Origin of the sequence: Pseudomonas sp. FW305-25 (assembly GCF_017351415.1) — a bacterium.
Taxonomy (GTDB): domain Bacteria; phylum Pseudomonadota; class Gammaproteobacteria; order Pseudomonadales; family Pseudomonadaceae; genus Aquipseudomonas; species Aquipseudomonas chlororaphis.
On record NZ_JACNDE010000009.1, the window covers coordinates 169,318 to 209,875 of the forward strand.

Annotated in this window: 38 protein-coding genes; 19 read left to right on the top strand and 19 right to left on the bottom strand. The window is 63.4% G+C overall.

The genetic code is table 11. From position 1 onward, the window contains the following. Positions 1–176: 176 nt before the first annotated feature. Positions 177–470, top strand: coding sequence for a co-chaperone GroES (locus J4E58_RS11685; protein WP_007932704.1), 294 nt, complete (start codon positions 177–179; stop codon positions 468–470). A 49-nt stretch (positions 471–519) separates the two neighbouring features. Further along, the gene (gene groL, locus J4E58_RS11690; protein WP_007932705.1) at positions 520–2,163 is read left to right on the top strand and encodes a chaperonin GroEL; all 1,644 of its coding nucleotides are present in this window, start codon (positions 520–522) and stop codon (positions 2,161–2,163) included. Between the two features lie 153 nt (positions 2,164–2,316). Here the strand turns inward: groL and J4E58_RS11695 are convergent, their stop codons facing one another. Further along, on the bottom strand, positions 2,317–3,060 hold the full coding sequence (locus J4E58_RS11695) for a phosphatase PAP2 family protein (protein WP_087090157.1): 744 nt from the start codon (positions 3,058–3,060) through the stop codon (positions 2,317–2,319). A gap of 219 nt (positions 3,061–3,279) precedes the next feature. Between J4E58_RS11695 and colR the strand changes: the two genes are divergently transcribed. From colR to J4E58_RS11720, 5 genes are all read left to right on the top strand, one after another. Continuing rightward, positions 3,280–3,963: a two-component system response regulator ColR gene (colR, locus tag J4E58_RS11700; protein WP_009050537.1), complete on the top strand. Its 684-nt coding sequence runs from the start codon at positions 3,280–3,282 to the stop codon at positions 3,961–3,963. Then, complete coding sequence (locus J4E58_RS11705) at positions 3,953–5,233, top strand: HAMP domain-containing sensor histidine kinase (RefSeq protein ID WP_087090160.1); 1,281 nt, start codon at positions 3,953–3,955, stop codon at positions 5,231–5,233. The genes colR and J4E58_RS11705 overlap by 11 nt, the downstream gene beginning before the upstream one ends. 189 nt (positions 5,234–5,422) lie before the next feature. Then, positions 5,423–6,103, top strand: coding sequence for a class I SAM-dependent methyltransferase (locus J4E58_RS11710; protein ID WP_007932714.1), 681 nt, complete (start codon positions 5,423–5,425; stop codon positions 6,101–6,103). Between the two features lie 4 nt (positions 6,104–6,107). Beyond that, positions 6,108–6,821 (top strand): lipopolysaccharide kinase InaA family protein, encoded by a 714-nt coding sequence (locus J4E58_RS11715; protein WP_087090162.1) that lies wholly within the window; start codon positions 6,108–6,110, stop codon positions 6,819–6,821. Positions 6,822–6,823: 2 nt separating this feature from the next. Further along, positions 6,824–7,060, top strand: a complete 237-nt coding sequence (locus J4E58_RS11720; RefSeq protein WP_087090164.1) for a hypothetical protein — start codon at positions 6,824–6,826, stop codon at positions 7,058–7,060. A 59-nt stretch (positions 7,061–7,119) separates the two neighbouring features. On the opposite strand, the gene J4E58_RS11725 is transcribed toward J4E58_RS11720, so the two are convergent. The 10 genes from J4E58_RS11725 to J4E58_RS11770 all read right to left on the bottom strand — a co-directional run bounded on the left by J4E58_RS11725 (position 7,120) and on the right by J4E58_RS11770 (position 21,026). Then, positions 7,120–10,143: a multidrug efflux RND transporter permease subunit gene (locus J4E58_RS11725; RefSeq protein WP_087090166.1), complete on the bottom strand. Its 3,024-nt coding sequence runs from the start codon at positions 10,141–10,143 to the stop codon at positions 7,120–7,122. Positions 10,144–10,156: 13 nt separating this feature from the next. Continuing rightward, a complete protein-coding gene (locus J4E58_RS11730; RefSeq protein WP_087090168.1) occupies positions 10,157–11,308 on the bottom strand; it encodes an efflux RND transporter periplasmic adaptor subunit in 1,152 nt (383 codons plus the stop codon). A 135-nt stretch (positions 11,309–11,443) separates the two neighbouring features. Next, on the bottom strand, positions 11,444–12,541 hold the full coding sequence (locus J4E58_RS11735) for a DUF1513 domain-containing protein (RefSeq protein WP_087090170.1): 1,098 nt from the start codon (positions 12,539–12,541) through the stop codon (positions 11,444–11,446). A gap of 2 nt (positions 12,542–12,543) precedes the next feature. Next, the gene (locus tag J4E58_RS11740; RefSeq protein WP_087090172.1) at positions 12,544–13,608 is read right to left on the bottom strand and encodes an imelysin family protein; all 1,065 of its coding nucleotides are present in this window, start codon (positions 13,606–13,608) and stop codon (positions 12,544–12,546) included. A 30-nt stretch (positions 13,609–13,638) separates the two neighbouring features. Then, positions 13,639–15,066 (bottom strand): di-heme oxidoredictase family protein, encoded by a 1,428-nt coding sequence (locus J4E58_RS11745; protein WP_087090174.1) that lies wholly within the window; start codon positions 15,064–15,066, stop codon positions 13,639–13,641. A gap of 313 nt (positions 15,067–15,379) precedes the next feature. Then, the gene (locus tag J4E58_RS11750; RefSeq protein ID WP_007929763.1) at positions 15,380–16,723 is read right to left on the bottom strand and encodes an imelysin family protein; all 1,344 of its coding nucleotides are present in this window, start codon (positions 16,721–16,723) and stop codon (positions 15,380–15,382) included. A gap of 163 nt (positions 16,724–16,886) precedes the next feature. After that, the gene (locus J4E58_RS11755) at positions 16,887–18,938 is read right to left on the bottom strand and encodes a bifunctional diguanylate cyclase/phosphodiesterase (RefSeq protein ID WP_007929764.1); all 2,052 of its coding nucleotides are present in this window, start codon (positions 18,936–18,938) and stop codon (positions 16,887–16,889) included. Between the two features lie 305 nt (positions 18,939–19,243). Then, positions 19,244–19,840 (bottom strand): superoxide dismutase, encoded by a 597-nt coding sequence (locus J4E58_RS11760; protein WP_007929765.1) that lies wholly within the window; start codon positions 19,838–19,840, stop codon positions 19,244–19,246. Between the two features lie 176 nt (positions 19,841–20,016). After that, a complete protein-coding gene (locus tag J4E58_RS11765) occupies positions 20,017–20,619 on the bottom strand; it encodes a LysE/ArgO family amino acid transporter (protein ID WP_009045341.1) in 603 nt (200 codons plus the stop codon). Between the two features lie 5 nt (positions 20,620–20,624). Then, complete coding sequence (locus J4E58_RS11770; RefSeq protein WP_087090176.1) at positions 20,625–21,026, bottom strand: ACT domain-containing protein; 402 nt, start codon at positions 21,024–21,026, stop codon at positions 20,625–20,627. A gap of 96 nt (positions 21,027–21,122) precedes the next feature. On the opposite strand from J4E58_RS11770, the gene J4E58_RS11775 reads away from it, so the two are divergent. From J4E58_RS11775 to J4E58_RS11790, 4 genes are all read left to right on the top strand, one after another. Further along, positions 21,123–22,022: a LysR family transcriptional regulator ArgP gene (locus J4E58_RS11775; RefSeq protein ID WP_087090178.1), complete on the top strand. Its 900-nt coding sequence runs from the start codon at positions 21,123–21,125 to the stop codon at positions 22,020–22,022. Between the two features lie 99 nt (positions 22,023–22,121). Then, positions 22,122–23,114 carry an NAD(P)-dependent oxidoreductase gene (locus J4E58_RS11780; RefSeq protein WP_087090180.1) on the top strand — a complete coding sequence of 331 codons (993 nt, stop codon included), beginning with the start codon at positions 22,122–22,124 and terminating at the stop codon, positions 23,112–23,114. Between the two features lie 106 nt (positions 23,115–23,220). Further along, complete coding sequence (locus tag J4E58_RS11785) at positions 23,221–24,054, top strand: ATPase (RefSeq protein ID WP_087090182.1); 834 nt, start codon at positions 23,221–23,223, stop codon at positions 24,052–24,054. Positions 24,055–24,187: 133 nt separating this feature from the next. Beyond that, the gene (locus J4E58_RS11790) at positions 24,188–25,024 is read left to right on the top strand and encodes a cache domain-containing protein (RefSeq protein WP_087090184.1); all 837 of its coding nucleotides are present in this window, start codon (positions 24,188–24,190) and stop codon (positions 25,022–25,024) included. A 50-nt stretch (positions 25,025–25,074) separates the two neighbouring features. Here the strand turns inward: J4E58_RS11790 and J4E58_RS11795 are convergent, their stop codons facing one another. Then, positions 25,075–26,592, bottom strand: coding sequence for an MDR family MFS transporter (locus tag J4E58_RS11795; RefSeq protein WP_087090186.1), 1,518 nt, complete (start codon positions 26,590–26,592; stop codon positions 25,075–25,077). Between the two features lie 77 nt (positions 26,593–26,669). Next, a complete protein-coding gene (gene pobA, locus J4E58_RS11800) occupies positions 26,670–27,854 on the bottom strand; it encodes a 4-hydroxybenzoate 3-monooxygenase (RefSeq protein WP_172963080.1) in 1,185 nt (394 codons plus the stop codon). Between the two features lie 186 nt (positions 27,855–28,040). Here pobA and J4E58_RS11805 point away from each other — a divergent pair, with 186 nt between their 5' ends. After that, positions 28,041–28,931, top strand: a complete 891-nt coding sequence (locus tag J4E58_RS11805) for a helix-turn-helix domain-containing protein (RefSeq protein ID WP_053262424.1) — start codon at positions 28,041–28,043, stop codon at positions 28,929–28,931. Between the two features lie 15 nt (positions 28,932–28,946). Here J4E58_RS11805 and J4E58_RS11810 read toward each other — a convergent pair whose 3' ends face one another. Both J4E58_RS11810 and J4E58_RS11815 read right to left on the bottom strand, forming a co-directional pair. Beyond that, complete coding sequence (locus tag J4E58_RS11810; protein ID WP_007929787.1) at positions 28,947–29,123, bottom strand: hypothetical protein; 177 nt, start codon at positions 29,121–29,123, stop codon at positions 28,947–28,949. 138 nt (positions 29,124–29,261) lie between these two features. Beyond that, positions 29,262–30,167, bottom strand: coding sequence for a LysR family transcriptional regulator (locus tag J4E58_RS11815; protein ID WP_037035534.1), 906 nt, complete (start codon positions 30,165–30,167; stop codon positions 29,262–29,264). A 144-nt stretch (positions 30,168–30,311) separates the two neighbouring features. On the opposite strand from J4E58_RS11815, the gene J4E58_RS11820 reads away from it, so the two are divergent. After that, entirely contained in the window at positions 30,312–31,196 is an 885-nt protein-coding gene (locus J4E58_RS11820; RefSeq protein ID WP_087090190.1) for an MBL fold metallo-hydrolase, read from the top strand. A 76-nt stretch (positions 31,197–31,272) separates the two neighbouring features. Then, positions 31,273–31,887 carry an NAD(P)-dependent oxidoreductase gene (locus J4E58_RS11825; protein ID WP_007929793.1) on the top strand — a complete coding sequence of 205 codons (615 nt, stop codon included), beginning with the start codon at positions 31,273–31,275 and terminating at the stop codon, positions 31,885–31,887. A 183-nt stretch (positions 31,888–32,070) separates the two neighbouring features. Here the strand turns inward: J4E58_RS11825 and J4E58_RS11830 are convergent, their stop codons facing one another. Then, positions 32,071–32,952 (bottom strand): LysR substrate-binding domain-containing protein, encoded by an 882-nt coding sequence (locus tag J4E58_RS11830; protein WP_087090457.1) that lies wholly within the window; start codon positions 32,950–32,952, stop codon positions 32,071–32,073. A gap of 153 nt (positions 32,953–33,105) precedes the next feature. On the opposite strand from J4E58_RS11830, the gene J4E58_RS11835 reads away from it, so the two are divergent. Then, positions 33,106–34,743: a 5-guanidino-2-oxopentanoate decarboxylase gene (locus tag J4E58_RS11835; protein WP_087090192.1), complete on the top strand. Its 1,638-nt coding sequence runs from the start codon at positions 33,106–33,108 to the stop codon at positions 34,741–34,743. Further along, positions 34,740–36,188, top strand: a complete 1,449-nt coding sequence (locus J4E58_RS11840) for an aldehyde dehydrogenase family protein (RefSeq protein ID WP_087090194.1) — start codon at positions 34,740–34,742, stop codon at positions 36,186–36,188. Before J4E58_RS11835 ends, J4E58_RS11840 begins: the two co-directional genes overlap by 4 nt. Positions 36,189–36,319: 131 nt before the next feature. Here J4E58_RS11840 and J4E58_RS11845 read toward each other — a convergent pair whose 3' ends face one another. Further along, positions 36,320–37,249, bottom strand: a complete 930-nt coding sequence (locus J4E58_RS11845; protein ID WP_007931230.1) for an AraC family transcriptional regulator — start codon at positions 37,247–37,249, stop codon at positions 36,320–36,322. 331 nt (positions 37,250–37,580) lie between these two features. Here J4E58_RS11845 and J4E58_RS11850 point away from each other — a divergent pair, with 331 nt between their 5' ends. Both J4E58_RS11850 and J4E58_RS11855 read left to right on the top strand, forming a co-directional pair. Further along, positions 37,581–37,946, top strand: a complete 366-nt coding sequence (locus J4E58_RS11850; protein WP_007931229.1) for an antibiotic biosynthesis monooxygenase family protein — start codon at positions 37,581–37,583, stop codon at positions 37,944–37,946. A gap of 9 nt (positions 37,947–37,955) precedes the next feature. Continuing rightward, on the top strand, positions 37,956–38,228 hold the full coding sequence (locus J4E58_RS11855) for a hypothetical protein (RefSeq protein WP_087090196.1): 273 nt from the start codon (positions 37,956–37,958) through the stop codon (positions 38,226–38,228). A gap of 43 nt (positions 38,229–38,271) precedes the next feature. Here the strand turns inward: J4E58_RS11855 and J4E58_RS11860 are convergent, their stop codons facing one another. Together J4E58_RS11860 and J4E58_RS11865 are read right to left on the bottom strand one after the other, a co-directional pair. Further along, a complete protein-coding gene (locus J4E58_RS11860; protein ID WP_087090198.1) occupies positions 38,272–38,901 on the bottom strand; it encodes a flavin reductase family protein in 630 nt (209 codons plus the stop codon). 143 nt (positions 38,902–39,044) lie between these two features. Next, positions 39,045–39,428, bottom strand: a complete 384-nt coding sequence (locus tag J4E58_RS11865) for a hypothetical protein (protein ID WP_087090200.1) — start codon at positions 39,426–39,428, stop codon at positions 39,045–39,047. A 373-nt stretch (positions 39,429–39,801) separates the two neighbouring features. Here J4E58_RS11865 and J4E58_RS11870 point away from each other — a divergent pair, with 373 nt between their 5' ends. After that, complete coding sequence (locus J4E58_RS11870) at positions 39,802–40,557, top strand: membrane protein (RefSeq protein ID WP_007931223.1); 756 nt, start codon at positions 39,802–39,804, stop codon at positions 40,555–40,557. The last annotated feature ends 1 nt before the right edge of the window (position 40,558 follow it).

Genomic DNA, 40,558 nt, shown 5'->3' on the forward strand with positions numbered 1-40,558 from the left:
GCAGCCCTTGTAATAAGCATATGTGCCCACATGTATCGGTCACCGCAAGGTTTCTGGTGGCGACACCAGACAGACTTCCGCGTCTCGCTCGTCGAGCCGCAACCGGCCACGCCGGATTTGTTAACCCGCCGGTAACGACACCGGCCGCTGAAAACCATAATTAGGAGAGATCGACAATGAAGCTTCGTCCTCTGCATGACCGCGTCGTCATCCGTCGCAGCGAAGAAGAGAAGAAAACCGCTGGCGGTATCGTTCTGCCAGGTTCGGCTGCTGAAAAAGCCAACACCGGTGAAGTTCTTGCTGTAGGTCCAGGCCGCGCTCTGGAAAACGGTGAAGTACGTGCGCTGGCCGTGAAAGTGGGTGACAAGGTTGTGTTCGGCCCTTACTCCGGCAGCAACACTGTGAAGGTAGACGGCGAAGACCTGCTGGTAATGGCTGAGAACGAAATTCTCGCCGTTATCGAAGGCTGATTACCCGCTCATTTTCCCGTTACTACAAAGTATTTAAGGAATATCGATCATGGCTGCTAAAGAAGTTAAATTCGGCGACTCCGCCCGCAAGAAAATGCTCACCGGCGTTAACGTCCTGGCTGACGCGGTAAAAGCGACCCTGGGCCCGAAAGGCCGTAACGTGATCATCGAGAAGAGCTTCGGCGCTCCGACCATCACCAAGGACGGCGTTTCCGTCGCCAAAGAAATCGAGCTGAAAGATCGCTTCGAAAACATGGGTGCGCAGCTGGTAAAAGACGTTGCTTCCCGTGCCAACGATGACGCCGGCGACGGTACCACCACCGCCACCGTACTGGCTCAGTCGATCGTCAACGAAGGCCTGAAAGCCGTCGCTGCCGGCATGAACCCTATGGACCTGAAACGCGGCATCGACAAGGCGACCATCGCCATCGTCAAAGAGCTCAAAGGTCTGTCCAAGCCATGCGCCGATTCCAAGGCCATCGCTCAGGTCGGCACCATCTCCGCCAACTCCGACAACTCCATCGGCGACATCATTGCCGAAGCCATGGAAAAAGTCGGTAAAGAAGGCGTGATCACCGTTGAAGAAGGCTCGGGCCTGGAAAACGAACTGTCTGTCGTTGAAGGCATGCAGTTCGACCGTGGCTACCTGTCCCCTTACTTCATCAACAAGCCGGACACCATGGTCGCCGAGCTGGACGGCCCGCTGATCCTGCTGGTGGACAAGAAGATCTCCAACATCCGCGAAATGCTGCCAGTGCTGGAAGCCGTTGCCAAAGCCGGCCGCCCACTGCTGATCGTGGCTGAAGACGTTGAAGGCGAAGCCCTGGCGACTCTGGTTGTGAACAACATGCGTGGCATCGTCAAAGTCGCTGCCGTCAAGGCACCAGGCTTCGGCGACCGTCGCAAGGCCATGCTGCAGGACATCGCCGTCCTGACCGGCGGCACCGTCATCTCCGAAGAGATCGGCCTGAGCCTGGAAAGCACCACCCTGGAGCACCTGGGTAACGCCAAGCGCGTGATCCTGTCCAAAGAAAACACCACCATCATCGACGGTGCTGGCGTTGAAGCGGACATCCAGGCTCGTGTGACCCAGATCCGTCAACAAGTGGCCGACACTTCGTCCGACTACGACCGTGAAAAACTGCAAGAGCGTCTGGCCAAGCTGTCCGGCGGCGTTGCGGTGATCAAGGTTGGCGCTGGTTCCGAAGTTGAAATGAAAGAGAAGAAAGCCCGCGTTGAAGACGCCCTGCACGCTACCCGTGCAGCCGTTGAAGAAGGCGTGGTACCTGGCGGTGGCGTAGCCCTGATCCGTGCCCTGCAATCGATCAGCGGCCTGAAAGGCGACAACGCCGACCAGGACGTGGGTATCGCTGTTCTGCGTCGCGCTGTCGAAGCACCTCTGCGCCAGATCGTTGCCAACTCCGGCGACGAGCCAAGCGTAGTGGTCGACAAGGTCAAGCAGGGTGAAGGTAACTACGGTTACAACGCTGCTACCAGCGAATACGGCGACATGATCGAAATGGGCATCCTGGACCCAACCAAGGTGACCCGTTCGGCGCTGCAAGCGGCATCCTCCATCGGCGGTCTGATCCTGACCACCGAAGCGGCTGTTGCTGAAATCGTTGAAGACAAGCCTGCGGCTGGCGGCATGCCAGACATGGGCGGCATGGGTGGCATGGGCGGCATGATGTAAGCCAGCCTTACCCCTGTACGAAAAAGCCCCGCCGGCGAAAGCCGGCGGGGCTTTTTTATGGGTGGGCGTTTTTGCCTGGGCCATCGCCGCGAGCAAGCGCGCTCCTACAGGTGTGCATGGTTTTGTAGGAGCGAGCTTGCTCGCGAAAAGACCTCAGGCCTTCACGGCTTCCGCCTCCATCGCCGGATCGGCCTTGGCTGCCGGTCGATAGAGAATGAAGTAGTACGCCCCCAGGCAGATCAGCCAGCAGAAGATCGCGGTCCAGACGTTGTGGGAGAAGAAGTGTGCGCCCTGCAGCATGCGCCCGACCGAGAACACCGTGCCGAGGGCAAAGGCGAACACCAGCGCCTTGCTTGCCAGGCGCGGGCGGCGATCACGCAGGACAAAAAACAGCGCGAACAGGGTGAAACCGGTGGCGGCATGGCCGCCTGGCCAGCAGCGACCAGGCTTGTCGGTCGCTGGCCGGGGGCTGAGCAGTTCGCTGTAGGTTTCCTTGCCGCCGAACTCTTTCAGGCTCCACGGGCACTGCACGGCGGTGACCGCCTTGACCGGGGTGACAAAGGCGGTGGCCAGGCCCAGGGACAGCACCAGGCAACCCAGTTCGCGCTTGAACGGCTTGAGACGCTGGACGAAGAAGGCGCCGATGAAGCCGACAATGGCCAGCACTGAAAAGACGATGACCAACTGCTTGGCCCGGTCATGCAGGATATTTTCCAGGAAATAACTGTGGCCGCCGATGAAACCGCCAGCGGCGGGGTCATAAAAGTACCGGGCCAGGTCCATGTCCAGGGTGGTCAGTTCAAGCAGCAGCAGGATGACGGCAGCCAGGGCGGGTATGCCCAGGCAGATCCACCAGTTCAGCGCTCTGGAGGCGGGGCGGGCGAGGGTCAAAGCCATGGAAAGTCCTTCGAGGGAAGCGTTGCGGTCGCGGGTTCCCGCGGAGTCTGGAGCGGCCCTTGTCGTCAGCGTGTGAACCCTGGGTGAAAAACTCGTCAAGGCCCTGGAACCCTGCGGCGGCATTCGCCGCGGGGGCTTGAACAACCCTAGCCGTCAGCCACGCTTGGCCTTAAGCTGCGCGAGCCAAGACGGCCGTAACTGTGTGCGGAGAGAGTGCCCATGCGAATTCTACTGGTTGAAGACAACCGCGATATTCTGGCCAACCTGGCCGACTACCTGGGGCTAAAAGGCTACACCGTGGACTGCGCCCAGGACGGTCTGTCGGGCCTGCACCTGGCCGCCACCGAACATTACGACCTGATCGTGCTCGACATCATGCTGCCGGGTATCGACGGTTACACCCTGTGCAAGCGCCTGCGCGAAGATGCCCGCCGCGATACACCGGTGATCATGCTCACCGCCCGCGATCAACTGGACGATCGCCTGCAGGGCTTCAAGTCCGGGGCCGACGATTACCTGGTCAAGCCCTTCGCCTTGTCCGAGCTGGCCGCGCGCGTCGAGGCGGTCATGCGCCGTACCCAGGGCGGCGGGCGCCGGGCCCTGCAGGTCGGCGACCTGAGTTATGACCTCGACACCCTGGAGGTCACCCGCGAAGGGCGCCTGCTCAAGCTCAACCCCGTGGGGCTCAAGTTGCTGGCGGTGCTGATGCAGAAGAGCCCCCATGTGCTGCGCCGGGAAATTCTCGAAGAGGCGCTGTGGGGCGACGACTGCCCGGACAGCGACAGCCTGCGCAGCCATGTCCACCAATTGCGCCAGGTGATCGACAAGCCGTTCGGCAAACCGTTGCTGCATACCGTGCACGGTGTCGGTTACCGCCTGGCCGAGGGTCGTGATGGAGTTTAAGCAAAGCCTTTCCCAGCGGATCATCATCGCCTTTGCGCTGATGAGCGCGCTGGTCGCTGGAGCCTTCGCCCTGGGTATCGTGGCGACGGTGCACCTGGTGGAAGAGAAGCTGATTTCCGCGGGCCTGGGGGGCGACCTTCAGCGTCTGCTGTTGATGGACAACGTTTCCGACTGGAGCCACCGTCCCGAGCCGGACCAGCTGTTTTATTTCAGCGGCGGGCGCGGCGACTTCGACCTGCCCAAGGATCTGCGGCATCTGGATCCGGGCTTTCATGAGGTCTTCCGCGAACAGCTGTCGTATCACGCCATGGTCGAAGTGGTCGACGGTCGACGCTATGTGCTGCTGCAGGACCAGAGCGATTTCGAAGAGCGCGAACGGGTGCTCTTCGCGGTGGTGCTGGTGGGCTTTGTGCTGAGCCTGGCCTTGGCGGTGTTCCTCGGCTGGGTGCTGGCGCGCCGGGTCATGGCGCCGGTGGTGAGACTGGCGCGGCAGGTGCGCCATCGCGACCAGTTGCTGGGGCTGGCGCCGCCATTGGCACCGGACTACGCGGCCGACGAAGTGGGGGAGCTGGCGGTGGCCTTCGACGCCACCCTGGGGCGCTTGCGCCAGGCCCTGAACCGCGAGCGCCTGTTCACCAGCGATGTCAGCCACGAACTGCGTACGCCGCTGATGGTACTGGCCAGCTCCTGCGAGCTGTTGCTGGAAAACCCGGCGATCGATCAGCGAGGTCGGGCGCAGGTCGAGCGTATCGCCCGGGCGTGCGGCGAAATGCGCGAGCTGGTCCAGACCTTCCTGATGCTGGCCCGCGCCCAGCGCGAAGACGGCGGCATGTCGCCCCAGGCGACCTTGAGCCAGGTGGCCGAGGACCTGGTGGGCCTGTGGGGCGGACCGATCCGGCAAAAGGGCCTGGAGCTGATCTTCGACGCCGGCCAACCGCTGGACACCCGCTATAACGCCACCTTTTTGCACGCGGTGATGGGCAACCTGCTGCGTAATGCCTTGCACTACACCGAGCACGGCTTCATTCGCTTGAGCCTTGAGCCGAGGGGCTTTGTGGTCGAGGACAGCGGTGTGGGTATTCCCGAGGAGAAACGCGAGGCGATGTTCGAGCCTTTCGTGCGCGGCAACGAGAAGCGCGGCGAGGGCCTGGGCCTGGGACTGTCGCTGGTGCAGCGGATCTGCGAGGACCAGGGCTGGAGCGTCAGTCTCAGCACCATGGAACCCAACGGCTGCCGGTTTCATGTCGAATTGAACTGCCGCGCTGCATGATGGGTCTCCATGACTGCTGCGTGGGCCGTCACGGAAATTTCCCCGGTTGATGGCCCCAGGCCACTTATGGGAGCCTGTAAAACTCTGAAATATTTCCGCTCTGGACCGGACGAAGTTTTCACAAAGACATGACCTGACGCTGACAAGCCGCTGCCTAAGGTGGGGCCATCAGATTCAGGAGACTGTGTGATGGCGCCCCCGATCAAGCTGGAATTTTCCGAGAAGTACGACGAACAGCACGCTCAGGAGTATCTGCTCAAGCATCAGGATGGCGTCGCTCGCCGTCTGTCCCACAAGCGCGACGAGCAGTTGGCGCGTGCGGCGCTGGCCATGGCCGGAGAGCCGGGGCTGGTGCTTGACCTGCCCTGTGGTGCCGGGCGTTTCTGGCCGTTGCTGGCGGAGAAACCCAACCGCGTGATCATCGGTGCGGACAATTCCGCGGCGATGTTGAAGATCGCCACGGTGGCGCAACCGGCTGACGTGGTGAAACGGGTACAACCCTTGCAGACGTCTGCCTTCGACATCGACTTGCCGGATAACGCCGTCGACAGCATTTTCTGCATGCGGCTGCTGCACCACATTGGCGAGTCGTCCCATCGCCTGGCTCTGCTCCGGGAGTTCCAGCGGGTTACCCGGGACAGCGTGATCGTTTCACTGTGGGTCGATGGCAATTTCAAGGCCTGGAAACGCAAGCGCATGGAAGTGCGGCGCAAGGAGGAATCCGGGCAGGAAGGTTACCAGAACCGTTTTGTGTTACCGGCTGCCACGGTTGAAGAAGAATTCAAGCAGGCCGGGTTTCGCGTTCAGGATCATCTGGACTTTTTTCCGCTCTACGCCATGTGGCGAGTCTACGTATTACGCAAGAGGTAACAGGATGGCCGTTGAATGTGCACCGGAAATGGAAGTCGCTGCTGCAGACCGTTTCGACTACTTCTGGAGTCAACAGGGGGAGTGGGTCGAAGAGCCCAATCAGCGTCGCGGCGGGGAAAGTGGCGTTCAACGTCTTCCGGGCACTGACGGGCGTGTGCTGTATGCCAAGCGCCAGATCGGCCATATCTATCGCAGCTGGTTGCACCCCTTCGGCCGCCCCACGGTGCTGCGCGAGCAGGATGCGCTCAAGGGCCTGAGCCAGCTCAACGTGGCGGTGCCGCACCTGGTGTTCTGCGGTGCGCAGCGTGATTCCCAGGGCCAGTGGCGTGCCTTGCTGGTGACCGAGGCGCTGGACGGCTTCGTGGAAATCGACCACTGGTACGCCGCTGGCGAGCGCGAGCGCCACGGCGAGGCCCTGCACGAGCGTGTGCTCAAGGAACTGGCAGCCACGCTGGCGCGCATGCACCGGGGCCGCTGGCAGCATGGCTGCCTGTATAGCAAGCATGTGTTCGTGCGGGTCATGGGTGAGGGCGAAGCGGCGAAAGTGGATATCGCGCTGCTGGATTTCGAGAAATGCCGCCAACGCCTGACCGCTAAACGGGCTGCGGCCCATGACATCAAACAATTGCGGCGCCACTCGTCGTGGAGCACCACGGACTGGGACAAACTCTACTATTTTTATAGAACGGCGTTTGGCAGCGCTATCAAAGGCTTATAGTGATGAAGCTCGAAATTGCACGAGGTTTGTTTTTAGTAGGAGCCTTGGCAGTTGCATCCTTGGCGGTGGCTGCCTGGGAGCAGCCACGCATGGAAGTCCTCAGTAGTACACAGGCGGGGGCGCACTGTCCTCTGCCACGGGTCGCCAAAGTGCCCAAGACAAGTACGGCGGCCAGACCCGATCAGGATCTTTTGTTGTTCATGTTCGGCCTGACTCAGGGAATGAGGCCACAGAGTTGAAGACCATCAAGCCCGATAAAAAGGCCTCGCATTGCTAGGCCTTTTTTATTGCGCGTCCTTCACTTGTCTGGCCTGGCCAGCAGGGTGTAGATGCAGGGCAGCACGAACAGAGTGAACAGGGTGCCGATCGACATCCCCGTGGCGATCACCGTGCCGATGTCGAACCGGCTGACCGCGCCGGCGCCCGTGGCCAGGATCAGCGGCACCATGCCGAAGACCATCGCCGCGGTGGTCATCAGTACCGGCCGCAGGCGAATGGCCGCGGCGGCTTCCACGGCCTCGCGCGGCGTCAGTCCCTGGTCCTTGCGCAGCTGGTTGGCGAACTCGACGATCAGGATCCCGTGCTTGCTGATCAGGCCGATCAGGGTCACCAGCCCGACCTGGGTATAGATGTTCATGCTCGACCAACCGAGAAACAGTGGGATCAAGGCCCCGCAGATCGACAGCGGCACCGTCACCAGGATCACCACCGGATCGCGGAAACTCTCGAACTGCGCCGCCAGCACCAGGAAAATGATCGCCAGCGCCAGGCCAAAGGTCACCCACAGCGCGCTGCCCTCCTGGACGAACTGTCGTGACGCCCCGGCATAGTCGAAGGCGTAGCCCGGCGGGGCTTCTTCCTCGGCGATCTGGCGCACGGTATCGATCGCTTCACCCATGCTCACGACCGGGAATCCGGAAATGGTCGCGGCGTTGAGTTGCTGGAACTGGTTGAGCTGCCGAGGCCGGGCCCGATCGTGGACGCTGATCAGGGTCGACAGCGGCAGCGCCTCGCCCTTGGCGTTTTTCACGTAGTAGTTGTTCAGCCATTCGGGGTTGTCGCGATAAGGCCGTTCGACCTGGGCGATGACCTTGTAGCTGCGTCCCTCGATGGTGAAACGGTTGATTTCCGCCTCGCCGAGCAAGGTGGCCAGGGTTCCGCCCAGGTCCAGCATCGACACCCCCATTTGCGCGGCCTTGGCGCGGTCGATGTCGACCACCACTTCCGGCTTGTCGAAGGCCAGGTCGATATCGACAAAGGCGAACTTGCCCGATTCCATGGCGCGTTTCTTCACCCGGTCGGACAGTTCCAGCAGCGACTCGTAATCGTTGGGGCTATTGATGATGAAGGCGAACGGCAGCCCTTCGCCGGTGCCCGGCAGGGACGGCAGGTTGAAACCGAAGACCTGCAACCCGGCGATGCCCGCGAGCCGGGCCTGGACTGCGGGCAGGATCTGCATCTGCGTGCGCTTGCGCTCGTTCCAGGGCTTGAGCAGGAAGCCGCCGATACCCGATTGCACGCCGTTGAAGCCGTTGATCTGGAACGAGGAGTAGTACTCGGGGAACGTCTTGAAGATCTCCAGGAACTCGTCGGTGTAGGCGTTGAGGTAATCCAGGTTGGCCGGCTGGGGCGCGGTGGCCATCATGAAAATGATGCCCTGGTCCTCGTCCGGGGCCAGTTCCGACTTGGTGAACTTGAGCAGGGCCGGGATCAGGCACAGCACGATCAGGGCGAACACCAGGACCACCGGCCGAGTGTTGAGGGTGCCATGCAGCAGGCTCTGGTAGCGGCGCTTGAGGCTTTCGAAAATCAGGTCGAGGCGGTGGGCCAGGCCGCTGGGGTTTTCATCATGGCGCAGCAGCAGGGCGCACATCATCGGCGACAGGGTCAGGGCGACGATGCCGGAAATCACCACCGCGCCGGCCAGGGTCAGGGCGAACTCCTTGAACAGCGCCCCGGTGAGCCCCTGCAGGAAGCCGATGGGGGCGTAGACCGCCGCCAGGGTGATGGTCATCGACACCACCGGCATGGCGATTTCCCGGGCGCCTTCGAGGGCCGCGTCCAGCGACGTCTTGCCTTCCTCGATATGGCGGTGGATGTTTTCCACCACCACGATCGCGTCGTCCACCACCAGGCCGATGGCCAGCACCATCGCCAGCAGGGTCAGCAGGTTGATCGAGTAGCCCATCAACTGCATGAAGAACATCACGCCGATCATCGACAGCGGAATGGTGACCACCGGGATCACCACCGAACGCAGTGCGCCGAGGAACAGGAACACCACCACGATCACGATCAGCACGGCTTCGAACAGGGTCTTCACCACCTCGTTGATCGAGGCCTGGATGAACAGCGTGGCATCGTAGGCGATCTCCGACTTGAGGTTGGGCGGCAACTGGGCCTCCAGCTCCGGCATGATCTTGCGCACTTCCTTGATCACGTCCAGCGGGTTGGCGTTGGGGGTTGCCTTGATGCCGATATAGACCGAAGGAATGCCGCCAAAGGAGCTGATGGCGTTGTAGTTCTCCGCGCCCATCTCGACCCGTGCCACGTCGCTGAGCAGCACCCGGCTGTCGCCCTCGGTCCGCAGGGGAATGGCGGCGAAGGCTTCGGCGGATTTCAGTTCGGTGCTGGCGTTGATGCTGGTGACCACGTACTCGCCCTTGATCTCACCGGCCGCGGACAGGAAGTTGTAGCGGCGTACCGCGCTGGTCACGTCGCCGGCGCTCAGGCCGTAGCCGGCGAGCTTGACCGGGTCCAGCCACAGGCGCATGGCGAACACCTGGTTGCCGAGGATCTCGGCCTCGGCCATGCCCGGCAGGGTCGCCAGCTTCGGCTGGATCACCCGCGACAGGTAGTCGGTGATCTGCGGGTTGTTCAACTCCTGGCTGAAGAAGCTGATGTACATCAGCGCCGAGGCGTCGGCGGCTTCCTTGCTCAGCACCGGGTCCTCGGCGTCCTGGGGCAGCTTGTTCTTCACCTCGTTGGCCTTGGCCAACAGCTCGGTGAACAGGCGGTCGCTGTTGGCGCCGATGCGGGCGTAGACCGAGATTACCGAGAAGTTCTGGCGACTGACCGAGGTCATGTAGTCGATGCCCTCGGCACTGGCCAGGCTCTGCTGCATCGGTTGGGTGATATAGCCCTGGATGGTCTCGGCGTTGGCCCCGGGGTAGGCGGTGGTCACCGTGATCAGGGCGTTTTCCATTTGCGGATACTGGCGCAGCGGCAGTTTGCTCCAGGCCTGGAAGCCCAGCAGCACGATCAGCAGGCTGACCACGGTGGCCAGGACCGGACGACGGATGAACGGATCTGTAAAAGCCATGAGGATTCCTTGATCAGTTCGTGCGTGGCTGGCCGCTCTGTTCGGGGGGCAGCATCTTGTCCGGGGTGATGGCGATGTGGGCGCCATGGTCCAGCTTGATCTGCCCGGCGCTCACCACCTGTTCGCCGTTGCTCACGCCCTTGTTGATCAGCACCAGGCCGTTGCGCCGTTCGCCGGTTTCGATGAAACGCCGCTCGGCGACCAGCACCGGCTGGCCCTTGTCGTCTTTTTCCGGGCTGCCATCGGCGGCCTTTTTCTCGGCTACCACGTACAGCGAATTACCGTACAGGGTGTAGGTGATGGCGCTCTCCGGTACCACCACCCGGGGCTGCGGGTCGGGCAGCAGTACCTGCAGGTTGGTGAACATGCCTGGCAGCAGCTTGCCGTCGGGGTTGGCCAGGGTGGCGCGTACTTGCACGTTGCGCGTGGTGTCTTCGACCTTGGGGTTGATGGCGCTGATGGTGGCGCTGAACTGCTCCTCCGGATAGGCGGAGACCATCACGCTGACCGATTGGCCCAGGGCGATTTTCGGCACGGCCTGTTCCGGGACGAAGAAGTCCACGTACAGGCTGCTGAGGTCTTGCAGGGTGGCGATCACCGTGCCGCTGGCGAGGTAGTCGCCGACATCCACATGGCGAATGCCGATGGTGCCGCTGAAGGGCGCGAGCAGGCGTTTTTTCGCCAGTGCCGCCTTGAGCTGATTGACCGTGGCCTTGTTCTTTTGCAGCACCGCCGACAGTCGATCGTATTCACCGCGGGAAATCGCCTGGCTGCCCACCAGTTGGCTGCCGCGGCCGAAGTCCAGCCGGGACAGGCCCAGGTCGGCCTGGGCGGTTTCCAGCAGGGCGCTTTCCACGTCGCTGTCGAGTTGCAGCAAGGGCTGCCCGGCCGTGACCTTCTGCCCGGACTCGAACTGCAGCTCCTTGACGGTCCCGGCTACTTCCAGGCTGAGGTTGACCCCCTGCAGGGCCTTGAGGGTGCCGACCGTGGGCAGGCGGGTTTGCCACGGTTGTTCGCGAGCCGTGGCCACGGCCACGCTGATCGGCGGCTTGGGCACCGAGAAGAGCTTGACCTGCTGATAGATGGAGAAGGCCTTGTAGCCTGCCAGCAACAGCACGATCAGCAGGACGACACCCAACATGATAAACATGCGGCGACGCAGCATATTCCGGTTCCTTGGAAAACGAAGCTGGGAAAACCAAGCTGATTGCCGAAGACATTACTCCGACTTTCCGGGGGCTTCCAGATGACAATCCGGTCATCCAGAGTCCTGTTTTCCAATCCTGTGCGGCGGCGAAAACTAGACCAGGTGCAAATGGTTGTCCCAGAGCCCTGCCGGCAAATCCAGGGGTTTTGCCACCAGTTGTTTCTGGCGACAGTCATAGAAGCGGCAACGCCCCTGGCCCGAGGTCACGACAAAACCATCCGCCACCGCACCGACCCCGGCACAGTCCGGCAAGGGCGCGTCCAGGCGCACTTCGGCGCTGTCCAGGTCCCAGATGAAAAAGCGGTTGCCGCGCGGGGCGGTGAGGGCCACCAGGCGCAGTTCGCTGTGCACCGCGACGCTGGCGGTGTAATGCCCCATCGCCTGCAACTGGTGCTCGGCCACCGGGAAGGCCTGGAACGGTTGCCCCGGGCGCTTGATCGCCAGCAGTTGCGACGACTCATGGGCATCGCCCATGAACTGCTGGCCGGTGACGATGGTGCCGTCGCCGGCGATGCCCATGTGGCGCACGCTGTTCATCTGCTGGGCCAGGGTTTCCTTGCTCAGCAGGCTGCCGTCGCGCTGCATCAGCACCAGGCTCGGCTCCATGGCGTCAAGGTTCATCTCGACGCGGCTTTCCGCTTCGGTGCGAATCCCGCCGTTGGCCACCACCAGGGTTTCGCCGTCCGGCATCCATGACACCTGGTGCGGGCCGATGCCGTGGGTCGGGATCTCGCCGCTGTGCACCAGGCGTTCGCCCTCGAACCGGTACACCCCGAGCAGGCCACGACCCGGATCGCTTGTGTCGTTCTCGGTGGCGTACAGCCAGTCGCCGCTCTTGTGGATCACCGCGTGGCCATAGAAGTGCCGGTTCGGCTGCGAGGCCAGGGTTTGCAGGAGGGTGCCGTCGCGCAGGTCGATCAGGTAGCTTTCGGTGCCCGGGCGACGGGCGACGAACAGGGTGATCGGCAGCGTCGGGTGGTTGACGATGTCATGGCAGCGTTGGCCAACCCGGGTGGCGAACACTTGCGTGCCGTCCAGGCGATAGCCGACGGCGAAGTGCTTGCCGTCGCCGTCATCGCGCGCCGAGAGCAGCAGCGGGCCTTGGTCCTTGTGCTTGAACAGCGTCCAGCCACCCAGCGTGACGGCGCTCAGCAGCAGGCTGCCGAGTGCCAGAGCCTGACGTCGCAGCATGATCAGTCACCGTCGTTGGCGTTGAAGCCCAGTTGGATGCCCAGCGCCTTGGCCAGTTCGCCTTCGTGCAGGCGGTGGACGACGTTGAGGCTGTCGTAGATATCGTTCAGTTGCTGGCGGCCGGCGTCGTCGGCCAGCAGCTCGGTCAGCGAACGCTGGGTGCTGGCGAACAGCTTCAGCGAGGCGGTGTAGGCGGCGTCGATCTTGTCGGCCAGCGGCTTCTGCTCGGCCGGCAACAGGCCGCGCAGGCCCTTGTTGTCGACCCCGGCCCAGACGGTCTGGGCCGCGGCGAGGCTGGCTTCCAGGCTCTGCATGGACGACTGGCTGCGCCAGGCGTCGGCCTGGAACGGCTGTGGAATGCCCTTGCTCTGACGGCCCATCGGCGTGCCGAGCTTCTTCTTCAGGGTATCCAGCGCAGTGACCTGGACCCGCAGCAGGTCGGCGATGGCCTCATGGGAATCGGCGTAGCGCTGGTTGGGGAACTTGCTCATCTGCGCGAGCATGCCGTCGCTGGTGTTCCAGCGCGACAGGATCTCTTCGGCGAGCTGCTTCTGGCGTTCGCCAATGGCGCTCAGCAGCGGGCAGTAGCGGGCTTTCTGCTCGCTGTTTGCCATGTCGATCTTGCTGTCGAACAGGATGTATTCGTAGGCGGAGAGGCCTTGCACCACGACGCTGGACTTGGCCAGGGCGGCGGCGTCGATCTGCGGCGTGGCGCTGACCAGCTGTTCGACCTGACGGCCGACCAGGTTCTTCTTGTCCGGCCAGAACTGCACTTGCCAGGAGCGGTTGCCCTCGGCCAGCGGCCCGATCAGCAAGGGTTGCAGTTCGGCCCAGGCTTTCTGCGCGTGCAGGAAGTCGGCACGGGCGGTGTCCAGGCTTTGCTTGCCTTCGCAGAAGGCCAGGGCGCTGATCGCCAGCTGGCGGTCGGCTTCGACCCAGCGGCTGTAGGTCGGCAGGATCACCTGTTTGGCGATGGACGCCGAGGTCACGGCTTGTGGGTCCTGCGGCGAGCAGGCGCCCAGGGCGAGCGCGGCAAGGCTGGTGAACAACAGCTTGGGACGGAACATGTTCGGGCTCCCGTTTCTTGTAAGAAGGCGTTAAAGAGAATTCAGGAATGCCAGCAACGCAGCGCGCTGTTCGGCATTGAAGGATAAAACCTGTCGCTGCGCCGCCTGGGCCTCGCCGCCGTGCCAGAGCACGGCTTCGAGCAGGTTGCGGGCGCGACCGTCATGCAGGAACTGGGTGTGGCCGCTGACCGTTTCCGTCAGGCCGATCCCCCACAACGGCGGCGTGCGCCAGTCGCGGCCGCCGGCCTGGAATTCGCTGCGGTGGTCGGCCAGGCCTTCGCCCATGTCGTGCAGCAGCAGGTCGCTGTAGGGGCGGATCACTTGATTGGCCAGCTCGGGTTCTGCGGCGTCGGCGGCGGTGGTGAACCGGGGGGTATGACAGGACTGGCAGCCGGCCTGGTAGAACAGGTTCTTGCCGGCCAGCACCTGTGGCGAGCCAACCTCGCGCCGCGCCGGTACCCCGAGGTTGCGGCTGTAGAACAGCACCAGGCGCAGGATGTTGTCGCTGACTTCCGGTTCGCCATCCGGCCCGTTGCCGTTGGGGGCTTGCTTGCAGGCGGTCTGGGCGTCGGTGCAGTCATCGAAGGGTCTCAGGCTGGTGGTCAGGCCCATATCACCAGAGAACGCGTGAACATTTTGTTGATTGAGGTTGGGTTGTCCGGCTTTCCAGCCAAAACGCCCGAGTACGGTCTTTTGCTGGGCATCGTCCCAGACCCGGTTCGGCCGTCCGGCAATGCCATTGCCAGCCTTGGCTTGCGCTTGGGCATTGGCCAGGATCGCCGCCTCGGGGATGGCTTCGAGCAGGCCCAGGCCGATCATCGGCGGCGCCACGCGGGCCGAGAAGCGGGTGTCGGGATGCATCGGGCCATAACCGAGCTGGGTGATCTGCAGCTTCGGCTTGCGCAGTTCGACTTCGCTGCCGTCCTTGAAGCGCACGGTCAGCGGCTCGTACTCGACCCGCACCTTGCCTTCCGGGGCGACGCTAGGCACCGCCATGTCCTGGAACTGCCCGCCATACACCGGCTCGGGCACTATGCCCAGCTGCTCGATGACCTTGGCGTAGGTCGGCTCATTGGGGATCGACAGGCGCACCAGCATCGACACGGCGTTGTCCGAGTCGGGCGTCGGCGGGTGGCCGCGGCCGTCCTTGATATGGCAGTTCTGGCAGCCGTTGGTGTTGAACAGCGGGCCCAGGCCATCGCGGGCGGTAGTGGTCGAGGGGGCGATCACCCAGGGGCTGCGGAAGAAACTGTTGCCGACGCTGAAGTCCAGGCGCCGGGTTGGCGACAGGTTGGCCGACGGCATGGAAAAGGCATTCTGGTCGCTCTTGCGCACGGTCGCTTCACCGCCGGAACGCGCTTCGCCCGGCTCGGCCTGGGTAAAACGCGGGGCGTCATCGCAGGCACTCAGGCTCAAGGCCATGAACAGCGCAGACCAGCGAAGCAGCGACAGGGGCATCGGATATCCTGCAGGACGAGCAAAACAAGGGCGCAAAGTCTAACAGGGCAGGGGAGTTTGAATAAGAGGAATTATCGTTCCGCTTGACGTGGGACAACGCAAGCGAAGCCTGCCTGTCCCTGTCCCCCGGCTCTGGTCTGGTCCTGTAGCCGCTGCCGCAGGCTGCGATCGCCACCGAAGGGGGCGCAGGGTTTCAAGATCGCTGAAGGCCTGCGGCCTTATCGCAGCCTGCGGCAGCGGCTACAGGGGCCGCGTCATAGACAGGCACAAAAAAGGCGACCCGAAGGTCGCCTTTTCATTCCCGCAACAGTGATCAGAACTCGTGATCGGCGCTGTCCGGGTTCAGGTCGCTGATACCCAGCTTGCCCGCGGCCTGTTCGATCGAACCGGTCTGCTTGACCAGCGCGGCGATGGCGTCACGCACGATCTGGTTGCCCGCGTCGTTACCGGCGGCGATCAACTGGTCGTAGTGCTCACCCTTGTTGGCGTGATCGACCATGACCTGGATCTTGGCTTCGGTGGCGGCCAGGTCGGCCTTCAATGCGGTGTCGGCGGCCGGGTCGATTTTCGCCACCAGCGACGACAGGCTGGCGCCGGTCAGCTTGGTGCCGTCGACGCGGGTGTATTCGCCCAGGTACACGTTGCGGATGCCCTTGGCATCGTAGAAGTGCGAATTGTGGGTGTTGTCGCTGAAGCAGTCCTGTTCGTCTTCAGGGGAGTTGGCTTCCAGGGACACCTTCATGCGCTCGCCCGCCAGTTCGCCCAGGGACAGGCTGCCCATGCCGAACAGCATTTTGCGCAGGCCGCTTTCAGCCGGTTCCGCTTCCAGGGTGGCGCGGTAGTTGTCGGCCACGTTCGGCTTCCAGTTGCCGACCATTTCTTCCAGGTCGTTGACCAGCAGTTGGGTCACGGCTTTCAGGTAGGCACGGCGACGGTCGTTGTGGCCGCCGGTGGCGCCGGCGCCTTCCAGGTAGTCGGAAGCCGGACGGTTACCGGCGCCAGGGCCGGTGCCGTTCAGGTCCTGGCCCCAGAGCAGGAACTCGATGGCGTGGTAGCCGGTGGCGACGTTGGCCTCGGAACCGCCCAGCTCGTTGAGGCTGGCGAGTTTTTCCGGGGTGATGTCCTTCACGTCGACCTTGTCTTCGCCGACCTGGACTTCAGTGTTGGCGATGATGTTGGCGGTGGCGCCCGGGTTACCCAGCGCGTGCTCGTAGGACTTGTCGACGTAATCGATCAGACCTTCGTCCAGCGGCCAGGAGTTCACCTGGCCTTCCCAGTCGTCGACGATGGTGTTGCCGAAGCGGAACACTTCGCTCTGCAGGTAAGGCACGCGAGCCGCGACCCAGGCAGCCTTGGCGGCTTTCAGGGTGTCGGCGTTGGGCTTGGCGAGGAAGGCGTCGATCGCGGTCTGCAGGGTCTTCGCGGTGGATTCGGCATCGCTGTACACGGCGAAGACCATGTCGGCGTAATGCGCGACGACCGCCTTGGCTGCCGCTTCATCGACCTTGCCGGCCGCAGGAGCGGTGGCCGGGGCTGCGGTGCTGGCGGCTGGGGTAGCGGCTTGCGGCGCGGCAGCCTGGTCTTTGCCTTCGCCGCAACCGGCGAGGGAAATAGCGATGGCCAACAGACTGGCGGTAGCCAGAGGCATACGAATCATGGCGAACATCCTGCTTCGAGAGAGGGGTGGAGTGGCGCGGGAGATGCGCAAAACTGCGACATAATGCGAAAGATTTGCATTATGTGTAAAGGGTTGTGGTTGTAAATATTTCCTATTCAGGAAGCGATTGCGCTGGATCAGGCTTATGCGCGCAATCGGGTCTTCAGAGGATGGCCGCGTTACTGCGCTGGGCCTGTTTCAGGTAGGCGCTCAGCTCCCGTGCCGGCAGGGGTTTGCTGTAGTGATAACCCTGACCTTCGTGGCAGCCTTCGGAGATGATGTAGGCCTCTTGCTCGGCGGTTTCCACGCCCTCGGCGATCACCTGCATGCCCAGGCTTTTGCCCAGCTGGATGATCGCCCGCACGATGGTCGCATCGTCGTCGTCATCCAGCAGGTCCTGGACGAAGCTCTTGTCGATCTTGATCTTGTCCAGCGGCAGGCTCTTGAGGTAGCTCAGGGACGAGTAGCCGGTACCGAAGTCGTCGATGGCGATCAGCGCCCCCGAGCGGCGCAGGCTCAACAGGTGCTGGGCGGCGGTGCTGATGTCTTCCATCAGGCCGGTTTCGGTGACTTCCAGCTCCAGGCTGCGCGGCGGCAGGCGATAGATCTGCAGCAGGTTGTTGACCACCCGCGGCAGCTCGGCGTGGTGCAGTTGCACGGTGGACAGGTTGACCGCCATGCGCAGGTCGCTGAAGCCCAGGTCATGCCATTCGCGCAGTTGGCGGCAGGCCTGGTCCAGCACCCATTCGCCGATGGCGATGATGGTGCCGTTCTGCTCGGCCAGGGGAATGAACAGGTCCGGCGGGACGAAGCCGTGTTCCGGATGCTGCCAGCGCAGCAACGCCTCGACCCCGACCACACGATGATCGCGGTAGCTGATCTGCGGCTGGTAGACCAGGTGGAACTGCTCGCGGCTCAGGGCTTCGCGCAGGTCTTTTTCCAGTTCGCGGCGCCGGCGCATCTCGCTGTCGACGCTGGCGATATAGAACTGATAACGGTTGCGCGACCGGCTCTTGGCCAGGGTCATGGTCTGCTCGGCTTTCTGCAGCAGCTTCTCGGTGCTGTCGCCGTCTTCCGGGAACAGGGTGATGCCGATGGTGGCGCGCAGGCGGATTTCCTGGTGATCGAGGGCGAACGGTGCTTCCAGGTCGTCGAGAATGCTCTGCGCCAGTTCGGCGGCTTCGTAGGGTTGTTCGATATCGGCCTGGACCAGGGCGAACTGGTCGCCGCCAAGGCGGGCGAGGGCGCCCAGGCGACCACTGTGGGCCCGCAGGCGATCGGCCAGGGCCAGCAGCAACTGGTCGCCGGTCTGGTAGCTGAACTGTTCGTTGATGCCCTTGAAGTCGTCGAGGCCGACACAGAGCACCGCGACCCGGCGTTGCAGGCGGCCGGCGTCGATCAGGATCTTGTCCAGTTGCTGCTGCAACTGCTGGCGGTTGGGCAGGCCGGTGAGGAAGTCGTACTGGGCCATGCGCAACAGGCTGTTTTCCGCTTCATGGCGCAGGTGCGTGTTGCGTTCGATCGATGCCAGCAACTGGTTGGCGGTATTGATCCAGATCCCCAGCTCGTTTCGCTCGTGGCCCTTGAGCAACGGGATCTGATGTTCGCTGGGGCGGTCCGGATTGATGGTGGTCAGGTGCTCGATGATCCGCGACAGCGGCTTGGTCAGCAGCCAGTGGTAAACCAGGTACAGCACCAGGCCCATGGCCAGGGCGCGCAGTACGCCGGAAATGAAAATGATCACCGAGCTGACGATAAATCCCTGGCCGTAGGTGGCCGTATCGAGGGTGATGCTCAGGTCGCCGTAGTATTCGCTGTAGGGCCCGCGACCCACCAGTTGGGTGGTGAAGGTGCGCTCCTTGCCGAGGATCAGATCGGTCAGCCAGCGGCTGGGGGAATTCTGCAACTCACGGGTTTTTTCCGCGAGCATGGTTTCGTTGGGATGGCCAATGGAGGCCATGCGCACAGCATCATCCTGGAACAGGCCTTCGATGACTTGCATGCCCATTTCGCGGTCCAGGCTGTAGACGGCCTGGGTCGAGGGGTCGCGAAACATGTCGAGAATGCGCTGGGCATCATTAGCGACCGCCTGCCGAGTCTTATAAGCATCGAAGACGATTTGTGCGCAGCTCAGCACTACGCCCACTATCAGTGCCGACAGCAGCACAACCCGGAGCAACTTCACCGACAAGCTGTTTTTGAGTTCCAGCTTCAAAGGGTTATTCCTTGTTCCGTGCGGGTAGCGTCAAGTTGCCATGAGTATTGGCAATCCCGTGATGGCAGTCAAAGGGACAATCAGGCCCAGGATATTTCACCTGTAGGTTTGGTTGGAATGCCGGGAGCCAGCATATCCGCGCTTATCGGTTATATGTCGGTAGCCAAGCCTTGCAACTTGAGGGACGGCGGAGATTTTTTAGCTGAATAGAGAGGTTAGTCCGCCGGGCTGGCGCGGCAAACCTGGCCCTTGCCGGTAAAACGAAAAAACCCGGCAATGCCGGGTTTTTTTGACTGCAAACGGGCTTAGGCGACGAAGGTCTTGCCTTCGAACTGCTCGGCCACGAATTTCCAGTTGACCAGGTTCCAGAACGCTTCGACGTACTTTGGACGCAGGTTGCGGTAGTCGATGTAGTAAGCGTGTTCCCAGACGTCGCAGGTCAGCAGCGGGGTGTCGCCGCTGGTCAGCGGGTTGCCGGCGCCGATGGTGCTGGCCAGGGCCAGGGAACCGTCAGCCTTTTTCACCAGCCAGCCCCAACCGGAACCGAAGGTGCCGACGGAAGTCTTGGTGAATTCTTCTTTGAACTTGTCGAACGAACCGAAAGCGGCGTTGATGGCTTCAGCCAGAGCGCCGGTTGGTTGACCGCCGGCGTTTGGTGCCAGGCAGTTCCAGTAGAAAGTGTGGTTCCAGACCTGAGCGGCGTTGTTGAAGATACCGCCCGAGGAAGACTTGACGATCTCTTCCAGGGTCTTGCCTTCGAACTCGGTGCCTGGCACCAGGTTGTTCAGGTTCACGACATAGGTGTTGTGGTGCTTGTCGTGGTGGTATTCCAGGGTTTCCTTGGAAATGTGCGGCTGCAGGGCATCGTGTGCGTAAGGCAGCGGCGGCAATTCGAAAGCCATGATGATTCTCCTAATCAGGTCAGTTGCGGTGAGCGCAAGGCCGATCACGGGCGGCCAGACAAGCGCCGGGGAGTTTGTACTCTTTGCGGCGCAGGGTTCGGATCATAGCACCGGGGGTGCGGCTTAACCACGCAACAACTGTGTGGGATAGAGGTTCCAGAGCCTTTTGGAATAAATCACCCGGCGGTCATCAACTGAACCGCGACACTGAACATCATCACCGCTACCAGCAGGTCGAGAATGCGCCAGGTGCTCGGCCGGGCCAGCCACGGAGCCAGCCATGCGGCGCCGAGGGCCAGGGTGAAAAACCACAGCAGCGAAGCGCTGGCCGCGCCGACCACATAGGCGCCGGGTTCGGTCTGTTGCGCCCCCAGCGAGCCGATCAGCAACACCGTGTCCAGGTACACATGGGGGTTGAGCAGGGTCACCGCCAGCGCACTGAGCAGTACCGCGCGCAACGAGCGCACGGTCTGGTTCTCGCCCTGTTGCAGGCTCTGTCTGGAACAGGCGCGACGCAGGGCCTGGCTGCCGTACCAGATCAGGAACGCGGCGCCGCCCCAGCGGGCAACCGCCAGCAGTGTCGGGCTCTGCGCCAGCACCGTGGCCAGGCCGAATACCCCGGCCGCCACCAGCAACGCATCGCAGGTCACGCACAGCACGGCCACCGGCAGGTGGTGTTCGCGCCGCAGGCTCTGGGCCAGGACAAACGCATTCTGGCTGCCGATCGCCATGATCAGCCCGGCCGCCACCAGCAGCCCGTTAACGTAGCTCTGCCACATAGCCTTTACTCCTTGCCCGCCGCCAGTTGCCGCAGCACGCCCATGGCGCGCTCGGCATCGGCCTTAGCGACAAACAGATGATCGTGGTAGTAGCCGGCGATCACGTTGCAGCTGATCCCGGCCTTGCCCAGGGCGCTGGCGAACGCGGCGGTCAGGCCGACGGCTTCCAGGGCCGAATGCACGTTCAGGGTGATCCAGGCCGCGACGTAATCGAAACCCAGCCCCAGGCGTTCGGCCTGCTGGCGCTCAAGGATCACCGTGAGTCCTTCCTGCTCGCGAAAGCTGCCCAGTACGTCGCTACCTTCGAGCAGCGCGCGATCGGCGATGGAGCAGAGCACGTAGTCGCCGTGGTTGAGCTGCGGGCTCATGCTGCGCAGCAGGGTATCGAGGGAGGTTTCGCCAGCCATGAAAAAGGTCCTTGAACGAGAAAGCATGCTGGCTATTCTCCGGTTGCAGGCTGTATAAGAAAAACCAATATTACTGATCGCTCATTAGGAAAACTGATGTTCGACTATAAATTGCTGTCCGCCCTGGCCGCGGTCATCGAACAGGCCGGATTCGAGCGTGCCGCGCAGGTGCTGGGGTTGTCGCAGTCGGCCATTTCCCAGCGGATCAAGCTGCTCGAGGCGCGGATCGGCCAGCCGGTGCTGGTGCGGGTCACGCCGCCGGCGCCGACGGAAATCGGCCGGCGCCTGCTCAACCATGTGCAGCAGGTACGCCTGCTCGAACGCGACCTGCAGAGTCAGGTGCCGGCCCTGGACGAGGAAGGCCTGCCGGAGCGTCTGCGCATCGCCCTCAACGCCGACAGCCTGGCCACCTGGTGGGCCGAGGCGGTGGGCGACTTCTGTGCCGAGCAGCACTTGCTCCTCGACCTGATCGTCGAAGACCAGACCGTGGGCCTCAAGCGCATGCGCGCCGGCGAAGTGGCGGCCTGTGTCTGCGCCAGCGAGCGGCCGGTGGCGGGCGCCCGCAGTGTGCTGCTGGGCGCCATGCGCTACCGTGCCCTGGCCAGCCCGGCCTTCCTTGCGCGGCATTTTCCGCAAGGCGTGCAAGCCGAGCGCCTGGCTCGCACGCCAGCCCTGGTGTTCGGCCCGGACGATTTCCTGCAGCACCGCTACCTGGCGGCGCTGGGGGTCGATGGCGGGTTCGAGCATCACCTGTGTCCCTCGTCCGAGGGCTTCATCCGCTTGACCGAGGCCGGCCTGGGCTGGGGGCTGGTGCCCGAATTGCAGGTGCGCGACCAGTTGGCGCGGGGGGTGTTGGTGGAGCTTTTGCCAGATAAGCCGATCGATGTGCCGCTGTACTGGCATCATTGGCGCAATGGTGGCCAACTGCTGGGCCTGCTCACCGAGCACCTGGCGCGTTCTTCGGCGCAATGGCTGGTGCCCTTGGAGCAGCCATAAGCGTCAAGCGACAAGCTCCAAGTGGGCAGCTTGCGCTTTGGTTTTCAACTTGCAGCTTGCAGCTTGTAGCTCGTCACTGCGTTTTTTTAGGAGCAAGTCATGAAAATTCTGGTCACCGGCGCAAGCGGCTTCATTGGTGGACGCTTCGCGCGTTTTGCCCTTGAGCAGGACCTGGATGTACGGGTCAACGGGCGTCGGGCCGAAGGTGTGGAGCATCTGGTGCGGCGCGGGGCCGAGTTCGTCCAGGGCGACTTGAGCGACGCGGACCTGGTGCGCGACCTGTGTCGCGACGTCGATGCGGTGGTGCATTGCGCGGGGGCGGTGGGGCTCTGGGGGCGCTATCAGGATTTTCATCAGGGCAACGTGCTGGTCACCGAAAACGTGGTCGAAGCCTGCCTCAAGCGCCATGTCCGGCGCCTGGTGCATCTGTCGTCGCCGTCGATCTATTTCGACGGTCGCGACCATCTGGGCCTGACCGAGGAGCAGGTGCCCAAGCGCTTCAAGCACCCTTATGCCGCCACCAAATACCTGGCGGAGCAGAAGGTGTTCGGCGCCCAGGAGTTCGGCCTGGAGGTGCTGGCGCTGCGCCCGCGTTTTGTCACCGGTGCCGGCGACATGAGCATTTTCCCGCGCCTGTTGAAGATGCAGCGCAAGGGCCGTCTGGCGATCATCGGCAACGGCCTGAACAAGGTCGACTTCACCAGTGTGCAGAACCTCAACGAAGCGCTGCTTAGCAGTCTGCTGGCCAGCGGCTCGGCCCTGGGCAAGGCCTACAACATCAGTAACGGCGCGCCCGTGCCGTTGTGGGACGTGGTGAACTACGTGATGCGCCAGATGGGCGTGCCGCAGGTCACGCGCTACCGCTCCTTTGGCCTGGCCTACAGCGTGGCGGCCCTCAATGAAGGCTTCTGCAAGCTCTGGCCGGGCCGTCCGGAGCCGACCCTGTCGCGCCTGGGCATGCAGGTGATGAACAAGAACTTCACCCTGGATATCAGCCGCGCCCGCCATTATCTGGATTACGAACCTAAGGTCAGCCTGTGGACGGCCCTGGATGAATTCTGCGGCTGGTGGAAGGCCCAGGACATACGCTGAAAATAAACACTGAACCGAGTTCGGGGTTCAGGGTCGATGAGGGCGGCGGGTTAGCGGTTTATACTCGCCGCATTCAGCTATCACCGCGGTTTAGAAAGGTTGCCCCATGCGTAACGATGCCAACGACGACTTCGACGATGTTCCAAGCCTGCGTGCCGATACCCTCGACGATGATTTCCCGACCACCGCCGCGGGCCGCGCGCGTACTTCGGTGCATTCGCGCAGCGTGCCGGCCGCCAAGGTCAAGACCCCGAATGCCGGGCCGCTCTGGGCGCTGGTCGGCGCCTTGTTCTTCGCCTTTATCGGCCTGGCCTGGTGGAGCTTCCAGCAGATCTCGCTGATGGAGCAGCAACTGGTCGCCACCCAGGAAAGTTTCGCCCGCATCAGCGAAGAAGCGGCGGGGCGCCTGCAGGATATTTCCGGCAAGGTGGTGGCCAGCCAGTCCAGCGTCAACAGCGACAGCGAAGCCTTGAAGTTGCAGATCAAGCAGCTGGAAAGCCGTCTGCAGGACCAGGGCAAGCAGCAAGGCGTGGCCGGGCAGGCCACGGACCTGGACAAGCGCCTGGCCCAGATGACCGCGCAGGCCACCGAGCAGCAGGCGGCCAATACCCAGTTGCAGGCACAGGTGAAAACCTTGGGCAGCGAACTGGCCGCCCTGAAAAGCGCGCCTGCCGACACCAGCAAGGTCGATGCCCAGTTCAAGGGCCTGAACGCCGAGATCGCGGCCTTGAAGAAACAGGGCAACCCGAGCGCCGCCATCGAGCGTCTGGAACAGGACATCATCGTGCTCAAGAGTCAGCAGGACAATCGTCCCGCCGCGGCCCAGGGCGGCACCAACACCGCCGAGTTCGATGCTTTCCGCGGTCAGGTCACTCGCAACATCAATACCCTGCAGAGCCAGATCCAGAACCTGCAGCAGCAGCTCAATACCCGCCCCTGACCCTGGCGACCTTCCCGTGCGTGGCGTGGGAAGGTCGCGGTTTTGTCTCTCGCCTCCCTGCTTCGCTGAATACTCGACCATATCCCGCAGCCGTCTACGCTCTTGAAACACCAACAAGAACGAGGGACGCGCAATGAGGGGATTGCTTAGAGCCACGGTGCTGGGAGGGTTGCTGATGTTCTGCGCCAGCCAGGTCCAGGCGGCGGACGATGCCACGGCGGCCAAGGCCCTGCTGGAGAAGGCCCTGGCCTATTACCACGACCACGGTGACAAGGCCTTCGCCGCGTTCAGCCGCCAGGGCGAGTTCGTCGACAAGGACCGTTACGTGTTTGTGGTCGACACCCAGGGGGTGATGCTGGCCAGTGGCGGGCCGTCGTCGGCGCTGATCGGCCGCGATGTTTCCGAGGTGCTTGGGCCGGATCTGCAAAAGGCCTTCAAGGACGCGCTGAAGATTCCCGAGGGCAATGGCATCCAGCAAGCCGAATACCGCTGGCAGAACTGGGCCGACGGCAAGGTCGAGCGCAAGCATGTGTATTACCAGCGGGTCGGCGAGCGGATCCTGGCGGTCGGCTATTACCTGCCACGGGCTTCCGCCGAGCAGGCCAAAGCCTTGCTGGACAAGGCGGCGACCGAACTGGTCAAGGATGAGAAGGGCACGCTGACAGCGATCAACTCGCTCAAGGGCGGCTTCCTGCAGGACGACCTGTATGTGTTCGTGGTCGACCTGGACAACCAGCGCTACGTGGCCCACGGCACCAATCTGCGGCTGATCAATACCGACTTCGGCAAGGTCAAGGACCCGGACGGCAAACCGGTGGGCGAGCCGATCCTGGCGCTGATGGCCACCCAGGAGCAGGGCGAGTATGAGTACCGCTGGAAGAACCCGGTGACGGCCAAGGTGGAAGACAAGCACGCCTACCTGCGCAAGGTCGGGCACTTCCTGGTGGCGGTGGGGTACTACAGCCCGTAAAGGTCGGTCGCCAGCCAGCTCGCCTGTGGAAGAGCTGGCTGGCGATGCCGTTATTTGACCTTGTCTTCGCGCCCGCGCAGCAGCGCGTTGGGCATGGCCAGCGCCGCCGCCAAGCCGAGCAACGACACCGCCGCACTGACCATCAGCAAGTGTTTGAAGGTCAGCAGCAACTCAGCCCGCAAGGCTCCCTGTTCCGGACCCGGCGCGGCGTTCAGGCCGTCGAGCAGCACATTGCCCGAGTGGCCTTCGCCGATCAGCGCCGAGCCGCTCAACTGGGCGAAGCTGGAATCCTGCAACAGCGCCAGCAACAGCGCCGACATCAAGGCCACGCCCACCGCACCGCCCAGGGAGCGGAACAGGTTGGTGGTGCTGGTGGCGACGCCGATGTCCCGTTGTTCCACCGAGTTCTGGCTGCCCACCAGCGACGTCGGGAACTGCATGCCCGAGGCAATCCCGCTGAACAACATGAACACACTGCTCAGCAGCACCGCCTGGGGCGGGCTGAAGGCCATGCCGAGAACGGTCAGTGGCATCAGCAGGGCGCCACCGAGGATCATCGGCTTGTAGCGGCCGGTCACCGAGGTCATGCGCCCGGCGAAGTAGGCGCCCATCGGCAGGCCGATGGCCAGCGGCAGCAGGTGCAATGCCGCGCTGTCGGCACCGGCGCCGGTGACGCTCTGAAAGCGCAACGGCATCAGCACCGTCAGCGAGATGGCCTGGAAGCTGGTGAAGAACACCGTGCACCAGCACAACATGGCGTTGCGGTTGGCGAACAGGTGCATGGGCAGCAGCGGCTCTTCCGTGCGCCGTTCATGCCAGGCGAACAGGGCCAGGGCGACGACGGCACACGTCAGCAGGCCCAGCACTTCGCTGCTGCGCCAGGCGTGGCCCTGGCCGAAATGGGTGATCGACAGCAGCAGGGCCGTCAGGCCGATGATCATCAGCAGCGTGCCGAGGTAGTCGATGATCGGTTTGCGCTGCGGAATCGGCAGCCCGCGCAGATTGCGTCTGGCCACCAGCCAGGCGCCCAGGCCCAGGGGCAGGTTGATCAGGAACACCCAGCGCCAGGACAGGTATTCGGTCATGTAGCCGCCGAGCACCGGGCCGGCGACGCTGGCCGCCGCGTACATGCTGCTGAAATAGCCCTGGTAACGCCCGCGCTCGCGGGGCGGCACGATGTCGCCGATGATCGCCTGGCTGACCGAAATCATCCCGCCGGCGCCGATGCCCTGGAAGATCCGCGCCAGGACCAGCTGTTCCATGTTCTGCGCCATGCCGCAGAACAGCGACGCCAGGGTGAACAGGCCCATGCCGAACAGCATCAGCTTGCGCCGCCCGTAGAGGTCGCCGAGCTTGCCGTAGATCGGCACCGCCACGGTCATGGCCACCATGTAGCCGGAAATCACCCAGGCCAGCAGGCTGACGTCCTTGAATTGCGCGGAGATGGCGGGCATGGAGACCGCGACTATGGTCTGGTCCAGGGCGCCGAGGAAGATCGCCAGCATCAGGGCGATCAGTACGCTGCGAAGAGCCGGTTTGGGCTGGCCAGGCTGGTTGGGATTGGACACGAAATAACCTGCGGGCAGTGATTGACCCGCAGGGTGCAAGGCGAGCGGGAATGCTCGCCAGTGTACTCGATAGGCTCCTACTCGATAGCCTCGTAAGGAAGGCCGACGTAATTTTCCGCGATGGTTTTGCGCCCGGCCTCGGAGTCGACGAAGTACGCCAGCTCCGACTCGGCGATGCGCTGGCTGAAGTCGTCGGAGTCGGGGAAACGGTGCAGCATCGCGGTCATCCACCAGGAGAAACGCTCGGCCTTCCAGATCCGCCGCAGGCAGATTTGCGAATACTTCTGCAGCAGGTCGGTGCGCTGCTCGCGGTAGACCTTGAGCAGGATGTTGAACAGCGTGCTGACATCGCTGGCGGCCAGGTTCAGGCCCTTGGCCCCGGTGGGGGGCACTATGTGCGCGGCGTCGCCGACCAGGAACAGCCGTCCGTATTGCATCGGCTCGACCACGAAGCTGCGCAGCGGCGCGATGCTTTTCTCGATCGACGGCCCGGTCACCAGGCGTTCGGCCAGCTCCTCGGGCAGGCGCCTCTTGAGCTCGTCCCAGAAACGTTGATCGGACCAGTCGGCGACATTTTCCTCTGCCGGTACTTGCAGGTAGTAGCGGGTGCGGGTGGTCGACCGCATGCTGCACAGGGCAAAGCCGCGTTCGTGGCGGGCGTAGACCAGTTCGTCGTGGACCGGTGGGGTGTCGGCGAGAATGCCGAGCCAGCCGAACGGATAGACGCGTTCGAACACCTTGAGCCTGTCGGCCGGGATCGACTGCCGGGCGACCCCGTGGAACCCGTCGCAGCCGGCGATGTAGTCGCAGTCCAGGCGATGGGGCTCGCCCTGGTAATCGAAGGTCAGGTAGGGCTGGTCGCTGTGCATGTCGTGGGGGCGCACGTTGTCGGCCTGGTACAGGGTCCGGGCGCCGACGGCCTGGCGGGCCTGCATCAGGTCGCGGGTGACTTCGGTCTGGCCGTAGATCGTCACGCTCTTGCCGCCAGTGAGGGCGTGCAGGTCGATGGCCACCCGACGGCCGTCGAGGGCCAGTTCGAAGCCGCCGTGCACCAGGCCTTCGGCGTCCATGCGCTGGCTGACCCCGGCCTGGCGCAGCAGGTCGACCATGCCTTGTTCCAGTACCCCGGCGCGGATGCGCCCGAGTACATAATCCGGGGTTTGTCGTTCGAGGATCAGGGTATCGATGCCGGCCTTGTGCAGCAGTTGGCCGAGCAGCAGTCCGGAGGGGCCGGCGCCAATGATGGCGACTTGAGTTTTCAGGGTTTTCATTGTTTTTATGACTCGCAAGCTTCACGCGAACAGGTTCGCTGACTGATTTTTATGTTTCGAGTGCCTGCATTTTTCACTTGTGATGCTGTCAGTTGAAGGTGAAAACTGAGCCGATACCTGTTCATTTCACCAATCGGTGCGATTATCGCCCGTCACCCAGAGGCCTGGATTGCAGTTATGAATAAGCCTGCCTTGCCTTCAATTCCGGTGTTCAAACTCTATGGGGAAAGCCTGGATTGGCCGACACCGGACCTGCTGCACTGCGAAACCATTTCCAAGCGCAGCCGCGAGCACCATTGGGAAATCAAGCCGCATCGGCATGCCGATCTCTGTCAATTACTGTTCGTGCATCGCGGCCAGGCCGAGCTTGAGATCGAAGGCCAGCGCACGTTGCTGGGGGAGTCGGCGCTGCAGATCCTGCCAGCCCTGTCGGTGCACGGCTTTCGTTTTTCCGAAGACATCGACGGTTATGTGGTGACCCTGGCGGCGCCCTTGATGGCCCATCTGCAAGCCCAGCTGGGGCACTCGGTGAATGCCCTGGCCGTGGCCGAGAGCTACCCGGCGGGCGCCGACGGCGACTACCTGAACAGCCTGTTTGCCGCGTTGCAGAACGAGTACCAGGGGCGTGAGCCGGCGCGGGAAATGCTCATGCACTCGCTGGTCAGCGTGATCATGGTGTGGGTCAGCCGCCAGGCGATCCGGCGCCGCAGCGCCAGCCAGCGACCGCAGCGGGCGCGGGAGTATTTCAATGGCTATATCCAACTGGTGGAGGCCCACTATCGCGAGCATGTGAAGGTCGAGGACCTGGCGCACAAACTGGGGATTTCCGTTTCCCACCTCAATGGCACCTGCCGCGAACTGGCGGGCCAGCCGGCCCTGCAGATCATGCATGAGCGTCAGCTGCTGGAGGCCAAGCGCCTGCTGACCTACACCAGCATGACCATCTACGAGATTTCCGACACCCTGGGGTTTTCCGATCCCACCAACTTCACCCGGCTGTTCCGCCGCCGGGTCGGGATCTCGCCCAAGGCTTTCCGCGACCGGCTGAAGACCGATCACGAACCGTGACGCCGCGCGCCTGCATCATTTCAGGGAGTTGAGGGTCGCGTTGTGCGGGATGCACTGGTCGACGTTGCAGCTGGCGTAGACACGTGGCTGTTGCCGGGCCTGCTCGACGCGATAGGCCGCTGTTCCATACAGCGCCAGGGTCGCGGTGCAGGTGACGAAAATGGCCAGGTATCTTCTTGTTTTGATGTTCATGGCAAACACCTCTGAACGAATACCCCTGCGCGTGTGGGGGTACTGTTATCAGCATAGATCAGCCATGTGGATCAGCCATGGCCGCCGGCCAGGTCGCGGGCAGCGTGTTGACGGGGTATTCAGCGGTCTTATCGGGCTTTAAAGGCCCTTGTCCCACTCCGGCTCCTCGGGGAAGCGCAGCACCAGGAAATCCAGCATGCTGCGCAGGGCCGCCGGCATGTGTTTGCGCGAGGCGTAGACCGCGTACATGTTCATTTGCCGGGGCTCTGCGTGGGGCAGCAGGCGCACCAGTTCGCCGCTGTGGATATGCACCCCGGCCTGGTAGCTGGGCAGCATGGCCACGCCGGCCCCGGCCATGGTCGCGCGCAACAGGGTGCTGGCTTCGTTGGCGCTGATATTGCCCTGCACCGGGACCGAAACCTGTTCGCCGTCCTGCTCGAAATGCCACAGGCTCTTGCCGAAATAGGAGTGGGTCAGGCAGTTGTGCTGGCTGAGTTCCTCGACGCGTTGCGGTGCCGGGTGCTCGCGCAGGTAGGCCGGCGAGGCGCAGATCACCGAGCGGCAGACCGTCAGGCGCCGGGCGATCAGGTTCGGGTCCAGGTCGTTGCTGGTGCGGATCGCCAGGTCGATGCGCTCGTCCACCAGGTTCACCGTGCGGTCGAGCATCTGCAGGTCGATGCTGACGCCGGGGTAACGCTTGACGTAGGTGGCCATGGCATCGGCCAACTGGGCCTGGCCGAACGAGGTGCTGACGCTGATGCGCAGCAAGCCGCGGGGCGCGTCGTCGGGTTCGCTGACGGCGGCCTGCATGTCCGTCGACAACTCGAGCATCTGCCGGCAGCGCGGCAGGATCTCGGTGCCCGCCGCGGTCAGGCTCAGCTTGCGGGTGGTGCGGTGCATCAGCCGGGCGCCGACCCAGTCCTCCAGCTCCGCCAGATAGCGCGAAACCACTGGCCGCGAGAGGTCCAGGTGGTCGGCGGCGGCCGACTGGCTGCCAAGGTCGACTACGGTGACGAAGACGCGCATTGCTTGAAGACGATCCATGATTTGCCCGCTTTCAGAAACAAACTATGTCCAAGCATCGCATTTTTTGTAACGAGTGCGGCAACTAAGCTTCATCTCCATCGCCACTTACCTATCGCCACCTACCCCTGGCCACTTACGGCCGACAGACCATCGGAGCTGCACATGATCGGATTCACCTCACTCAAGCGCCTGCTGCTGGCCACCGCCACCCTGGGTTTTGCCGCCCATGCCGCCGCCGTCGAGCCGGCCCTGAGCCTGGATGTGTACAACCCGGGCGCCGCGGCGATCTTCCCGGTGACCTCGGTGCTGGTCAGCGGCAAGAAGGAAGCGATCCTGGTGGATGCGCAGTTCGGCAAATCCCAGGCCGAGCAACTGGTGGAAAAGATCCGCGCCAGCGGCAAGCAATTGACCACCATCTACATCAGCCACGGTGACCCGGACTACTACTTCGGCCTGGACACCATTACCCGGGCCTTCCCCAAGGCCAAGGTCGTGGCTTCGCAGCCGACCGTCGAGCACATCAAGGCCACGGTCGACGGCAAGCTCGCATTCTGGGGCCCGAAAATGGGCGACGACGTGCCGGCCAAGACCATCGTGCCGGGCGTGCTCAAGGGCCACAGCCTGAGCCTGGAAGGGCAGAAGCTGGACATCATCGGCCTGGACGGCAAGCAACCTGACCGCACCTTCGTCTGGATCCCGTCGATCAAGGCGGTCGTCGGTGGCGTGGTGGTCGCGGAAAACATCCATGTGTGGATGGCCGATACCCAGACCGCGCAATCCCACAAGGATTGGCTGACCACCCTGGACACCATCGCCGCGCTGAAACCCCAGACCGTGGTGCCCGGCCATTACCTGGGCGAAAGCGCCCGCTCCCTGGCTCCCGTGCATTTCACCGCCGACTACATCAAGGCCTTCGATGAAGAAACCGCCAAGGCCAAGGATTCCGCCGAACTGATCGCGGCGATGAAAAAGCGTTACCCGGACCTGGGCGAAGACAGCTCCCTGGAGCTGAGCGCCAAGGTCGCCAAGGGCGAAATGAAGTGGTGATTCGACCGTCCCCGCGCCTGGCGCGGGGGCACTCCCTGTAAGGCTTTGCGTCACTTATCGGAACTGGAGAACTGTCATGAGCAAGATCGCAATCATTGGGGCCACCGGCCGTGCCGGTAGCCAACTGCTGGAAGAAGCCCTGCGTCGTGGTCACAGCGTTACCGCGATCGCCCGTAACCCGGCGAAAATCGGCAATCGCGCCGGTGTGGTGAGCAAGGCGGTCGACGTGCTGGACGGCGCGGCGTTGCAAGCGGCGATCGCCGGTCACGATGCGGTGATCAGCGCGGCGCACTTTTCCACCATCGCGCCCAAGGCCGTGATCGAGCCGGTGAAAAAGGCCGGAGTCAAACGCCTGCTGGTGGTGGGCGGTGCCGGTTCGTTGCTGTTGCCCGACGGCAGCCGGGTGATCGATGCCGCCGGTTTTCCGGACGAATACAAGGCCGAAGCCAGTGCCGGCAGTGTGTTCCTCGATACCCTGCGCCAGGAAAAAGAGCTGGACTGGACCTTCCTGTCGCCATCGGCGGAGTTCGTCGAAGGCGAGCGCCGCGGGCAGTTCCGCCTGGGCCAGGACCACCTGCTGGTGAGCGCCGAAGGCAAGAGCTGGATCACCTTCGCCGACTTCGCCATCGCCATGATCGATGAGCTGGAAACACCGAAGCACTCCCGCCAGCGTTTCACGGTCGGTTACTGAGACATCCTGTAGCCGCTGCCGGAGGCTGCGATCGGCTGCGCAGCAGTCGTAAAACCAGACACCGCGTTTTTGCAGGTACAACGTGTTGACTGGATTACGACCGCTACGCGCTCGATCGCAGGCTGCGCCAGCGGCTACAGGGCTACAGGGCTACAGGGCTACAGGGCTACAGGGTTACAGCGGCTATCGTGCCCGGGCCTGTTTCACCAGCCAGTCCAGCAACGCCCGTAACTGCGGCGACGGTGCCGAGCGATCGGGGTGCACCAGGTAATAGCCCAGCCCCGTACGGACCTTCAATTCAAATGGCATGACCAGCCGCCCGGCGCTCAGGTCTTCGCCGATCAATGCCCAATCGCCAATAGCTACCCCCGTCCCCTGGGAAGCAACCGACATCGCCAGGTCCAGGGTTTCGAAATGCTGGCCCTTGCCGATGTTGTTCAGCACCGTCCCCGAGGCTTTCAGCCAGGTACTCCAGTCATGGGTATCCAGGGTCGGGTGCAGCAGCATGTGTTGCTGCAGGTCGGCCGGGGTGTTGAGTGGTATCGCCCCTTCGAGCAGTGCAGGTGAACACACCGGCGTCAGCTGTTCGTCGAACAGGTGATAGGCACCGAGGGTGGAAGGTGGCGGGGCACCGTAAATCACCGCGGCGTCGAATTGTTCGCGACTGAAGTCCACCCCGTGCTGCACGGTGGTGGTCAGCCGCACAGGCACGTCCGGCCGCTCTTTCTGCCACTGCATCAGGCGCGGCAACAACCAGCGCATCACACAGGTGGACGCCTTGAGTTGCAGGGTGTCGCGGTTCACCCCGACCTGTTCCACCCCCTCGCTGATCAGGCCGAACACCTGTTCCACCCGTGGCAGCCATTCCCGTCCTTCGGCCGTCAGGCTCAGGCCGCGGGCCTGGCGCTGGAACAAGGCATAACCCAGGTGACTCTCCAGGCCGGCGATCTGCCGGCTCACCGCACCCTGGGTGATATGCAGCTGCTCGGCCGCGTGGGTGAAGTTGCAGCAGCGCGCGGTGATCAGAAAGGTGTGCAGCGCGGGCAAGGGCGGGAGGCGTTTCATAAAGGGCCAAGGCATGACGTGAGGACATGGCGAGTATGACTTTTTATCCATTGTTCCCGCTACACGCAGCCCGTTCCAATGACGCCTTCCCCGTGCCTGGCCATGCAGCGGCCAGCCAGGCACACCGTCTCAAGCGAACAAGAAGGGCAAGACATGGCGACGTGCGGCGAAGTGTTGGTCAAGTTACTCGAAGGTTATGGCGTCGAGCAGGTCTTCGGCATTCCCGGGGTGCACACCGTCGAGCTGTATCGCGGCCTGGCCTGTTCGAGCATCCGGCATGTCACGCCGCGCCACGAGCAGGGCGCCGGTTTCATGGCCGACGGCTATGCCCGCACCAGCGGCAAGCCGGGGGTGTGCTTCATCATCACCGGCCCGGGCATGACCAACATCACCACCGCCATGGGCCAGGCCTATGCCGACTCGATTCCGATGCTGGTGATCTCCAGCGTGCAATCGCGCAGCCAGCTCGGCGGCGGCCGCGGCAAGCTACACGAGCTGCCGAACCAGGGGGCCCTGGTGGGCGGCGTGGCGGCGTTCTCCCATACCCTGATGTCGGCGGCGGAACTGCCGGGTGTCCTGGCCCGCGCCTTCGCGTTGTTCCAGGCCGGCCGCCCGCGCCCGGTGCACATCGAAATCCCCCTCGACGTGCTGGTGGAGGAGGCCGACGACCTGCTCGACAGCGAGCCGGTGAGCATCGCCCGGGCCGGCGCTGCGCCCGCCGCCATCGCGCGGATGAGCCAGTTGCTGGCCGGCGCCAGGCGTCCGCTGATCCTCGCCGGCGGTGGCGCGATCGATGCCGCCGCGTCCCTGACCCGCCTCGCCGAATGGCTCCAGGCACCCGTGGCCCTGACCATCAACGCCAAGGGCATGCTGCCGTCGCGGCACCCGCTGCTGATCGGTTCGACCCAGTCGCTGGTGGCGACCCGCGCCCTGGTGGCCGATGCCGACGTGGTCCTGGCCATCGGCACCGAGCTGGCCGAAACCGATTACGACGTGACTTTCGCCGGCGGTTTCGAGATTCCTGGCACCCTGCTGCGCATCGACATCGACCCTGACCAGACCGTGCGCAACTATCCGCCGAAAGTGGCGCTGGTGGCCGACGCGCACAGCGCAACCGAGGCCTTGCTGGCCGAGCTGGGCAAACAACCGCTGAGCGAGCGCGACAGCGCCTGGGGCGCGGCCCGTGCCGCTGCCCTGCGTAGCGCACTGGAGCAGCAGTGGGACGCCCCGACCCGGGCGCAGACTCTGTTCCTCGAAACCGTCCTGCAGGAGCTGCCGCAGATCGTCATCGTCGGCGACTCCACGCAGCCGGTGTACAGCGGTAACCTGACCTTCAACCCCGAGCGTCCTCGCCGCTGGTTCAACTCCTCGACCGGCTACGGCACCTTGGGTTATGCCTTGCCGGCGGCGATCGGCGCCTGGCTCGGTGGCGCTTCCGAACGCAACGCCCGGGGCCCGGTGGCGTGCCTGATCGGCGACGGCGGCCTGCAGTTCACCCTGTCGGAACTGGCCTGCGCGGTGGAAGCACGCACGCCAATCATCGTGCTGCTGTGGAATAACCAGGGCTATGAAGAGATCAAGAAGTACATGGTCAACCGCGACATCGAGCCGGTGGGCGTGGACATCTACACGCCAGACTTCATCGGCGTGGCCAAGGCCCTGGGCTGCGCCGCCGAGGCCATCGACAGCATCGACGGATTGCGCGATGCGTTGCGCGCGGCCAGCGATCGCCAGGGCCCGACCCTGATCGAAATCGACCAGGCCGGCTGGATGCGGGCGGTGCAGGCATGAACCCGACAAACCTGTTGAACGGCCTGTACATCGATGGCCAGTGGCATGCCGGCAGCGAGCGGTTGCCGGTGATCAATCCGTCTACCGAAGAGCCACTGGCCGTGGTCGGTGGCGGCGATCAACACAGCGTCGAGCAGGCGGTGAGTGCCGCCCAGGCCGGGCTCGCCGAGTGGGCCGCCACCTGCGGCGCCGAGCGTGGCGCGGTGTTGCGGCGGATCGCCGCCGGTGTCGCCGAGCGTCGTGAACGCCTGATGCACCTGCAGTCGAGCAACAATGGCAAGCCGCAATTCGAAGCGGCCATCGACGTCGACGACGTAATTGCCACCTTCGAATACTACGCGGAGCTGGCCGAAGGCCTGGACGCCGCCCAGGACCGCGATGTGCCGCTGCCCAGCGATGATTTCAGCGCCCGTGTGCGGCGTGAGCCCTGTGGTGTGGTCGGCCTGATCGTGCCGTGGAATTTCCCGATGGTCACCACCGCCTGGAAACTCGCGCCGGCCCTGGCCGCCGGTTGCAGCGTGGTGCTCAAGCCCTCGGAAGTCACGCCGCTGCCGGAACTGGAGCTGGCGGCGATCATCGCCCGGAGCGGCTTGCCCAAGGGCGTGTTCAACCTGGTCTGCGGCACCGGCCTGGCGGTAGGCGCGCCGCTGGCGGCCGATCCGCGGGTGGCGAAGATTTCCTTTACCGGCAGCAATGCGGTCGGGGTCCAGGTCATGCAACGCGCGGCGGAGACGGTCAAGGGCGTGAGCCTGGAACTGGGTGGCAAATCTTCGCTGCTGGTGCTGGCCGATTCCGATCTCGAACTGGCGGTGGAGCTGGCCTGCGGCGGCGGTTTTTTCAACGCCGGGCAGATGTGCTCCGCCACCAGCCGGGTGCTGGTGGCCGACGAGCTGGCGGACGAATTCCTCCTGCGCCTCAAGGCACGGGCCGAGGCGATTCGGGTGGCGGACCCTTTCGATCCGGACGTGGAGATGGGCGCGCTGGTCAACCAGGCGCAATACCAGCGCGTGCTGGGCCATATCGATCGCGGGCTGAGTGTCGGGGCCAAGTTGGTATGCGGTGGCGAGCGCCCGGCGGACCGCGCGCGCGGCTTTTTTGTGCAGCCGACGATCTTCACCGAAGTGCCCCTCGACAGTGCGCTGTGGCGTGAGGAGATCTTTGGCCCGGTGCTCTGCGTGCGCAGTTTCGCCAGCGAGGCCGAGGCCATCGCGTTGGCCAACGACAGCGAATTCGGCCTGGTGGCCAGTGTGGTCGGTGCCGATGTGCCGAACGCCGAACGAGTCGCCAATGCCTTGCAGGCCGGGCTGGTGTGGATCAACGCACCGCAAGTGATCTTCCCGCAGACCGCCTGGGGCGGCTACAAGCAGAGCAGCATCGGCCGCGAGCTGGGGCCTTGGGGTTTGCAGGCGTTCCAGGAGATCAAGCACGTGGTTCGCGCGCGGTAACAGTCTTTTGGAGCGAGATGGTTCTCTGTAGGAGCGAGCTTGCTCGCGATGCGGGTCAAGGATGACGCCGTGCGACAGATAGAGCGCCGCCTTGCGGCTATCGCGAGCAAGCTCGCTCCTACAAGGGGGAGTCAGACGCTGCTGCGCAGGCGCGCCATGTCGCGCAGCGGCGGGGCGCCGAACTGGCGGCTGTATTCGCGGCTGAACTGCGAAGGGCTTTCGTAGCCGACCCGGTATCCGGCGGCGGACGCCTCCAGCCCTTCAGTCAGCATCAGGCGCCGGGCTTCCTGCAGGCGCAGTTGCTTCTGATACTGCAAGGGGCTCATGGCGGTCATGGCCTTGAAACGGTGGTGCAGGGTGGACACGCTGAGGTTCACCCCTCGCGCCAGATCGTCGATGCGCAGCGGTTGCTCGTAGTTGCCGTTCAGCCACTTTATGGCCTGGCTGACCCGGTGGCTCTGGCTGTTGGCGATGGCGATCTCATACAACCGATGGCCCTGCGGACTGCGCAACAGCCGGTAGAGAATTTCCCGACGAATCAGCGGCGCGAGCATGGCGATGTCTTTGGGCGTGTCCAGCAGGCGGGTCAGGCGCAGCACGGCGTCGAGCATCGGCGTGTCCAGGCGTTCCACATACAGGCCGCGGCCGACAGGACGGTTCGGTACACCCAGCGGCCCGGCATCGGCGATCAGCGTGCTGATCTCGGCCGGGTCGATGTCCAGGCGCAGGGCCAGGACCGGTTCCAGCGGCGAGACATCGGCCAGGCGCCCGCTCAAGGGCATGGAAACCGAGACCACCAGGTAGTTGAGCGGGTCGTAGTTGAACTCCTCGTCGGCCAGCCGCACTTCCTTGCGCCCCTGGGCCATGATGCACAGGGCCGGCTGGGCCAGCACCGAGGCGAAATCGTGGGAGTGGCTGTAACGCGAGACGAACAGCGACTGGATCGCCGTGGCATAGCTGCCGTCTTCGCCGGTATTGCGAGCAATGATCCCGGCCAGCTCCGCCCGCTGTTTTTCCATTTCCGCATCCAGTGGCGGCTGCTGGGTTTCGAGCGATGACATGAAGGCCCCTCCGAGAAGATTGCGAATGGCCACAGCTTAAATTTGTGCAAGCGCCAGGGGTAGGCGATTCCTGCGTAAATCTTGCCTGATCCTGCCACGCGTGCGCGCGTGAGTAGAGTCGAGTCCTGTGCGCGGGCTGTCACTTGCTTGAAACAACGTTGTGGGTTTTTTCCTCTTGCCGGGCAGGATTCGGCGTTCCCGGGCAAGACTCGCAGGATTGTGCAATAGGCCGGCAGGAATCGACTAACGAGCATTACGCCGGGCGCTTAATCTTGGATCCTGTCGCAGCCCGTCCCATGGCTGCCTCGACACCACCCTGGGAGGGTCGCACATGTCCACGCATATTCCCGTCAGCCACATGGCATTCGTTCGCGCCCGTGCCGGCCGCTCAACGGAGTTGGGGGCTCGCTTGAGCAGTCTGATCGAACCATCCCGCCAGGCCACAGGTTGCCTGCAGTTCGCCTTGCAGCATTCGCAGTGCGACGCTGACCTGTGGCTGATATCCGGATTCTGGAGCAGCCAGCAGGCGATGACCGATTACTTCTGTTCGCCGGCCATGGCGATCTTCGCCGAGCTGGTCCAGGACCTGGTGGTCAACAGCCTGGATTTCCATACTTTCAGAGACGTCTCGGCGGCCCAGGCCGAAGGCGAATACGCGCAACTGAACGGGGCACCGGTACACCAGCTGGCCAGCTGAGGGTTTAGAATGGCCGACTTTCCATTGGCCAGGACCAGCAACATGGCACGTAAAGAGTTTGCAGCATACGAAGCGGTTTCCGCCGTGGTTCCAGGTGAAGGGGGCTACAGCGCCGCCATCGCGGTCAAGGCCCTGGGTGGTTCAGGGGCACCGCGCTTTCACAAGGTCCTCGACGACCAGAAATTCAAGACCGCCCATGACGCCGACCAGGCTGCCGCGCAGAAGCTTGAGCAGTTGATCGACGTGATCGAAGACGGCGAACTGGCCTGGGCAACGGCCTGATCCGGGTCGCTACCTGATCTGGGCAGCTAGTTGGTTTGAGCAGCTACCTGACCGCCCCCGGGCGGAACATCTTGAACAAGGCCTCTGGCCCCAGCTGGAAATAATCCGCCGGCCCGCCGCCGCGCAGAATCGGCTCTGCCGCGGCGGTGTCGTATATCCCGTCCTTGAGCAGCCACTTGGCGATATGCACGGCGACCACTTCGCCGAGGATCAGCCAGCTGGGCACCAACTCCTGATCCGCGCGCTGCAGTTGAATGATCTGCGTGACCTTGCACTCGAAGGACACCGGGCTTTCGGCTACCCGCGGCACCGCAATCACTTTCGAGGCCACGGGCGTCAGCCCCGCCAGTTCGAACTCATTGACCTCGGCCGGCACGGCCGCGCAGCTCTGGTTCATCCGCTCGGCGAGCGGGCGGGTGGCGAGGTTCCAGGCGAACTCGCCGGTCTGCTCGATGTTGTTCAGGCTGTCTTTGCGACCGACGCTGGAGAAACCGATGATCGGTGGAATGTAATTGAAAGCGTTGAAAAAACTGTAGGGCGCCAGGTTCAGCCGGCCTTGCTGGTCCTGGGAGGAGATCCAGCCGATCGGGCGCGGGCCGACGATGGCGTTGAACGGATCGTGGGGCAGGCCGTGGCCCTGGGTGGGTTCGTAGTAATGGATGTCTTCGGACATGACGGGCTCTTGCGCGGACAAAGAGGGAAGGCCGCCATAGTGCAAGCCATTGAAAGTTAATGCCAGCCTTGCGGCGTGCGGTTTTCCCCGGGCCAAAAACAACTAAGCCCGGCCGAAGCCGGGCTGCGGGGCATCCCTGAGGGTTAGCCGATGGCGGCGGCAGTCCCGGTGCGATCGAAGCCGTCGGCAGCGATTGCGCCTGCGGTACCAGTGTGGTCGAAGCCATCGGAGGCGACTGCGCCTGCGGTGCCGGTGTGGTCGAAGCCATCGGAGGCGATGGCGGCGGCAGTCCCGGTGCGATCGAAGCCGTCGGCAGCGACTGCGCCTGCGGTGCCGGTGTGATCGAAGCCATCGGAGGCGATAGCGGCGGCGGTGCCGGTGCGATCGAAACCGTCGGAAGCCAGGCTGGCGCTGGCCGAGCTGCCCGAGGTGAAAGTAGCGGAGCCGGTGCGGTCGTAACCATCGGCGGCAAAGGTATTGGCAGCCAGTACGGAAAGGGTCAGGGCGAGGATCAGTTTGCTTTTCATGAGGGTCACTCCAGGTTCGGTGAGTTTTGTGCAGTGGGTGTGAAATGAATACTACGCCAGTTAATTTGATTAAAAAGCGCAAATAAATGCTGAAAAATATCGAATTAATAGATGTTTTTGGCGTCAAGAATCACTGCATAAGGCCTCTTGCCTGCTTCTGCCGCGTTTGACGCGCCGACACCGATTTCGATGGAGGCAGAGTGAGGGCTGGGCATTAACCGGTCATTAACCTGCCTGCACCACTGAAAAAACCTGCTCAACGGTTTTTTCATACACCCCTTACCTATTTTTCACCGCTCGCCCCGCAGCCTTCGCTCCCACATAGAAGTCCAAGACGGACCGTCTTCACTCGAGCCCTGGAGCACTGCAACGAATGAATAAACTCCCTCAGATCACCCTGGCGTTCTGGGTCATGAAAATCTGCGCGACGACCCTCGGGGAAACTGCCGGCGACCTGCTGTCGATGACCCTGAATGTCGGCTACGCCATCAGCTCGATGATCCTGATCAGCGTGTTCCTGCTGACCCTGGTCACCCAGCTGTTTTCGAAAACCTACAACCCGGTGCTGTACTGGATCGTGATCCTCTCCACCAGCACCGCCGGCACCACCATGTCGGACTTCATGGACCGCACCCTGGGCCTGGGTTACGCCACCGGCTCGGCGATCCTGATCGCGATCCTGCTGGCGATCTTCGCGGTCTGGCGCCTGAGCGGAGATTCGCTCAACGTCAACAAGATCCAGACCCTGCGCGGCGAGCTGTTCTACTGGCTGGCGATCCTGTTTTCCAACACCCTGGGCACGGCGCTGGGGGACTACCTGGCGGACGACTCGGGGTTGGGTTTTGCCGGCGGCGCACTGCTGATCGGCTCGACCATCGCCCTGGTGGTCGTGCTCAAGTACTGCACCCGGATCTCGTCGGTACTGTTGTTCTGGGTGGCGTTCGTGCTGACCCGGCCGTTCGGCGCGACCCTGGGCGACTTCCTGACCAAGCCCCTGGAGAAGGGCGGCCTGGACTTCGGCACTATCGGCTCGTCGGCGGTATTGGCGGGGATTCTGCTGGTGATGATTGCCGGGGCTTCGTACTACAAGAACCGTAGCGAGCGGCAGGTGGCAGCTGAATTGGGGTGAT

Bases quoted from the DNA above. Each gene is read 5' to 3' on its own strand.
- J4E58_RS11835 (WP_087090192.1), top strand. From the start codon at position 33,106: ATGGCGACGTGCGGCGAAGTGTTGGTCAAGTTACTCGAAGGTTATGGC.
- J4E58_RS11740 (WP_087090172.1), bottom strand. From the start codon at position 13,608: ATGTTCCGTCCCAAGCTGTTGTTCACCAGCCTTGCCGCGCTCGCCCTG.
- J4E58_RS11845 (WP_007931230.1), bottom strand. From the start codon at position 37,249: ATGTCATCGCTCGAAACCCAGCAGCCGCCACTGGATGCGGAAATGGAA.
- J4E58_RS11710 (WP_007932714.1), top strand. From the start codon at position 5,423: ATGGCGCCCCCGATCAAGCTGGAATTTTCCGAGAAGTACGACGAACAG.
- J4E58_RS11815 (WP_037035534.1), bottom strand. From the start codon at position 30,167: ATGGATCGTCTTCAAGCAATGCGCGTCTTCGTCACCGTAGTCGACCTT.
- J4E58_RS11850 (WP_007931229.1), top strand. From the start codon at position 37,581: ATGTCCACGCATATTCCCGTCAGCCACATGGCATTCGTTCGCGCCCGT.
- J4E58_RS11825 (WP_007929793.1), top strand. From the start codon at position 31,273: ATGAGCAAGATCGCAATCATTGGGGCCACCGGCCGTGCCGGTAGCCAA.
- J4E58_RS11765 (WP_009045341.1), bottom strand. From the start codon at position 20,619: ATGTGGCAGAGCTACGTTAACGGGCTGCTGGTGGCGGCCGGGCTGATC.
- colR (WP_009050537.1), top strand. From the start codon at position 3,280: ATGCGAATTCTACTGGTTGAAGACAACCGCGATATTCTGGCCAACCTG.
- J4E58_RS11715 (WP_087090162.1), top strand. From the start codon at position 6,108: ATGGCCGTTGAATGTGCACCGGAAATGGAAGTCGCTGCTGCAGACCGT.
- groL (WP_007932705.1), top strand. From the start codon at position 520: ATGGCTGCTAAAGAAGTTAAATTCGGCGACTCCGCCCGCAAGAAAATG.
- J4E58_RS11810 (WP_007929787.1), bottom strand. From the start codon at position 29,123: ATGAACATCAAAACAAGAAGATACCTGGCCATTTTCGTCACCTGCACC.
- J4E58_RS11745 (WP_087090174.1), bottom strand. From the start codon at position 15,066: ATGCCCCTGTCGCTGCTTCGCTGGTCTGCGCTGTTCATGGCCTTGAGC.
- J4E58_RS11855 (WP_087090196.1), top strand. From the start codon at position 37,956: ATGGCCGACTTTCCATTGGCCAGGACCAGCAACATGGCACGTAAAGAG.
- J4E58_RS11785 (WP_087090182.1), top strand. From the start codon at position 23,221: ATGCGTAACGATGCCAACGACGACTTCGACGATGTTCCAAGCCTGCGT.
- J4E58_RS11705 (WP_087090160.1), top strand. From the start codon at position 3,953: ATGGAGTTTAAGCAAAGCCTTTCCCAGCGGATCATCATCGCCTTTGCG.
- J4E58_RS11760 (WP_007929765.1), bottom strand. From the start codon at position 19,840: ATGGCTTTCGAATTGCCGCCGCTGCCTTACGCACACGATGCCCTGCAG.
- J4E58_RS11695 (WP_087090157.1), bottom strand. From the start codon at position 3,060: ATGGCTTTGACCCTCGCCCGCCCCGCCTCCAGAGCGCTGAACTGGTGG.
- J4E58_RS11790 (WP_087090184.1), top strand. From the start codon at position 24,188: ATGAGGGGATTGCTTAGAGCCACGGTGCTGGGAGGGTTGCTGATGTTC.
- J4E58_RS11725 (WP_087090166.1), bottom strand. From the start codon at position 10,143: ATGGCTTTTACAGATCCGTTCATCCGTCGTCCGGTCCTGGCCACCGTG.
- J4E58_RS11685 (WP_007932704.1), top strand. From the start codon at position 177: ATGAAGCTTCGTCCTCTGCATGACCGCGTCGTCATCCGTCGCAGCGAA.
- J4E58_RS11820 (WP_087090190.1), top strand. From the start codon at position 30,312: ATGATCGGATTCACCTCACTCAAGCGCCTGCTGCTGGCCACCGCCACC.
- J4E58_RS11860 (WP_087090198.1), bottom strand. From the start codon at position 38,901: ATGTCCGAAGACATCCATTACTACGAACCCACCCAGGGCCACGGCCTG.
- J4E58_RS11870 (WP_007931223.1), top strand. From the start codon at position 39,802: ATGAATAAACTCCCTCAGATCACCCTGGCGTTCTGGGTCATGAAAATC.
- J4E58_RS11830 (WP_087090457.1), bottom strand. From the start codon at position 32,952: ATGAAACGCCTCCCGCCCTTGCCCGCGCTGCACACCTTTCTGATCACC.
- J4E58_RS11770 (WP_087090176.1), bottom strand. From the start codon at position 21,026: ATGGCTGGCGAAACCTCCCTCGATACCCTGCTGCGCAGCATGAGCCCG.
- J4E58_RS11865 (WP_087090200.1), bottom strand. From the start codon at position 39,428: ATGAAAAGCAAACTGATCCTCGCCCTGACCCTTTCCGTACTGGCTGCC.
- J4E58_RS11735 (WP_087090170.1), bottom strand. From the start codon at position 12,541: ATGCTGCGACGTCAGGCTCTGGCACTCGGCAGCCTGCTGCTGAGCGCC.
- J4E58_RS11840 (WP_087090194.1), top strand. From the start codon at position 34,740: ATGAACCCGACAAACCTGTTGAACGGCCTGTACATCGATGGCCAGTGG.
- J4E58_RS11750 (WP_007929763.1), bottom strand. From the start codon at position 16,723: ATGATTCGTATGCCTCTGGCTACCGCCAGTCTGTTGGCCATCGCTATT.
- J4E58_RS11805 (WP_053262424.1), top strand. From the start codon at position 28,041: ATGAATAAGCCTGCCTTGCCTTCAATTCCGGTGTTCAAACTCTATGGG.
- J4E58_RS11775 (WP_087090178.1), top strand. From the start codon at position 21,123: ATGTTCGACTATAAATTGCTGTCCGCCCTGGCCGCGGTCATCGAACAG.
- J4E58_RS11780 (WP_087090180.1), top strand. From the start codon at position 22,122: ATGAAAATTCTGGTCACCGGCGCAAGCGGCTTCATTGGTGGACGCTTC.
- J4E58_RS11720 (WP_087090164.1), top strand. From the start codon at position 6,824: ATGAAGCTCGAAATTGCACGAGGTTTGTTTTTAGTAGGAGCCTTGGCA.
- J4E58_RS11730 (WP_087090168.1), bottom strand. From the start codon at position 11,308: ATGCTGCGTCGCCGCATGTTTATCATGTTGGGTGTCGTCCTGCTGATC.